The sequence below is a fragment of the Algoriphagus faecimaris genome, from assembly GCF_900101705.1.
GTDB classification, from domain to species: Bacteria; Bacteroidota; Bacteroidia; order Cytophagales; family Cyclobacteriaceae; genus Algoriphagus; species Algoriphagus faecimaris.
In genome coordinates this window covers 1-57671 of record NZ_FNAC01000024.1, presented here as the reverse complement: position 1 = coordinate 57671, position 57671 = coordinate 1, and the positions used below count along the sequence as shown (strand labels likewise).

The following is a 57671-nucleotide window of genomic DNA, read 5'->3' as shown; positions in this document are numbered from 1 at the left end:
AGCCTCGGATTTTATTCCGGGGCTTTTTTGTTCGAATATGAAAAAATCACTTCTCCTCCTTTTAGCCAGTGGCTTTCTGATGTCCTGCCAGTCCCCTCAAAGTCAGATAGACTTTTGGCTGACAGACCCTAAATCAGGTATCCTCTTTGAAAAAAATCCTGAGCTCCCCGGTGCTCAAAATGATATCAAATCGATTATCATAGATTCGGAGACGAGTTTTCAGTCCATGGATGGCTTTGGCTTTACGCTGAGTCAAGGCTCGGCCCGACACCTTCTTCAAATGAGCGATTCGGCACGATCCATTCTTTTGGACGAGCTTTTTGGAAGCGGAGAAAAGAGTATCCGGATCAATTACCTCCGGCTATCGGTCGCAGCCTCGGACTTGAATGAGTTTCCATTTTCCTACAATGACCTGCAGGACTCCCTAGCCGTGGATACAGAATTACTGAATTTTAGCCTGAGCTACGATACTTTGGATGTGATTCCAGTTTTGAAAATGATCCTAGACATCAATCCCGAGATTAAGCTGATGGCCTCGCCTTGGTCCCCTCCTACATGGATGAAAGACAATAAAGACACAAGAGGAGGCTCTCTTTTGGAGGAATTTGAACCAGTTTATGCTCAGTATTTGGTCAAATACATCCATGCTATGCAGGAGCAAGGAATACAGATTGATGCCTTAACTATCCAAAACGAACCCCTGCATCCCGGAAACAACCCTTCCCTATTGATGCTACCCGAGCAGCAAGCCCGATTTATCGGAAAGCATTTGGGACCGGCATTTCAAGAGGCAGATATTGACACCAAAACTGTGGTCTATGATCATAATGCAGATCGGCCGGATTACCCCATCGCTGTCATGAGTGATTCTCTGGCAAATCCATTTATCGATGGCTCAGCTTTTCATCTCTACGGAGGGGAAATCGAAGCCCTTTCAGAAGTTCATCAGGCTTTTCCCGACAAAAACATCTACTTCACCGAGCAGTGGGTAGGCGCACCAGGTAATTTGGAAGGGGATATTCCTTGGCATGTCAAAAATTTGCTGATAGGCGCTCCGCGCAATTGGGCCAAGACCGTCTTGGAATGGAACCTCAGCTCCAACCCTGAACTAACACCCCATACCGACCGAGGTGGCTGTGATCGATGCCTAGGAGCAGTGACCATTGATGGTGATCAGGTGACGCGAAATCCCGCCTATTATGTCATCGCACATGCCAGCAAATTTGTGGATGATGGATCATTACGAATTGATTCTGAATCTATAGAAGGCTTACCCAATGTGGCTTTTCTGACTCCCAAGGGTAAAAAAGTGCTAATCGTGCTCAATGACAGTTCTGAACCCACTCAGTTTCAGATACAAGAAAATGAAAATCAATTCAAATCCAGCCTAAACCCAGGAGCCACGGGAACATGGATTTGGTGATTTGTTTTAGGAATAATCATGATTTGCTGGCTAAATCAACAGCCTCCATGCCTCAGATTTTCGCTCAAACTTATTTTTAAGTAAAAACAAAAAATCCTTCAAAACCAGCGCTTAACTTCAATTTCCCAACGCTCGTACATTTCTTTTGTAAAAACGAATATTTTTTTGAAATTTAGAAGCTAGTTAATTTTTATAAGTTATTATGATTAAAACTATTTTAGTAGATGATGAGCGTCATGCGCTGGAATCTTTAAAACTACTTTTGGATAGACTATTCCCGGAGAAGTTTGAATTTTGTGCCTTGTGCCTTTCAGTGGATCAAGCTATTCCTGCTATTCAAAAACACGAACCTGATTTGGTTTTTCTAGACATTCAAATGCCCCAAAAAAATGGCTTTGCCCTATTGGAGGTGATGCCCAATCGTGAATTTGATGTCATATTTACCACTGCTCATCAGGATTTTGCACTCAATGCGATCAAAAATACCGCATTTGACTATTTGCTAAAGCCACTGGATTCGACCGAGCTTCAAAAAACTATTATCCGCTACCTGGACAGCAAAAAATCAGATCCGGTGCAGTCGCTATTGGAAAACCTCTCCCAACAACTTGATGACTTGGGAATCGTGGTTTTTTCTACCGCAGAGGGAATGGAATTTGTGAAATTTGAGGACATTGTTTACTTACAGGCTGACCGTAACTACACCACAATTTACCTTAAAAACCAACCAAAACTGATTATCTCAAAAGCGCTTGGTCAGATCGAATCCAAGCTTCCCGTCAGTCGATTTATACGAATTCATCAGTCCTATTTAGTCAATGTGACGGAGGTACTACGCTATGACAAAGCTCAAAATTTTTTGATCATGAAATCGGGAGACAAACTTTCTGTTGCTATTCGTAAAAATTCAAATCTGACCAAACGCTTTGCTTAGCAATTGGATTCGGCTGACCCTACTCCTACTCTTTTTGAGCCTTGGGCAGGTTCGGAGTCAGCAGCTGCCTTCCAAAACCTACACCACTGCCGATGGACTTCCAAACAATGCCATCCGGGCACTTCACTTGGACAGTCGGGGTATTCTATGGATTGGTACAGAAAACGGCATTTCCAAATTGGAAAATGGAGCTTTTGAAAATTTCTTTGAAAGTGACGGATTGGCTTTCAACAGTTGCTGGGCTATCGCAGAGGATAAAAATCATCACCTGTGGTTTGGGAGCTACGGAGGGGGAGTTACTTTTTTTGATGGGAGAAGTTTTCAGAAAATCCAGACTCAAGATGGTTTGGCGGATGATCGGATCCGGCATTTTTACCCCTATGAGGACTACATGCTAGTCGGTACCGAGGATGGCGTAAGTCTAATCGATATAGCATCCCTGGAAGTGACGACGATAGCTGAGAGCACCAACGACACGGACTTAAATTATACTGCAGGATTTTGGGAGGCAGAGGACAGGTTGTTTTACAGCACCTATCGCAGCGGATCCTATGAGATTTTATGGAATGGTAAGGAATCCCAAATCCAAAAGATCAACGATTGGCTTCCCATTTTTGCAGTTTTCCAAGAAGGAGATCAAATCTTGCTTTCTGACAAAGGAAGCCTTAAGTCCATCTCGCAGACTGATTTTACCCAAGGAAAAACACCGCATCAATCCATTTCCTCTTCTGTATTTTGGCAAAAACTCAAAGGACTTAAAAATGAAACCTACCTTTTGGCAGCAGGGCTTTTCACCAAAGATGGAGGCATCTACCAATGGGAAAAAAACGAGTTAATTTCACTCAACGAACGCTTCAGCATTGATTCTCGATTCATTCAGGCTGGAGTCCTGGATTCAGAAAAAGGTCTGTTGTATTTGGGTACCCAAGACAAAGGGATCTATCAAGTTCGTGTGGATGAAAACCTAATTTACGAGCGATTTGGGAATAAAGAAGTAAAGGCAATAGAGGGAAAGAAAGGGCTTTTGGGATTACTTCATTCGCAGGGTTTAGAAATCAGAGATTCCGTTCATTCAGAGGTTTTCCAAGTTGGGCAAAAAGCCTTCAAAGCAATGCAGGCCAACTATTACCGTCAAAACCCCGAAAAAATCCCGGATCAAATGGATGGGTTTTTCGAGCTCGATCCTACTATCCAAGCCGGGGACTTAGAGTTTTATGAGCTTCATTACAGAGATTCCTATTTTTGGGTCAATAGTAATCTGGGAATATTCAAACTGACTGAGCGGGGAGAAATCGAGACGTATCTGCCAGTTCACTGCTTCAGCATGGGCTTTACGCCGGACGGAAAGCTATTGGAAACCAATCCCTATGCAGGTGTGCGGATTTATGATGACCCCAATAATTTTTTTTATACCTATTTCCATCCTGATGACCCATCTACTCCTCTTCAGATCGCTAAGGTCGAATCGGGAAAAAAACGAAGCTACCTGGCTTCTGTTTTTCATGGATTTTATCAGTGGGACGGAGAGCGCTTTCAGTCCTATCTCAACGAGGGAATTTGGGAGGAGCAGAAATTCAAGTCACTTCACGAGTTAGAAAACGGAAATTTACTGGTGGGAACCGAATTTGGAGAGCTATTTGAAATCTCCCCTCATCCTGATTTTGACATTATCAATCATTGGGGAAACGATGACCTACAGGGAACTTCTATCTTGAGCATTGAGTCCTATGGAGATGCGATCATTGTGGTGACCGAGAGAGGTATTCACGTCTTAGAAGAGGACAGAAACAGTTTCTTTGATGAGGAGCAGGGCTTTTTTCAAAAGGTTTTCCTCAGCACCAAGCGAATAGGAGATCAACTTTACATCGGTACATCGCAGGGGTTTTACCAAGTCAATCTCCCAGGATTTATCATAAGTCGAGACCAAGACATCGAACTTTGCATCACAGAGGTCAAAGTCAATCATGGGGCACTCTCCTCTGAGTATTTCGATTGGTTCGTCTTTCAACCCCAAAAACTTTTATTAGAATCGGATCAGAATACGCTTTTTATCCGATTCAAACCAAAAGGAAATCTGGACTCAGAGAAGTTGAGGTTTCGCTACAGACTGAAGCCTACCGCTGATTGGACGGAATACTTCCAAGATCCTGTGATCGAACTCCCCTACCTGCCTTGGGGTGATTATCAACTCGAAGTAGAGGTATGGAACTACCAGGTCGGTAAAATGTCCTCCATCAAACTCTTGGATTTTACAATCGACAGACCGCTGTATCAGAAAGACTGGTTTATCCTGCTTTTAGTTTTACTTCTCCTCGGACTCTTCCTTTTTGTCTATTGGGTACGAAAAAGGCAATTTGAAGCTAAAACCAGACTCAAACAACGGCTAGCAGAGATCAAGTTGGAGGCGCTTCGCTCTCAGATGAATCCACATTTCACTTTCAATGCGATCAACAGCATACAGTATTTCATACTCAAAAATGACAGCGAGCAGGCCCTAAACTACCTGGGTAAATTCAGTTCGCTCATTCGCTGTACCTTAGAACAAAGCTCAAAAACCGAGATTTCCCTAGCCGAGGAAGTCGATTACCTGTCCCGCTACATCGAAGTAGAAAATATGCGTATGGACGAACGGGTGAATTGGGAGATTATCAACCTTGCCCAAGCTGAAAGCGAGCAGATTAAACTTTCACCCATGCTGATTCAACCCTTGGTAGAAAATGTCTTCGTACATGCCTTCACCCCCGAGCATCCTAACCCAAAGCTGACTGTACTTTTCGAAATCACTGCTCCAAATCAACTTTTATGCACAGTGGAAGACAATGGAGTGGGTTTTTCCAATCAGCAAAATCCCCAACATGAATCCAAGGGAACCCTACTTATTCGAGAGAAATTAATGCTGCTTCCCGGCTACACCGAAGAAAGTTTGGTAGTCAAAACCGGAAAATGGGGCACAAAAGTCAGTATCCGGATTTACGTTTATCAGTAAAAAGGGGACGGATGTACATTGGATTAGAGTGGCTGTACATTTAGATCTAATGCTATATAAATAGAATCTATTTTAACATTAGAAAACAAGGCACTTAAATAGGTCAAAATTCAAAAGCAATGGAAAATCGTAATAACTTAGAATCATATGTGAGAAATCTCAGCGAAAATGATATCAACTTATTCTATACTTTTCAAAACATTAAAAAATTACATGAAACTCATTTATCTATCATTGGAAATAAAACAAAAACAAATCCAATAAAGGATACAATCTTACTTTTTTACCAAACCCAAGTTACAGAAGGAGACTTTTTTACATCGAGTAGAACTCATAGAATTATATATAATTTTACCGTAGACGAATTAATCATTGCATTCATTGAAGAGACTACAGGTTGGGGAAAAGTTGACGATATTATTCATAGAATTTCATATAGGAAAATTAACAATTCAAATGTTTTTCAAACACAGGAAGGCAATGTTATTCTAGGAATATATTATAAAGATTCTAATGAATACACTTCAATATCCCAAAAATTTATTGACATTAAAGAAAATGTATTAGAAAAAATATCAGCTATAATAAACGATTTTTCGAAAATATATAAGGATCCCATAACAGAATTATTTGAAGAAATAAAATTAGAATTTGAAAACGGTGAATACAATAAGGTTTTAACCCATATTGAAAACTTTAAGAAAATATCCTCATTCAAATGGAGCTTTAGTACTAAAATAATACATTTAAAAACATTAATCAATATTGGTAAATCACAGATAGCATTATCTCTTTTAGACATATACAAAGAATCTTTACAAGATGTTAAAAATGATTTGGATGAAGAAAATTATAATTTCTATTTGAAAGAGTTCAAAAAAATTCAAGTGGAAATACTAGAAGAAAGTACTGAAGATTTAACCAAAACTCTAAACATCTATAAAGAATTGGTTAATCTAACAAGTGACTTTGAAGAAAGGTCAAATTTTTCATTAAAAATAAGTCATATTGATCAAAAATTAAAAAACTCTTTCTTTGATTTTCCCTATGAGAAAAGAAAAATAATTGTTTTAAATGAATCAACCAAAGAGATACCTTCTGATAGTTTTCTTGTTTTAAAAAATGAAAGTATTCCTAAAATTAATTTCCCAGTTGGACACCCTATCCCAAATGAACTATATATCGGACATCCATTTGTTAAGGAGAATTACATTCAATTTTCTCACTTTGAAGAGCTTCTTTTTAATGATAGATTCCAAGAATTTTCGTTTTTCTTACAAGCATTGGGCGCAAAAAAGATTATTATTTCTAACAAAAGAGGAAATGTATCTCAAGAAAACTTGGAGACTCAAGAAAATTCAAATTCAAGTGTAAAAATTTCAAAGGCAAGTATAGAATTGGCATCTTTAGAAAATCAAAAGGAATTTACAACTGCTAATTTAGATCAAAATTCTCTTATTAAAGAAACCTCCAGAGTTCAGATTTTCAATCCAAGGAAAAAACCATATTTACCTGAAAGCTTAATATGGTATCCACATGAATCATCTTGGCAAAGGTTATATTCTCAAAGAATGGAGGGACATATTTTAGAGCACAATGAAATAATTTCCACAACACAAATTCAAACTGTTTCAAAAAACGAAAAGTTAAAGCTTGAAAAGTCATTTAATGCATATGCAACAGCTTTAAATTTAACAGGCACATCAGACAACAGCTATTCTTTTAAAGAAAAAGAAACCATTGAATGGTCAATCCAAGTTGAGTTTGCCCCAATCGAGGAACTAGAAGCTCTTGAAAGATCCGAAAATGAAATTAATTTCGATAGTCTTCCAATTAATGAAAAAAAATATTACGAAGAAGTTATTTTTATGCTTGAAGATGATTTTCAAATTGACTCTGATGAAAGAAGGTTACTAAATAAAAAAATTGATAAACTTAATATTGAAAAATCAAAAGCTGCTAAAATCGAAATCCAAGCCAAGCTTGAAATAATGTCTCACAATAATGAAATAATCTTATTTAATGAAATTAAAGAGTTACTTGAAGATGATGATTTTAATGAAAATACAAAAAGAATATTGCTAAGAAAAGTAGAAAAATTAAATATGCCCATTGAAAAATTTGAAAAAATGCAAGAATTAGCTTTAGAATATTTAACAGCCTATAAATAATCAAACCATGCCCACCTTCTACTGTGAATACTGCGGGACGAAATTCCCTTCTGTCTTCAACTTGACTAGCCTACCTTGCTTTCGACATCCGGATGGAGCGAATAAAGGGAGACATAAGCTTTATGAGGGTTCGGAAAAATCCTCCTATTCCTGTAAGTACTGCGGTGCCAATAATACAAGTATTGCCGCGCTGACTTCCGTACCCTGTCCCAGACATCCCAAAGGAACCCATAAGGGAAAGCATACTCCAGCTTTGTAGGAATTCAGTAAGATTATTTGCTTTGATAGGCCGGTTTTTCGTTCTTAATGAACGAATTAACCGGTTTTTTAATTTCTTAGAAAGATGGAAATCCAATTCAATGAATCCGAACTCAACACCTTAGCTAGATCTTTTACCAAAAAGAACATAAAAATCAAGTTGCTCGAGGACAATTCTTTTCAAATAAACGCCCTAGTTTTTATCTCGGCGCGATGTCATATCGAGCGTACCTCTGAGCGTTCCCTTTGCATCAGGTACAACACTCCCTTTTTGGTCAATCAACTGGTGAAATTTTTCGGAAACTTGGAGAAAACTGGCATCGTCTGGGATAAGAAAAATGCCAAAATCCATCTCGATTTTATTCAACTTTTACGAGAGAAAAACCCAGCTATTCCCTTCGATATCGGTATTGAAAGTATCAGCATAGCTGGAGAAAAACTGAATCTGAACCTTGCATTGAGCTCCTCGTCGGATTTCATTCAAGAAACAGAGATAGGCTCATAATCCAATTAATTCTCTTATAGCTTATATAATTTAAGCTGATTGATCCTTTTTTTGAAGAGCTAAATTCAAATATCCTCATTTTTACTACGAATATTCACTGAAAGCCTACGCTTATACAAAAGTGAAGGAAGAGTTTGCTCTATCTTTTAATTTAGGTTTGTAATCGAGATTTAACTCGGTGTTAAGACACTTTTTTAGTAACCGATCTTTCTTCAGGGGTGATAGAAGGATCGGTTTTTTTATTTCCTATTCAGCATCCGCATCAATTCTCTAGCCGTAGTCTCTCCCTTTAGCCGGATAAGATTTCTAGGCGTATCATCACCTACCTCAAATGTCATCGCCTCTGCACCGTGAACAAAAAAGAAATAGGAACTTGAGGTCACTCCGCGTTCCAAACCCTCAGAAGGCCGGATATTGGGCTCATAGCCTGGAATTTTTCGAGATGATCGACGAATTAACTTTGGAATTAAACCGGGATGATTTCCTTCCAAGTCTTCATTGATCGTATAGAAAATATCCTCCCAAGTGGCATGAAAATCTGCAGCGAAGATGAACTTACCTCCTGTTTCGCTTACTTTATTCTCCATAAAATCTGCCAAAGCTTTGGGTTCGGGCTGATTAAAGTTTACCCAATCTCGATTGGTATCCACCCCACCCACATTATGACGCCAATGCCCTCTCGCCACCCCATCAGGATTCATCATGGGCATGACGTAGAGATTGTATTTGCTTCGGAATTTCCTGGCCTCGGGACTGTCCTCACAGAGGGTTTCTACAAAGCTTTTCAAGGCCAAAAAACCGGGGATTTCAGGGGGATGTTGCAAACTAATGGCCATGAGCATTTTTTGGTCATCCGACTTTCCGATTTTCAGTATTTCCAGCGGTCTTCCTTCTTTACTCGTTCCGATTTGTATCTTTTCGACGAAGTCATTTTTTAACATTTTGGACTTCCAGCGCTCTACATAGGCCGTTCCTGCAAAATCCTGTGCAGCTATCCAAAGCGTATCGGGACCTACCCAAACTTTAGCCTCGGCAAATTCAATCCGTGTTCTCCCATCCTCCATAAGCTTAGGATGAGGATGAAAAGCCGCCGAATCCAGTTTTTTATAATACAAGCCACGCTTGTTGATCTTAGGGTAGTAGCGGTGAAAACCAGTGGTAGGGTAAGTTAGGCGAATCCACATCTGCTTTTCCTCTTCAGACCAAACCTTAAATGCGTACCAAGGACTGGGGTTAATGGGTTGATTTTCAGGCAAAATTTTCACCTCAACCAAGGAATCATTGATTCGAGTGGCATCGCTCAATCGGCCCCCTTCCATTTTATTCGAAATAAAAAACCCATCTCCCAAATCAAAGTCTTGAAAAGGCTGATTTTCAATAGGCCTATCCTCCGTGGGAACGACCTCAATCGGGCCTTGACCGGACCATTGCTGAGGTGATTTACAGGAAAGAAAAACTAGGAAGAGTAAAGTTGGGGTTAGATACTTCATCTTGGAATTTACAAAAAAATAAAGAACCTCCCCTATTCACAAGGGATTCCCTTTAGCACCTAAGGCCTCAGGCAACCACCAAATCCATAATTGAATGCCTGCTTAAGCATTCCACTTTGGCTCCAGCCAGATCAATCCCAAAGCAACCAACATTCCAATCAGACCGATCCAATCGGATAGTTTATGAGTCTTTGGAGTAGAAAATTCACCTGAAGACTGATTGTCCAATTGCTGAGCTCTCACCATAGCTGAAGTGTAAACCGTCGGGAGCTCCTCAGGATTAAAAACATAGATTGAAAAATCATCCCCTGAATTCATCCATCCCTGCCCTGTAGGCTGCCAATTCCCACTTCGCTGAAAGGGATTAATCGCATTTTTTTGTAAAAAAATAGTATCCACTCCTATCTCCCAGGATTCTGGAAAGCTATCCCTTTGCATCAACTCAAAGTGAGTAGGCAAGCCTCGAAATACCGGGGCACTCTGGTAAAGAGAGAAATCTTCCTCAGGCTCTAATTGACCCAAAAGTCCTCCCCAAAAGGATTCATAAGTAGCTTCTTTACCCTCCAAAATCAGCTCCGCAGTGGACGCTATCAAACTTATGGCTATCTGAACTCCACCGGAATTTTGAATGGCGACGCTTTGATCATAAAGCCTCGTCTGCCCCGATTTATCTTTCCAGCTGTAGGGTAAGGCATTGACCCCCAAGTCAACTTGTCTGTTCACTTCTGACCCGCTTCTCTCTAATTCAAAAGTTGTCCCAAAAAGACGATTCACCTCATTAGCAAGAGAAACAGGTTCTGAAACCTGCATCAGAATCAGCGCGCCCTCAGCGTTCTTTACCCATTCTTGAATTGCTTTTGTATTGATTTGGCTGGGATCGATGATTTGAATTTGCAAAGTGTCCCTTTCTTCTCCGCTTTCTAAAAATGTATCTCGTGAAAGCTGAACCTGCTCGGAGACTGCTTCTCCTTTTTGCCTCAGCCAAGTGCTCAAGGTTCTACTTTCCATACTTGGAAATCCCATTTGAAAATGATAGCGCTTGGGTTTAGTTTCTCCCACAAAAAACCTTAAATGGGTCAAGGTATCTTTTACTAAAAGTAGGGGCAATTCTATTCTTCCAAGGCCCCTAGGCTCAAATCCCAACTCGGCCCAGTTCCATCCTTTTTTCAATAAAACGGAATCCGCTGCCACCTCAGCAAGGTGGAGAAAATGATCCTCTTGATCCGTATAGACGGCTAATTCAACTTTTTGTCTTTCTCCTTTTCTCAGATAAGATTTCCAAGCTATCTCCTTAATCAATCCATTGCTCTCCGGAAAAACCCAATCAAAGTCCACCTCTCTAAGGGCATACAAGTCCTCTCTTTTAAAATAATCTCCCAGCAAAATCACCCTGTCAGATTGCCTTTTAAAATCAGATATGGGAACGACTTTGGCGACCTGCAAACTATCCTTCCATTCGCTCACCAACTGTAGAGAAAGTCCGTCCTGATACACCAAAACAGGGTCTTGATTTTCATCCTTTTCCCAACCAGGCTGCAGCAGGGTTAAGAAAAAAAAGAATACAAAAGCCAGAAAAAGAAGCCCTTTGATCAGAAGTCGTTGCGTTGGAAGTCCTTTTCTCCAATAGAAATAAATGGGCAGTAGACCCACCACAAGCAGGAGAAAAAAGAGGACCGTCAAAAAGGTCCAAGAGACTATAGGTTCGAATTCAAAAATCATCGATTATTCTTTTGAAAAGCCTCTTTCAAAGCCTGCGACGAAAGGTATGAAGCATCTACGGTCTTGTAATTTTTGGCAAAGGGATAAAGCTTTTCCCGAAGGTAATTTTGTCCTTCTTTGTCCAGTTTTCCTACCTCCAATTCTTGCAAAAAGCCAAGCAATTTCCAGTCCTCCAGTTCACTATACTGCATTCTTTCGGACCATAAGGATCCCAAATCTTGTATGACTTCTTTTTCATCAGCACTCAACTCATTTTTCAGCAAGAAGCCTAAAACTGACGAAGCCAAAGGTTCAAGTTGCTGATCTAAGTCTCTCAGCTCTTTTTGAATCCTATAACCCAAGTCATCCAAATCGCCTCCTAATCGGATATCTTCCTCTTTCAGAGGTGGCGGGTCATAACCGGTTCTCTTGATATACACTCTGGACTTTTGCTGCACAGCCTTCAGCAATTCCAAGGCTTTGTTTTCAAAGGGAAGGGCCTTTTCCGGTTCAAATAGCCGCAGATGCAATTCTGCTTGCCACATTTGTTCAAGTGCTGCCTTCAGTGCTCCCCGAGTACTCTGCTCGTAATAGGTATTCATTTCCTCCGAATCATGTGCATGCATATACTCCGAAAGCAAGCCTTCTATACCCGTTTCCTCGACATGTTCTTCCTCGTGACTGTGACTTTCATTGGGATTTGCCAAAGGCTTCTCATCATGGTCATGCTCCCCTTCCTGATCGTGTAAGTGCATGTAGCCAGCCAATAAATCCCCTTCTTCCCCTTCCAGTTGACCTCCACCGGCATTGGATTCAAATTCCTCCCCTAGGTACTGCCCGTAGCGAAGCCGAAGTAGCTTTTGATCATAGCCGATTTCATTAGATCGAAAGTTGAAATCCTTCTCAGAAAGGGTTTCTTGCTCTTTTATCAGCTTTTCGGTATCAATAATTATCTGTCGCTGACTTCTAAAATAATCCGGCAAAACATTGATAGCCATGCCGGCCAAGGCTTCCTCGCTATCGTCACTTTCGTCAAAGTACTTGATAAAGTAAGTATCCGTTCGAGATTGATTGGCTTCGGGTTGCTTATTATCCTCGGCAGTCCAGTAGTAATAAAGCTCATCTCCCGGCTGAAAATCCAAAGCCGAAACATCCAAAACCATCCCAGTTCGTTTCTTTTGAAAAGGACTGCTTTCTATAGAAAAACGAGTCTCTCTGAATTTTACATTCTCACCTCTTCCTCTCGCCAGTGTAGCCACTATCTCCACCTGATTCACTTGAAAATCATCCGAAACCAGCGCTCGCAGGTCAATCTTTGGATTATTTCCTGGGAAAAAGAATTGATACTGCTCTTGCTCTTCCGGCAGGATTTCAGGACTTAGGTCAGGAATGGTCTCTAGAGTATAAAAATCAGACTGAAAAATGGAAACACTGTCATGAAATGCCTGAATGGAGTACAAACCTGAGTTGAGTAATTCTTCCTTCAGTTGGAAAGAGCTAGGGCCACCCTCGAAGGCCAATCGCTCTCCGTTGGAATTCACTAAAAAGACCTGAACTTCTTCAGCGTATTGAAAAGACAATTTCCAAGTTAGCCTAGCCCCTTTCATGGCTTTGACATTCAAGTCAGTTTGGCTTTTGTCCGGTATCTGCGTATACCGCGGTGACTGAATCAAAACCTCACTAGACTCTAGAAATACAGGCAAAGTGCTGTCTACAGATTCAGTCGGGGTATGCGCTTTGCTTTCAATTTCTTGGTTCACATTTTTAGCTCCACCAGGCCAAAAGTTTACTGCCAAAGAAAGTAGCAAAACTCCCAGCAAGCCCAAGAAATACGGCAGAAGTCCCTTGCCCAATACGCTCAATTTAGGAGGGATTTGCTGTGAAATACGCTCCAATTGAAGTCTATCCGCGATACTCAACTCCTTTTTTTCCAACAGCTCCAAACTAAATTCCATATTACCCGCTTGCTGATGGATGACTTGAATCGCTCTTTTTCTTTGATCCTTAAAAGCACCCAAACCGTAAGCGATCAGAACAGTAAGGAATCCTAAAATAGCACTTATAATAAGGGGCTGTCCACCCAAAAAAAATAGAAATGGACTGAGGCAAAGACTAATTAAAATAGCTTTTAACCAAGCACTAAGCGTCAGTTGCTTTTCAATGGAGGCGATATGTGCTTGAAGTTTTTTCACAAGTTTTTTCTGAAAGATAAAAACCGCTCCAGGCCCAACAATATGACAATAAGGACCAACAACAATTCGTGTGTATTGGCTAGTTTGGCTTGTTGGTTTTGGGGAATGCGATAAAATTTCTCACTCAACTGATTCTTACTGATTTTCAATTCTTGCTGAGCACCAGCCAAGTGCCTAATCATAGGGTCTAAAATCCGTTCCGGCAGGATTCCTTTTTTGAGCAATTCCTCCCAAGTCAAGGTTCCCGAATAGCTTAATGTAAAACTTTGATCATTTAATGTATTGAATTGATTTCCAGTTATAAAAAGAAATTTATTTGAGGCAATTGGCCGTAAGTTTTCGGAAAACAAAAAGGTGGCAGCTATCGAATCTCTCTCGGCAAAGGTCAATCCATACACCTCTTCTATAGCCTTCAAAGCGGCTTTAAGATTTGCCATTTTTTCGCTTTCCATAGGATAAAAGTAAAAAGGGATAATTGACTTGAGTTTTCGTTTTGATTGGATTTCTCCATTCATTTTTCTCAAAACACCTTCCTTATCAAAACCTAAAAATTCGGTGGAATCCAAGTCAAAAACGTAGTCATCCGATGGGCTTACTTCAATCTCAGCAAGATGAAATTGAGGGAACTTTGGAAGCCAATACGCAGCCTGAGTAAATTCCAGCTGAGTTCCTTGAGCATAAATATGGATGGAGTCTACCTTCCGATCGATCTGATCAAAGTAATTTTGCAACTTCTTTGGCTCAAATTTCGGTTCGGGAATTCTACCTTCTGCATAAGCCGGCAAGTCCTCCGTTAGCCAAAAGACAGTTTCTCCTTTTTGGGAAGCCTGCTCCAGCTCAAATCGAAATTCAGAACTCAGCTGCTCCTGAGGAAAAACCAAATGGACTATTTGAGCGGTCTTAGTACTTTCCAGACCCCGCCAAAACAAGCCTGCCAATAAGCTGACAATGGCCATCCAAAGCAAAACCCGAAGTAAAAGGAGCAGCCGCTGCTCTAAGCGAATAGAGCGGCTAGACTGAGCTTCCTTTGGGTTTAGCCATGCAGTGGCTGCCCAAGCGATTACTTTTCCTCTTTTGCCATTCCACAGATGGATCAGAATCGGAACTGCAATTCCCAAAAGTCCCCAAAGCAAACTTGGCTGAATCCATTCCATCAGGCAATCCTTTTACGGTTTAGAATCAGTCGGACCACTTCCGCCAAATGCTCCTCCATGGACACACTGATCAATTGTACCTGAGGTAATTGAAAGCTACTAGCCAAATGATCCAAATAACTTTTAAAATTAGCTCTAAAGGTTTTTTGGGCCGTCTTTCCATCTTGAACCAGCTCCTGTCCAGACTCCAAATCCCTAAAGATCAGATTTCCTTCCAGTTGAAAATCAAGCTCCTGTGCTCCTAATAGTTGAACCAAGACAAGTTCTTTGCGGGGGTGACTAAAGTTTTTGACCAAGTTTTCCCACTCTTCATTTTTTTGAAGAAAGTCAGAGACCCATATGATTAATTCGCGATTTCTATCCAGTCCAATTTTGGGCATAGCCTTATCTAAAGGCCATGAACCTCCCGCCACTGCTTGATCTAATTCATAGAGTATCCGCTGAAAACTTTTAGGTGAAGGAGCGACTTTTCTCTGAAATTCGCCCTCTTTCAAAGTAAAAAAACTCAAGGCATCTCCCTGTAAAAACCCTAAATAGGATAAGGAGGCCAGTAGGTTTTTGGCATAATCAAGTCTGGAAAAACCATCCTCCTCATAATTCATCGAGCCAGATAGATCCAAGATCAAACTGACATTCAAATTGGTCTCGGTGGTGGATTCCTTGACCATGTATTTTCCCGATCGGGAAAAATACTTCCAATCAATCCGCTTGGGATCATCTCCAGGATTGTAATGTCGGTATTGCTCAAACTCACTCCCCACTCCCACCCGGATTCCCGAATGAACCCCCTGCCGCAATTGCTCACTGATCAATCTAGCGGCAAGGCGAAGGTCTCTGAGTTTGATGATTTCCAAATTACTTGGCATGAATAGGAACCTGTTCTACGAGCTTTTGAATGATAAAATCGGTATCTAGCTGCTCCGCCTCTGCTTTGAAGTGAAGGGAAATTCTATGCCTCAACACAGGAAAAACCAAATAGTGGATATCTTCTGGAACGACTGCAAACCGGCCTTTCAGCAAAGCCCGAGCCTTGGCACATAAAATCAGAGCCTGACCCGCGCGTGTTCCAGCTCCCCATTCCACATAGTTTTTGACTTCTGGAATGCTCGTGTTTTCCAGACGAGTTGCTCTGACTAATCTCGTGATATAATGCAACAAGGAGGAATCCAAATGAACCTCCCTAGTGAGCTTTTGTAGGGCTAAGATTTCTTCGGCTGAAATCTTTTGTTCGATTTTGGGTTGATAGCTTCCTGTGGTTTTTTCCAGTACTTCAAGCTCTTCCTGTTCGCTCGGATATCCTAGTTTGATATAGAGTAAAAATCTATCCAGCTGCGCCTCAGGCAGCGGATAAGTTCCACTCTGTTCGATGGGGTTTTGCGTAGCTATGATTAAAAAAGGATCAGGCAAAGCATAATTTTTTCCTCCATAGGTTACTTTTTTCTCCTGCATGGCCTCCAAAAGTGCTGCTTGCGTTTTGGGAGGTGTTCTGTTGATTTCGTCTGCCAGCACCATATTGGCAAAAATCGGCCCTTGGCTAAACTGAAAAAACTTCTTGCCTGTACTATAGTCTTCTTCGAGAATTTCTGTACCAATGATATCACCCGGCATCAAATCCGGTGTGAATTGAATCCTCTTAAAACTCAATTCCATCACCTCTGAGAGGGTTTTCACCATCAATGTTTTGGCCAGACCGGGCACGCCCTCCAAAAGGCAATGACCTCCTGCCAGCAGCGTGATGATCAATTCATCCAATACCTCTTCCTGACCTACGATGACCTTGGCGATTTCCTTCTTAAGCTGTGGAAGCTTGTCCACCAGCGCTTTATATTTAACTAATTCAGTTTCCAAATGCTATTGGGTTAGTGCATATACCACGATATTCACTCCAAATCGGGTATTGTCAATTTTATTGAAACGCTTATTTCGAAAGTCGTAATCCCACTCACAGCCATAGTCTTTATTACTGTAGAGCACCCCTATCCTACCATTGATCTCGATGGCCTTGAGGTAATCATGGACCAAATCATCCCCCCATCCGTTAAGCTCAAATGAGGTAGTGGGAGGCCCATCTTCAAACTCAAAAAAACAGCGATAGATCCAGTGATCATTGGGGATTTTTTGGAGCGCCTGAGGATCGAAAGTTCGGGACATTTCTTCCTCAAAGGATTTGGCAAAAAGGCCATCTATGTCATGATTGCAATCATCTACAAAGACAAAACCTCCACGCTCCACATAGTTTTTAAACACCCGTCTTTCCTCCTGAGAAAACTCAACCAATTTATGCCCACTGAGATAGCAGAAGGGACTTTTGTAAAGTTCTTCACTGGACAACTCTATAATTCGCTCCTTTTCGTCCACCGGAATAGTCGTATACTCCACCAAGCTATGCATCAAATTGGACGGCATGCGCTGATCGGTATCCCAATTACCTGAATTATATTTAATTCTTGTAAAGAAGAAAGGAGTCATGGTTAAGTTGGAAACTGGTGTAAGTGCTTTCCCTGAAAGAAGTAAATGGTAAAAAGTAAGTAGGGCTGGATTTTACTCAAGCTTAATTACTCACGATTTACCACTTACTTTAGAAAAAGACTTTCGATGATATCAGACAGCGTCTGACAAACTGGTAAAGGTGAAATCTCTAATTTTCATCGGAGGAATCATATTACCATTGGTTCGCTCCGGCTTACCCAATGCCTCGATATTATTGAGCATGATGATAGGGCTCTCGTTGAAGCGGAAGTTTTTCACAGGGAATTTGATCTGACCATTTTCGATGTAAAAGGTACCATCACGAGTCAGACCGGTGTAGAGTAAGGTCTGTGGATCTACGGCCCTAATGTACCAAAAGCGCGTCACAAGAACTCCTCTTTCGGTATTTCTAATCATATCCGCAAGGGATTGGTCACCCCCTTCGAAAATCAAACCACGCTGTCTCGGCACGGGCTGTACGCCTTGCTTTTCTGCCCAATATCGGGAGTAAAACATATTTTTTACGACTCCATTTTCCACCCAATTGGTTCGCTCCAAAGGTAAGCCGTCTCCCGACCAAGGAGCCGCCGGAATATCAGGATGATTTGGGTCAGAATAAATATTGACACGCTCATCAAAGAGCTTTTCTCCTAATCGGGTGCCTCCACCTTTTTTACTCATAAAGCTCCTTCCCTCATCTGCACTTCGAGCATCCAATCCATTCCCCAAGAGCCTTAACAAATCATTGGCCGCCATGGGCTCCAAGATGACGGTATATTTTCCTGGCTCGATAGCTTGTGCATTGACAGAGGCTTTGGCTTTTTGAACAGCCACATTGGTCACAGAACCTGCTTTGAGTAGGGAGGCGTCATTAAAATCCTTTCCGGCATATCCTGAGCCTGTTCCGTCTGCAGTTCTGACCGTCACGGTAAAATCAACCGAAGTGGATTGATTATAGCCAAAAAGTCCTTTACTGTTGCCAGTTGCTACAAAACCGGAGTAATCCTCCAAATAGCCTGCAGCAGTCAGGTCATTTTCTCGACAGGGAGTGATGGAATCAATCGCCAGCTGAGCTCTATACTCAGGATTAATGGCATCAGTGGATTCGGAAAATGTCCTTGAGGCTCCATAATTCTGAGGGCCTAGCATAGGCATGTATTCAGGATTCTCGGGAGCTAGTCTGGCAATTTCTTCTGCCCGCTCCACAGCTCTCTTAAGAGACTCGTCGTCGAATTCGTTGATCGTGGTAGAGCCTGATTTTTTTCCAAAAACAGACGTGATGCTCAATCCCAGCTCATTGGTTTCACCACTCGTATTTACTGTATTTCTAGCATATCGGATATTTCCTGTACGCCCACCGCTGAGGGTTACTTCCGTCTCATCCGCTTTGGCATAGGAGAGTACCTTATCTATGATTGCTTTAGCTTCTTCTCTTGTTAGTATAGCCATGATGTTGATTTAAAATTAAATGGTTCTACCTGTATTGATTACATTCACTCCGTCAAAACGGGCAGTGGAACTTCCGTGCGACACGGCAGAAACCTGCGAAGGCTGACCTTTTCCATCAAAGAAAGATCCAAATAGACGATAATCATCCTTATCACAGATCGCAGAGCAGCTGTTCCAAAACTCCTGAGTATTGGATTGATAAGCCACATCCTCGAGCATTCCTGCGATTTCACCGTTTTTAATTTCGTAGAATAGCTGTCCTCCAAACTGGAAGTTGTAGCGCTGTTGATCGATGGAATACGAACCTCTGCCAAGAATGTAAATACCTTTTTCTATGTCCTTAATCATATCGTGAGGGCTCATCTTTTCAGCACCCGGCTTCAGAGAAACGTTAGGCATTCGCTGAAACTGTACCGAACTCCAATTGTCCGCAAAACAGCATCCATGGGACTCTGGCTCATTGATAATTTTGGCTTGATCTCGGATAGCTTGATAGTTGACTAATACTCCATCCTTGATCAAATCCCATTCTTTGGTTTTGACTCCTTCGTCATCCCAGCCTACATTTCCCAAGGAGTTGGGCTGAATTTTATCCGCTATGATATTGACCTTATCCGAGCCGTATTTAAAGTCTTTGGACTCCCACTTGTCCAAAGTCGCAAAGCTTGTCCCAGCATAATTGGCTTCATAGCCCAGAACGCGATCGAGCTCAAGCGGGTGACCTACTGACTCGTGAATGGTCAAACCAAGATGGTCAGGGTCCAGCATCAAGTCGTATTTACCGGGAAGTACCGATTTTGCAGACAGTTTCTCCTTGGCGTGGTTTGCGGCGGCGATAGCATCCTCTACCATATCGTAGCTATTTCTGTAGCTGTTGAACCCTGCAGGATTCATGAATTTCTCAGCCTCGCGTCCGTCCAAGTATTCATAGCCCATGCCCATCGGAGCACTGAGTGCCTGTCTGGATCGGAACAATCCCTCCTGCCGGTTAACTGCTGTCACCGTGAAATTTGGCCAAATTCTATGTACATCCTGATCAATGTAGGAGCCGTCCGAAGAAGCATAGTATTTTTGCTCATTAACCATGAAAAGTGCCGAATTGACAAAAGCGGCACCATTATCCAAAGCTGCATTATTTACAGAAAGTAACAGGTCAATTTTATCTTTTACCGGAACCTCCATGGCATTTTTTTCGATGGGTGTTTTCCAACTTACCTCACCATAAGACTGCACAGGAGCGAGTTCTACGGGTTCATTTTGAAGTTTGGAATTTGCTTTTGCAATAGCTACGGCTGTTTCGGCACATTTTTTTATCCCATCAGGGCTGACATCTGATGTTGCAGAAAAGCCCCAAGTACCGTTGGCAATGACCCGGATGCCGACCCCAAAGGACTCGGCATTGGTGATTCCTTGAACGTTTTTTTCTCTTGTAAAAAGAAACTGCTGCAGGTATCGACCTATACGCACATCGGTATAAGTGGCACCGAGGCTTTTGGTGGTGTTTAGTGCTACATCAGCCAGCATTTTTTTGGTAGCCACGTCTATGCCGGGAGCGATGAGTTGCTCCGCAGAAACAGGCTGACTAAAGGCCGCAAGACTTGGGACCATCATAGCCCCTAATCCCAAGCCCGAAAGATGAATAAAATCTCTTCTTTTCAATGGATCGCTAGTTTATTGGTTAATAGTTGTACTCTTAGCTTTAAAAGTAACCCTATTCTTTACTTTTTTCAATGGGATTGTTACAGTGGTGAGAAAACAATTTAATTGGTTGCGAAAAGCTTTATGAAAGGGAGATTTAAAAAAAAGAGCCGATAGGAATCGACTCTTTAAAACTGAATATTTTTTACCAAGTATAGCGAACGGACAAACTGCCATCGATGAAATTGCCTCTATAATGCTGCAAATAGAAATACGGAATCAAATCTAAGCCTATGGTCAGCGGGGCATCCCGGAACTTGTATTCCAAGCCTCCTATTCCTACCAAACCGATGGCTGCAAAGGACCTCCCGTCCCAATAAGCCGCACATTTTGGGTTTCGGGGGTCATTGCAAGAGCCTTTATAACCATCATAGTAATCTCTGCCATCAAAGAAACCCACTCTTGCTCCAAAGCCATAGACCCAACTCAGTTCAGAAACTTCCAATGCGCCTTTCTTGTGCCATTCGTAAATTCCTGTGAGAGAAGTTCCTCTCCATCTGCTTGCTCCCAAAATCACTTCAATCGCAGCTTTATTATTTACAAAATGCTTAAAAGTAACCCCAGAAGTATATCCTCCTCTTACCCCGATCGCTGTAGTATAGCCCGAGGGACCTGCTGGCAATTCAAAACGCTCTGCAAGGACGATTTCACTGGAAGGTAAATAACTTTCATCCCTTTGAAATCCCTCTTTGAATTGCCAAGGCTGAACAGAATTGTCTTCTTTGGTCACCTTTTGATAGTCGTAATTACAATCTTCAGTCAATTTTTCAGAAACTGTTTGGGCTAGGTTTTCTCCAAAAAGTAGAAAAAGCACTGCACCACTGAGAAGTATTTTTTTCATAGCGTGGATGATTTAAATGATTAATAATAGTTGGATTTTTCTAAACTAGATCCGTCCTAATCATTCTATGTGCAAGGAATATACCGATTTTTAAAAGGATCTTTTGGTTTATATTTTTCTGGAGCTTTTCTATATCTAAATCAAAACATCTGAATAAAAAAAGCCCTCCGAAACTAATCAGGGGGCTCGTCTAAAGTACATTAATAATAAATTTGCTTTCTCCTGTCAAGGATACTTAATGACCTTGGTTCTCATTGCCGCTTTTCGAGATAATCTTAGACCTTTGGCAATTCCCATCCATTGTGATAATGGGCCTTCATCAAGTCATTGGCATCTGAATCTGTAAATTGATTTTTACCAGCATCCCAATACACCTTTTTACCTGTTTTGTAGGCTATATTTCCCATTTGGGCATTGATGGCAGCTACAGAACCGGTTTGGATACCGCACTTCAATTTGCTGACATCGTTTTCCTGAATGGACTCTACAAAGTTAACTGCGTGCAGATCCAAGGCACTCGGTCCTTCCGGACGGGTATGAGGCACCTCCTCTACTTTAGGCTGACGCTGACCGTCTACGGTCTCTGTCTCTGGAATGACCTTCCAACCTCCACGATTTACTACCAGAGTGGCATTGTTTCCTATGAAAGCAATCCCCTCTGTTGATCCATAATTCCCTCCATCTATTCCGGTCGCATGCTCCCAAAGCATATTGAATCCATCGTATTCGTACACCGTCTGAAGGGTATCCGGAGTCTCCGAAGCATCGTCCGGGTAGGCGAATTTACCACCTGAGGCCATCACAGACTTCGGAGCACTTGCTCCCATGGCGTAAAGTGCAATATCAATCTCATGAACTCCCCAATCCGTCATCAAACCCCCTGCATAATCCCAAAACCATCGGAAGTTAAAGTGAAAACGATTAGGGTTAAACTCCCGCTTTGGGGCAGGTCCTAGCCACATGTCGTAATCTACACCTGTTGGGGCGGGACCATTGGGTAATACTGGAACAGGCTTCATCCAACCCTGATAGGCCCAACATTTAACCAGTCGAATTTGACCTAGTTTTCCAGACTTCACATAATTGATTGCTTCATCGTATTGGGAGCCCGAACGCTGCCACTGCCCTACTTGTACTATTTTTCCATAGCGCTCTTGGGCCTTGACCATGAGTTGGCACTCTTCGATGGTATTAGCAATGGGCTTTTCAACATAAACATGCTTTCCAGCAGAAACTGCATCGACCATATTGAGGCAATGCCAATGATCAGGAGTACCTACGATGACGACATCGATATCCTTGTCCTCCAGCATTTTGCGATAATCTTTGTATTGCTTGGGACGGCTTCCCCGAAGGTTGAATACATCCTCTGTCCGCTGATCCAAAACCGCCTGATCCACATCAGCCAAGGCAACACAATTGACATTTGGCATTTTGAGATGGGCATTCATATTGGACCATCCCATCCCTTTACAGCCGATAACCCCGTAGTTGAGTTGATCAGAAGGTTTTACTTTTCGGGTAAATGCTCCAAAATCAGCAGCAGTAAGTACTGTAGGCATGCTCAGTCCCGCACCGAGCAGCATGGTATTTTGTAGAAATTTTCTTCGAGATGACATAGGTTTTATGGGTTATAGGTTAGTGGAAAATTTACGATTTCAGATTTACGAGTTGGTGAATGGCAACCATCCTTCTCACTTACTCAATTCGACCTTTTTCGGGTCAATTTTAATAAGGTATCCGAGGCTGATTTAAATATCGTAAATCGTCATTCGTAACTCGTAAATCACAAAGGTCTTACCCAGATATTTCTGAATCTGACCGGATTTCCATGATCCTGAAGTTTGATCGGAAGCTCCTCGGCATGTGCTTTATAATTTGGAATGCCGATGTACTCAGTAGGTCCTCTTAGAATGACATTGTTTTGTACTACTATACCATTAATCAAGACTGTGACAGTTGCCGGTGAGGTAAGCAAGCCGTTTTTATCAAATCTCGGTGCTTTGAAAATGATATCGTAGTAATTCCACTCTCCAGGGGCTCGAAGTGGATTAACCAAAGGTGGGTATTGCTTGTAGATGGAACCTGCTTGACCATTAGTGTAGGTTTTACTTTCGTAGCTGTCCAAGATCTGCACCTCATACATCCCCATCAAAAAGAATCCCGAGTTGCCTCTTCCTTGACCCTCTCCTTTGATTTCTGTAGGGGCGGACCATTCGACATGATATTGAGCATCACCAAAAGGCAATTTGGACTGAATATCTCCCTTTCCGGCAGTCACAACCAACTCTCCATTTTCGATTTGCCACTCAGCAGGGCTAGATCCGTCTTTAGAAGACACAAAATTATTCAAACTACTACCATCGAAGAGTACAATCGCATCTGATGGAGCTTGATGATTTTGAGCTCCGGGAGTTATTTTGGGAGGCACAGGTGTGTAAAATTCAGTGGCCTGTGGAGGCAATGGTGGAGGAGTCTGCTCTTGAGCGCAGGCCAAGAAAGAAACAGCGCTGACAAGGAAAAGGGTTAAAATGGGTTTTTGAATCATTTTCATACCATAAATTTTTAGGATTGAGAATTTAAAGCAATAAATTAAACCCAAAAGTCCTCAATCAAAAAACCATTGATGGATTTTTAATTGTATAAGCCTTAGTCTTTCCTAAATTTCCAAAAATTTCAATCTATGAAAAAACAATACCTATTACTCTTATTAGCCTGGATTACCGCATTTCCCGCATTCTCACAGGTCGACTATTATTTTCCCGGAGAAAGCTTTGACCCAGCTATCCCCTCACCTGATGATTTCTTGGGTTACCCTGTGGGAGATTGGCATACGCGATACGATTTGATCGTCAAATATTACGAAAAGCTGGATGAGGTCTCTCCGCTCGCTCAATTGCAAACCATAGGGTATACGCATGAGCATCGCCCTAAGGTCATCCTAACCATTGCCTCCACCCAAAATATGGGAAACCTAGAGTCTATCCGTCAAAAGCAGGTTCAGCTTGCGGATCCTTCACAATCAAAGCCTGATGTGAGTCAAATGCCGGCGATTGTTCATCTGGGATATGGAGTACATGGAAATGAACCTTCCTCAGCCGAAGCGGCGCTTTTGACCGCGTACTGGCTGCTCGCCTCCCAATCAGAATTGGCACAAAATCTTCGAGAACAAGCTGTGGTGCATTTTGATCCTACGCTTAATCCTGACGGTCGGGACAGACATAGTCTATGGGCAAATTCCAATAAAGGATTCCCTCCTGTGGCTGATCCCCTTGATAGAGAACACAATGAGGCTTGGCCAGGTGGAAGAACCAACCACTATTGGTTTGATTTAAATCGAGATTGGCTTCCTTTGGCCCATCCCGAATCTCAGGTGAAAGTCGACTGGTATCATCAATGGTATCCCAATGTGACGACTGATTTTCACGAAATGGGCACCAATAGCACCTATTTCTTTGAACCTACCAAACCCTATGGTTCGGAAAACCCTGTGGTTCCCAGAAAAAATTATGATGAAATCAACCCGCTTTTTGCCAAATATTTTGCCAAATACATGGATGAAATTGGCAGTCTATATTGGACCAAAGAGGTCTTTGATAACAGCTACCCAGGCTATGGATCTACCTATCCGGATATCCACGGCGGCTTAGGACTCGTGTTCGAAACAGCGAGTAGCCGAGGGCATTTGCAAGCCAGTCAGCGGGGAGACATATCCTTTGCCTTTACTATCCGAAATCACGTGGTTAATTCCCTCGCGACTCTTGAAGCCTCTCTGGATAATCGGGAATTTATGCACGATTACCTTCGTGAATTTTTCGAATCTGCAGTGGCTGAGGGTGCAAAGGATCCCGCAAAAAATTACGTTTTTGGAGATGAATTTGATCAAAGCAGAAACCGCCTTTTCATTCAATTTCTTCTTGATCATAGAATCAAAGTTTATGAAAACTCATCTGATTTGACCCTAAATGGTCAAAATTTCAAAAAAGGAAATTCTTGGGTAGTCCCTACCAATCAGCCCCAATACCGCATGGTCCGCACCATGTTTGAATACGAGAAGGAATTTGCAGATTCTGTCTTTTACGATGCCTCTGCTTGGACCATGGCGGCTGCTTATGGGATACCTTTTAGTGCAGCTCCCGCAGCAAAAACCGGGGCAGTACTTTCAGAAGTAAGTGCCCCTGACTATGAATTTCCTTCGGGAAAAGCTTATGCTTACTTAATGGATTGGTCGGATTATTTTGCCCCCAAAATGCTCTATCAGCTTCAGGAAGCTGGAATTCATGTGGAAATGATCAACAGAGCCTTTAGCGCTCAAACCCAAGAAGGGGCGACTGATTTCTCCGCCGGCACCTTGATGATCCCAATGGGTTTTCAAAAAATGAGCGCAGATCAAGTCAGTCAAAAATTACAGGAAATCGCTTCAGCAACCCATCAGCAAGTTTTCAAAGTAGAAACAGGGCTAAACCTCAGTGGAATAGACTTGGGATCTAATCTCGTGGGAGCAGTTCAAAAACCTAAAGTCATTATGCTTGTAGGTCCTGGAGTTTCCTCCTATGAAGCGGGAGAGATTTGGCATCTGATGGACACCAAAATAGGTATGCCCATTACCAAAGTGAATACGGATAATTTCGGAAGAGTAAACCTCTTTGACTACACTACGCTCATTCTTCCTTCAGGAAATTATAACAGCATCTCAGGAGGAGCGTTGGAGCATTTGAAAGACTGGGTCAGTCGCGGAGGAACCATCATCTCTTTTAAGAATGCAAGCCTTTGGCTTAATCAAAAGGGAATAACCGATGAATCACTTGTAGAGTCTGAGAACAATGATCCTGAGACCCTACCCTTTGCCGTTCGTCGAGATTTCGAAGGGGCTAAAGAAGTTGGAGGGAGTATTTATCTGGCGCAGTTGGATCTTAGCCATCCTATTGCTTATGGTTATCAGCGAGAAACTCTCCCAGTGTACCGAAACACTTCCATATTTGTACAGCCTAGCAAAAACAAATACTTAACGCCTATTCGCTATACGGAAAATCCGCATTTGGGAGGGTATATCTCGAATGCCAACTTGGAATTATTGAAGCAAAGTGCTGGTGTTTTGATTTCCTCCAGTGGCAGAGGCCGAGTCATTCACTTCTTTGACAGTCCTAATTTTAGAGGAACTTGGTTTGGTACCAACAAACTCTTTTTCAATGCTATTTTCTTTGGGAACAGCATGAACTAAGTTTAAAAATTGAAAAAGAGGCTGCTTTGAATTAAGGTAGCCTCTTTTTTTATGAGATCATTTCCTCAAGAATCCCCGACCCTCGACTGATTAACTTCCAACTATCGAATTCAAAAGAAATAATACCCAAATTTCCGGGATGCATATTGAGGTAATTACTTTCAGACAGAAGAGATAGCAACAGGCTGATGGTGGGATTATGACCTACGATCAAACAACTGTTCACCTCATCTGAAAGCGTTTCGAGTAAAGCAATAAGATCCGCGAGATCTCCCGAGTAGATTCTATCACTGTTTTTTCTTTCTACTATTTTTACTTGGCTTTCAAATATTTCCGCGGTTTCTAAAGTCCTCTTTGCCGAGGAGCAAAACATAAAATCGATGGATTCTTGCGTTTTTCTTAGGGTTTTGGCAACATTTAGTACGGAAGATTTTCCTCTAGAAGTCAAACTCCTATTAAAATCCGTATCTTCCCCAAAACCTGCCTCTCCATGTCGTAAGAGAAATAACTTCTTCATTTGTAGCTGGTTTAATTTCAAAGTAAAGTGCAAATAGGAGGCCAATATAACCTCTTTCAAATACATCCATTGAAGCAATTATTTGGAGGTGAAAACAATGCCCTCTATTTTTAGCTTCTCAAAACGAGCCCCGAGCTCATCAACTCTTGCTTTTTATGTCAAAAAATCTAGTTATAGTCGAGTCACCAGCCAAAGCCAAAACCATAGAAGGATATTTGGGTAAAGATTTTAAAGTGGCCTCCAGTTATGGTCATGTGCGGGACTTGCCTAAAGGCGATAAAGCCATTGATATCAAAAACCGTTTTAAGCCAACCTACGAAGTCACAGCTGATAAAAAAGAGGTCATCAAAAACCTCAAAAATCTAGTCAAGGATGCCGAAACCATCTATCTGGCGAGTGATGATGACCGCGAGGGAGAAGCCATTTCTTGGCATCTCAAAGAGGTTCTCAACCTTAAGGACGAAAACACCAAGAGGATAGTCTTCCGTGAAATCACCAAAAATGCAATCACCAAAGCAATTGAAAACCCTCGAGGAATTGATTATGATTTAGTAAATGCCCAACAGGCGAGACGAATCTTAGACCGACTAGTGGGTTTTGAGCTCTCTCCCGTACTCTGGAAAAAAATCAAAACGGGACTTTCAGCAGGCCGGGTACAATCCGTTGCCGTGCGTCTCATCGTAGAGCGGGAACGTGAAATCGAAGCGCACAAAGCGAAGTCATCTTTCCGAATTACAGCACAATTTGAGACAGATGGAAAAAGCTTTCAAGCCGAACTTCCAAAAAAATTCGCCACCAAAGAAGAAGCAGAGGCATTTTTGAAAGATTGTCTCCAGGCAGACTTCTCTGTTGGCAACCTAGAGAAAAAACCGGCTAAAAAGTCTCCGGCAGCACCCTTCACCACTTCTACCCTGCAGCAAGAGGCAAGTAGAAAGTTGTATTTTTCTGTAGCCCAAACCATGTCTGTGGCCCAAAAGCTCTATGAAGCGGGTAAAATCACCTACATGCGTACCGATAGTGTCAACTTATCAGATGATGCCATGAAATCGGCAGAGGATGCGATCAAGCAGGACTTTGGCAACCAATACCATAAAGCACGGAAATTCAGCACCAAATCTGAAAGCGCCCAAGAAGCTCACGAAGCCATTCGACCTACTGATTTTTCACAAGCAGAAGCCGGAAGTGACCGAAACGAACAGCGACTTTATGAATTGATTTGGAAACGTGCCATCGCTTCACAAATGGCCGATGCCCAACTAGAAAAAACAAATATCACCATCACTATTTCCAACTCTGAGTTGACGCTTTCTGCCCATGGTGAAGTGATTACCTTTGACGGTTTCCTAAAGGTTTATCTGGAGAGTACCGATGATGAAAATGAAGAGGAAGACAGCACCAATAAATCTCTCCTCCCTCCCATGGAAATTGGTCAAGCCCTCAAGCTATTGGAAATGAAAGGACGAGAATCATTCACCCGTCCCGCTCCGAGATATACAGAAGCCTCTTTGGTAAAAAAACTGGAGGAATTAGGCATAGGGCGACCATCTACCTACGCACCGACTATCTCTACTATTCAGAAGAGAGATTATGTAGTGAAAGAAAATAGAGACGGAACACCGAGAAATTATCAGGAGATGATTATCTCCGAAGGTAAATTCAAAGAAAGCACCAAGACAGAGAATACCGGAGCGGAAAAACAAAAGCTTTTCCCCACCAATATCGCGATGGTGGTGAATGATTTTCTTGTGGAGCATTTTCCAAATGTCATCGACGTGAATTTCACTGCCAAAGTCGAGAAAGAATTTGATGACATAGCCTCAGGAGGTCAGGTTTGGCAGGACATGATTGATGCTTTTTATGGGAAATTCCATAACAGTGTAGAGGATACCGAGCAGATTTCCCGACAGGATGTCAATACTAGTAGATTCTTGGGCGATCATCCTCAAAGCGGTAAACCGATCATTGCCAGATTAGGTAAATTTGGGCCCTTGGTTCAAATCGGTGAAGCAGAGGACGAGGAAAAGCAGTTTGCAAGTTTGAAGAAAGGTCAGTTCATCGAAAACATCAGTCTTGAAGATGCCCTTGAATTATTCAAGCTGCCTCGTGATGTGGGAATGTTTGAGGACAAAAAGATGGTAGCAGCCATAGGAAGATTTGGTCCGTATATTCGACATGATGGCAATTTCTTCTCATTGAAAAAAGAGCAAGACCCGCTCAGCATCGAGGAGGAAGAGGCTATTCAACTGATCAAGGACAAGAGGGAAGCAGATGCCAAAAAGCATATCAAAAGCTTTGAAGAAAACCCTGAAATTCAAATCTTAAACGGAAGATGGGGCCCTTACATAAAGTTTGGCAAAAACAACTTTAAGATCCCTAAAGACAAGGAAGCGGAGGAATTGACTTATGAGGAAACTATCGAAATCATAGAAAATCAACCCGAGCCTAAGAAAAAAGGCGGGAGATATTCCAAAAAGAAATAAAACTAAAGCCGGTCCTTGACTGGCTTTTTTTATTTTTAATCAGTGGAAAATTAAAAATCAGATGCGTAAAAAACTCGTTGTTTTATCCGGAGCAGGAATCTCCGCCGAAAGCGGGATCAATACTTTCAGAGATAGTAATGGATTATGGGAAAACCATGACATCATGGAAGTAGCAAGCCCTGAGGGATGGGAAAGAAACAAGGAATTGGTCTTGAACTTCTACAATCAGCGCAGAAAGCAGGAAAGAGAATGTCAACCCAATGAAGCGCATAAAATTCTGGCTGAACTGGAGGAGCACTTTGATGTTCAGATCATCACTCAAAATATAGACAGCCTTCACGAGCGTGCTGGATCATCAGCTATCCTGCATCTGCATGGAGAAATCAATAAAGCTCAAAGCTCTCTCGACCCCGAGTTAGTCTATGAAATGGACCATTGGGAGATCAAAAAAGGCGATAAGTGTGAAAAAGGAAGCCAACTCAGACCCCATGTGGTATGGTTTGGTGAGCCTGTACCCAAAATGCTAGACGCTGTAGAAATCACTCAGCAGGCTGATATTTTCCTAGTCATTGGCACATCTCTTCAAGTCTATCCTGCAGCAAGCTTGCTCGATTATGTGGGTGAGAATTGTCCCATTTACCTCATCGACCCTAAACAGCCCGAGTACAAACTCCCCAAGAAAGTCATATCCATACAGGAAAATGCAACTGTAGGGATGAAAAAAGTCAAAGATCTGCTTATTCACAGGCAATAAGTCGATTGATTTGGCTAAAAAAGATAAATTGTATTTTCTTTAGAAAATCATCTTATGAAGCCAAAGGTAGCGGTCATCGGTGCAGGTCCTTCTGGAATCACTGCACTCAAGAATTTGTTGGACCAAGGAATCAACGCCATCGCACTGGACATCAATCAAGATGTCGGAGGCAATTGGATTTATTCGGAGGACAGCAGTCATTCGAGTGTGTTTGAAACCACACATATCATCTCATCCAAAACCCTTTCGCAATACGAGGATTTTACTTTTGATGAATTTGACCCGGAAGTAGCTGACTACCCCTCGCATGATGAATTGAGAAGGTATTTTCAGGCCTATGCTGCAAAATTTAATTTATACCCCTTCATTCGCTTTGGGACGCTGGTAAAAAAGTGTGAATGGATAGACCAAGAAACTTGGAAAATCACCACTGAAAAAGCAGGTGAAGTTCAAGAAGAAATTTTCACGCACCTGGTCGTAGCTAATGGTCACCACTGGAAACCCAGATACCCCTCCTACCCCGGTACTTTTACAGGAGAATTCATTCACTCTCACGAATATAAAAAAGCAGCTCCCTTTGCAGATAAGCGTGTTTTAGTCATAGGAGGAGGCAATTCAGCCTGTGATGTGGCCGTGGAAACAAGTCGTGTTTCAAAAAAAACAGCCATCAGTTGGCGTCGAGGTTACCGCATCGTTCCCAAATTCCTCTTCGGTAAACCATCAGATACAGTCGCCGAAAAAAGTAAATGGATTCCTCCTAAGATTAGAATGGCTTTAAATGCGATTCTTCTTCGGATCATTGTCGGGAAAAATGAGGAATATGGATTGAGACCTGCTACCGAATCCTTCCAAGCTACCCATCCTACTGTCAATGATGAACTACTCCATAAAATCAGGCATGGAAAAGTAAAACCTCGATTGGATATCAAAGAATTCGATGGTAAAAATGTGGTTTTCGAAGACGGTAAAGTAGAGGAATATGACAGTATCGTAGCCTGTACAGGCTATTGGCTAAGTCATCCCTTTTTTGATGCTGACTTTATCGACTACAGCGAAGGTCCGGTCCCACTATACCTGAAAATGTTTCACCCTAGCTATCAAAACCTGTATTTCATTGGGATGTTTCAACCATTGGGCTGCATTTGGCCTGGTGCTGAATTACAAAGCAAACTGATGGCACAGGAGCTCATTGGTCGCTGGAAGAGACCAAAAAATATAAATGAACTTTCTGAAAAAGAGGTAAAAAATCCACATCACAAACAAATCAACACACCAAGACATACGATTACGGTAGATTATCATCAGTTTGTCAAAGATTTAAAAAAGCAGCTTCCGAGGGATTATGTTTCCAAAAGTCCTTCAAGGGCTCCTTTTTTTCATTCTTCCTCAAAAAGTGAACAATGAAGCTCACGTTCAAGCTCATACTTGTCATTTTTGCTATACTCTTCCTTTTTTTTCTAGGATATGAATGGTGGAGAAGTTATCCTAAACTAATACTTCCTGTACCCATGGAAGCAAAAAGTCAAGCGGAAAAAATCGACTCAATCCTAATCAGCACCCTCAATCAATATCAGCTTTCGGGATTATCTGTTGGTCTAGTCAAGAACTCCGAAGTCAACTATATTCATTCTATTGGATATGCTTTTTTAGAGAAAAAAGACAGTTTAACCGCTAAAAGCGGTATCAATATCGCTTCTCTTTCCAAAATTTTCACTGCTTTGCTAATTGCCCGTCAATTCTCAGAGCGAGGAATCACACTCAGCAACAGCCTGAATGAATTAAGTCCTGATTTGGTAAGGAAGTACCCAAGACTGGATAAACTCACTTTAAGAGAATTATTGAGTCATCAATCTGGCTTAAGGGACAGAAAGAGCATAGCGTCTTTTCTTAATTTGAACAAAAAGAGTGATTTGAAGACCTATGTAGAAAAGGAATTATCAAGGAAAAAGGTGTACAGCGATAGCAAAGACAAGACCTACGCTGACCTTAACTTTGAACTACTCGGATATCTCCTTGAAGAAGTAAGCGGAAGGCCATTTGATGAATTGATGAATGATTTTTTAAGCAATGAATTGGGTATGATGCAGAGTTATTTTTTAAAATCTGAAAAAGATACTCTCCCTCCTATTCAGGGTTACCAAAAAACCTGGATATGGAAACGATTTAAAGAAAATTCCTTTAGATCGCCCGTCACCCCCTATCCTTCCTCGGGAATGATCTCCACTGCCGAAGATCTGACAAAGGCCTTGATTCAACTCAGCCGTGGAAGTTTGGGAAGACTTCAGCCAGAATTAGAATGGTTAAATAATCTCAACAATAATGAAATTGCAGGTTTTCAATTGATTCCATTGGAAGAGAAGGTTTACCTAGGTCATTTTGGGGCTCAAAATGGCTTTAGCGCTTTACTCGTAGTAGATCCCGAAAATGGGGAGGGCTTGGTCATACTATCCAATACCCGAGATGAGCGTGAATTTAGAATTACCCTTGCAAAACAGCTGATTCCTTTTCTCAAGAAAAAGCATTAAGGAGCCAACAAACAAAATCATATCCTGATGAAACTCGCCTTTCCCCACTTACTTGTCATCTTGCTTGCCTTCATTTTTGTGTCTTGGCTGGCTACTTTTGTGGTTCCCTCCGGTAATTTTAAGCGTGGTGAAGACCAACTAAGCGGCAGAGAAGTGGTTTTGCCGGGCAGCTTTGAAACCCAAGAAAAGATCCATTTGGGCATTGATGAAATGTTTATCGCAATTCCCGAGGGAATTATTCTAGGCAGTGAAATTTTAGTTTTGATTCTGTTGATTGGTGGGGCCTTTTATGTAGTCGAAAAAACAGGGGCACTTCAAGTGGGAGTAGAGGCACTTATTACCAAATTCCGAGGCAATACTTTTCTTCTTTTGATCTTCCTTTCTCTTGCTTTCTCCTTTGCAGGGGCTACGATTGCCATGCAGGAGGAAATCATAGCAATGACTCCGATTTTACTTTTATTGTCTAAAAAACTCCAATACGATATTAAATCCATCGTGGGCTTGACTTTGGGCTCATCACTTCTAGGCGCTGCCTTCTCCCCCATCAATCCCTTCAATGGACTATTGGGACAGAAACTAGCTCAACTCGATGTCGCCGAAGGTTTGCTTTACCGGATGGTATTTTTTGGAATAGCGCTGGCAATCTGGACATTTTTGATGATCAGAAAAGGCAGAAGTAATGTCAAAGTACAAGAAGAATTAAGCTTTGAGCCTTCTTCTATAGGCTGGAGAAACGGCCTGATTCTCCTTTTATCAATGGGGGGAATTATTGTCATGGGATGGGGAATCACGCAATACGATTGGGGCTATAATGAGATGTCTGCGCTGTTTTTTGTCATTGGAATTTCCTGCGGCTTGATTGGAAAACTGGGAATCAACGGTACTGCAAGAACCTACTCCGCGGGATTTGGAGAACTTATTCTTCCCGGAGTCATCGTGGGCTTGGCTCGGTCCGTCTATCTGGTATTAGAAAAAGGGCAGATTATCGATTCAATCATTTATGCCTTGTTTTCTCCTTTAGAAAACCTTCCCAGTCAAATTGCGGTGGCAGGGTTATTTGTCAGTCAATGTCTCATTCATATACCCGTACCCAGTACTTCAGGACAAAATGTATTGACCATTCCACTTGCCGTTCCCTTGATGGATTTGTTGGGGATCTCCAGACAGCTTGCCGTCTTGGCCACGCAATATGCTTCTAATCTGATGGATATGCTAAGTCCTACCAATGCCGGAATGATGGCTATCATTGCTGCAGTCGGGGTGCAATACAACGATTGGATAAAATTTATTTTCAAAACTTGGCTTGTACTAATAGGAATCAGTTTGATATCCCTTTTTATCGCCTTAATTTGGTTCGCATAAATCAAAATAACCTATTGAATCATGCACATCAATGATCACAACCCACTTCCACCCTATCAAGCTGCTTCGGATCGCTATGATCAGATGAAATACCGCTACTGCGGAAATAGCGGATTACAACTCCCTGAAATCAGCCTAGGCCTATGGCATAATTTCGGTCATAATGCAGACTTTACCTTAGGAAGAAAAATACTTAGAAGAGCTTTTGATTTAGGGATTTGTCATTTTGACTTAGCCAATAACTACGGACCTCCTTTTGGTTCTGCTGAGGAAAATTTTGGAAGAATTTTACAAAAAGACTTTAAAACTTACCGGGACGAACTCCTGATATCTTCCAAAGCCGGATGGGACATGTGGCCTGGCCCTTATGGAAATTTTGGCTCCAGAAAATACATCATCGCCAGTTGCGACCAGAGTCTTAAGCGGATGGGATTGGACTATGTAGACGTTTTCTATCACCACAGACCCGATCCCAATACCCCTATTGAGGAAAGTATGGGAGCTCTCGATCAGCTCGTCCGACAGGGAAAAGCCCTCTATGTGGGCATTTCGCAGTACAATGCAGAGGATACTGCAAAGGCCTATCAAATTCTCAAAGAAATGGGAACTCCCTTGCTCATTCATCAGCCTCGCTACAGCATGCTAGACCGATGGGTAGAAGATGGTTTATTGGATGTATTGGGTGATAAAGGCATTGGAAGTATCGCCTTCTCTCCACTAGAGCAAGGTATGCTGACCAATAAATACCTGGGAGGAATCCCTGAGGATTCACGCGCTGCAAAGGACGGACGCTACCTTAAACCAGAGCAAATCAACGAAGACAAACTCGCCATGATTAAGGCACTGAATGATATCGCAATCAAACGGGGACAAACCCTCGCTCAGATGGCTATCGCCTGGCTTCTCAAAGATCCTAGGATAACCTCAGTTTTGGTCGGAGTGTCCAAGCCCGAGCAGCTGGATGATAATGTCAACGCAGTAAAAAACACTCAGTTTTCTTCGGAAGAACTGAAAGCTATCCAATCTATCATTGGTGCCTAAGCTACCCATACAAGCACGAAGTGCCTTGATTTTGATCGTTATTGCTCAATTTCTAGGTACTTCGCTTTGGTTTGCCGGAAATGCTGCTATCCCTCAGATCAGTCAATTTCTGGGGGCCACGGACCTGACAGCATGGATTACATCTGCTGTACAATTAGGTTTTATTTCAGGCACTTTAATCTTTGCTGTTTTTTCCATCCCTGACCGCTATTCTCCAGGCTTTGTTTTTTTGATCAGTGCTTTGATAGCAGCTGTTTTTAATTTTTTGATCACACTGATTCCACTGACCTTGGGTTCTGTTTTATTTCTTCGCTTTGCTGTAGGGTTTTTCTTGGCAGGAATCTACCCGGTAGGAATGAAAATAGCCTCAGATTATTTCGAAAAGGGACTAGGGGCTGCTTTAGGCTTTTTGGTCGGAGCACTGGTTCTGGGCACAGCTTTTCCTCATCTTATTCGAGCATTGGAGCTAGATTTTGACTGGCGAATGATCTTTTGGATCACTTCCATTTTAGCTGCTTTAGGCGGACTTCTAGTTGGATTTTTTGTGCCAGATGGACCTTTTCGCAGAAAAAACCCAAAATTTGATTGGACTTTATTACCCCAACTTAGCAAAATCCCAGACTTGAAAAGTGCTGCTTCGGGCTACTTTGGACACATGTGGGAACTCTATACCTTTTGGGCCTTTACACCGGCTTTACTTTGGTTTTTGTTGGGATTTGATTTTGCCAGTTTCGAAAATGGGATCTTCTCTTTTCTGATTATTGGTATAGGAGGGCTTTCTTGCGCCTTGGGAGGCATCATCGCCAATAAAAAAGGCAGTCAAAAAGTAGCTTTATTCTCATTGATCGGAAGTGGCATTTGCTGCCTATTGACGGTAATAAGTCCTTCCTTTCCCAGTGGCTTTGCTTTATTCTTTTTGTTGATATGGGGAATGCTCGTGACAGCAGATTCACCACAATTTTCCACCTTGGTGGCACAAGCTACTCCACCAATTTACAGGGGTACAGCACTTACCCTAGTCAATTGCCTTGGTTTTGGCCTGACCATTCTATCCATACAATTTGGACAGTGGCTGATGGGGTATTTACCTACTCATCTAGCCATGAGTACACTTTCTATTGGACCTATAATCGGATTATTACTTTTTAGATATTTCAAAAAAGAAAAGGAGGCCTTGTCTCGAGACCTCCTTGGGTAGTAACAAACCGGACTACACTTACGCCTAACGTACTACATTTTCTAGTGTTGCTAGATAAACCCATTTTTGGTCTCTAGAGTTTAATCCTTCATTAACTCTTTTTCGCTGCTCCTCCGTTTGCTCTATATCTTCATAGGCTTGAGCATTGAAAAACTGCATGTAATCCTTATACATATTCAGTGTCAAATGGGTGGATTTGGCCTCGGAGCCTAGTGGAAGTGCCGTTCTCAGAAAACTCCAATGCCCCATGAGTCCTTTTTCAATATTCCGCTGATGAATAGGCTTAAACACTTCCATCTCAGCTCTTTCATAGGCATCAAATTTACCTTCGTTTGCCTTCATCAGGTCAAAGGAAGCTAAAACTCCCGGCTTCATTTGAAAATTATCACTGGTAGTGACTATTTCCTTCATATAAAGCCGCATCGGCATATCCCGCATAGCCAAGGCCTCTTGAAAGAGCTTCTCCACTTGGGATTCATTCAGATGTGGATAGGCTATTTTAGTATATTCTTGCATCTTTTGATCATCGAGGCCACTCATCATTTTTACAGGATCGTCATAGTGCGTCACCATGATGTATTGAAAAGATCCCTGATCTGCTCCCGATTGAAGCGACCAAAAATCCCAACCAACGATTTGATCATCATTACGTGCTTGTCTGTATACCTTTTCCATCAATTCTTTAAACTCGATATAATCAAATAGCTGATCATTTTCAACTTTGATAAATTCGAATACCATATACCGTGTTTGCTGGGCACTGAGGACAGTGGACCAAAGCAACCCGCAAACCAAGAAAAACAAGATTTTTTTCATGACAAAATGAGGTTAAGGGTTATTGTGCATTTGGTATAATTTAAAAATTTATTCTGTATAAATGCAAATTTTTAGAATAAAATTTTTATAATAGCTACTTAAACCTAAATAAACATAATTTAAAAATTCTACACCAAAAATGTAAAATCTATAAGTCAAGTCAAAAAAACTTGGTATTTTACTAATCAAAATGAATAAAATATGAATGGATTATCAAGAAGATCATGGATCAAAAGAGCGAGTTTAGGAAGTGGCATGGCACTCGTGGGAGCTCATCTAAGCCATTCCTTGACTGCTGAGGAAATCAAAAAATTCAATCCCCGCCCCTTAGAAGGACCTATCCGCCTGGGTTCAAATGAAAATCCCTTTGGCCCATCTGCAAAAATGCGCGAAGCTATGGTCAATAATTTTGACCTAGGCTGTAGGTACCCTTGGAGCTACAATGCAGGCTTGGTGAAAATGCTCGCTGAAAAAGAGGGTGTCCCAGAAGATCACATCGTATTGGTGGCTGGCTCCACAGAAGGACTAAAAGTGGCCGGCATTACCTTTGGTCAAGGTGGCGAAATCATCAGCTGTGCACCTACATTTCTGTCAATGATGGACTATGCAGCGCTCTGGGGAACAGATATTAATTGGGTACCATTGAATAAAGATTTGGACTTTGATCTCGAAGAAATCGAAAAAAGAGTCTCCTTCGAAACCCGGCTCGTCTTCCTTTGTAATCCTAACAATCCTACGGGAAAGCTCCTTCCGGCTCAAAAAGTCATGGACTTCTGCGAATCCGTAAGCAAAAAAACAGTGGTATTCAGTGATGAAGCCTACTATGACTACATCACAGAGCCCAATTATCCCTCCATGGTTGAGCTAGTCAAAAAAGGAATGGATGTGATAGTCTCACGGACTTTTTCCAAAGCATACGGCTTAGCAGGAATACGATTGGGATACCTGATAGCCAAACCTGACTTGGCTAAAAAACTAAGAGAACGTGTAGTCGCCAATACCAATATCATGGCCATAGAGGCTGGAAAAGCGGCACTTATGGATAAGGAGTTTTATGATTTTTCAATAGAAAAAACGGTAGAAGCTAGAAATTCCATCATACAAACCTTAGATGAATTGAAACTCCCCTACTTGGATTCACATGCCAATTTTGTCTTTTTCCAATCGGGAAAGGATATAGTGGAACTGAACAAAACCTTCGCAGATAAAAACATCATCATTGGCAGACCTTTTCCTCCACTCAACGACTGGTGTAGAATCTCCACAGGTACGCCGGAGGAAGTAGCCCTTTTCAACCAAACCTTGAAAGAAGTATTGGGCTAATGGAGCTAGAACCTCTAATATTAGAAAACCAATCCATCCTGCTTCGTCCGATGATGAAGCAGGATTTTTCATTACTGATGAAACTCACAGGTGACCCTCTTCTCTGGGAGTATTTTACTCATGACCTTAGCCAACTAGAAGAATTTGGAAAGTGGGCTGAACCAGGTTTTACTGGAGAAAGGGTTCAATTCACAGTGGTAGATAAAGCTAGTCAAGAGTTGATTGGCTCGACTGCATTTGGCAATTTCTCGGCTAGAGACCAAAGGATAGAAATAGGCTGGACTTGGATTGGAAAAAATTTTCAGGGTAAAGGTTATAATCAACAAATGAAATTTTTGATGTTGGAATATGCTTTCGAGAAAATGGAACTGATGCGCGTAGAAATCAAAACAGATATCCTCAATATACCCGCAAGGAAAGCCCTTATGAGAATGGGCATCCAAGAAGAAGGAGTCTTGCGCAGTCATACCTTACTTTGTACTGGAAGACGTAGAGATACTATTTATTACAGTGTACTTGCTGATGAATGGCCTTCACTCAAACGAAATTGGAAAAAAAATGACCTCAAGTAGAGGTCATTTTTCATCTAAACAAATCACAAAACACATTCTTATTCGAGCCATTCTGGCTTAGTCGTCACTACTTCTGCTTGCAGCTGATTCAATAGATTATAAAGACCGAAGTAGGTTCTATTGATATATAAGCCATGCCTTGAACCTCTCGCCTGACGGGATTTTTTAAACATTTTATCATTGGAAATCCGATCTCCTAATTGGAAGATCTGCTCAAAGAAGCTATCATCTGCAAAATCAAAACGATCTACGTGGAATGGTTTTCCTAAAAGAGAAATCATTTCCTTAAACACTCCCTTGAAATAAGCTTGTTCTTCAGCCGTATCTTTATCAGAGATAAACTCCAAGGTGTAGAAAATCTGATTTAGCTCTTCCTCTTTGATGAGAAGATCTCTCTTAATCAAAGAGAAATAACCATGATAAAAATCCTCTGGAATTACTTTCACACATCCAAAATCAATAATCCCCAAAACATCCTGTTCCTGTATGATAAAATTACCTGGATGCGGATCGGCATGAACTTGCTTTAGATTGTGTACCTGATGATGGTAAAAATCCCAAAGTGCCTGGCCTACCTGATTTCTCGACTTTTGGCTGGGATTAGTATCCATCCACTCCTTAATGTGAAGACCCTGGATCCAATCCATCGTAATGATCCTGTCAGAGCTCAACTCATCGTAATACTTCGGAAAATTAAGATTAGGTATGTGTGCGCAGGCTTCTGAAATCTCTCTAGACCTTTCCACTTCGAGCACGTAGTCTGTCTCCTCTACCAATCGCTCCTCCACTTCCTCCATGTAATGATCGAGTTCTTTTTCGTTCATATTAAGGAGTCTTAAAGCAAAAGGTCTCACCAATTTTAAATCAGAACTTACAGAATCTGCTACACCTGGATATTGAATCTTTACGGCGTAAAGCTGATCCCCTTTGGTTGCCTGATGTACCTGACCGATAGAGGCTGCATTTACAGCAGATCGCGTGAAAGTTTCGAATAACTGCTCCGGAGTTTTGCTAAAATACTTTTGAAAAGTCTTCACTACCAAAGGATAAGACAAGGGGGGCGCGGAATATTGCGCCATAGTAAACTTATCTTGATAAGCTCTAGGGAGTAAGTTTTTATCCATAGACATCATCTGCGCTACTTTTAGAGCAGATCCCTTGAGCTGACTCAAGGAGTTATAGATGTCTGTTGCATTATTTTGATGAAGTGATTCTTTGTCCAAAGAGGGATTCACCATTTTTTTTGCATAATGCTTCACATAATTCCCTCCTACCTTGGCTCCGGTAGAAAAAAACTTGGCTGCCCGCTGCACTTTCGAAACCGGTATGGCTTCTTGCTCTTTCACCTGATTTGCCATGATTTATTTGTTTTGATAGAGGAATTTTGCGAAGTCAATGAAGCTGTCTAGGGCGCTTTTACCCATCAAGTCAAATGCTAAATTGACTGATTTCTCAATGGCTGCATCTGTTTTTTCAAATCTCGGTGAAGTATCCTCCAACCAATATTTGAATACAAACCAAACTTGTATCCATAACGCCTCATCGTAACGATCTGAAATTACAGGGCGATTGGCTATTTCTTGTGTCTCTTTACCCTCTAGGATTATTTCTGAGGCAAAATCTTTGAATTTCTCTTTGAAAGCTTTGATCTCTTGAGGCAAAGCACCCATTGATTTTGGTTTATCACCATAAACACTTAATAAATAGGAGCGATTTTTCTTCAACTCTTCGATCCAAGTGAACAAAAATCCTAGAAATTTTTCTCTGGCCGAATATTCTCGATAGACGTCTTGAGCTTCAATTTGAGTGACTGATTCCTCAAATATCTGCACCCAAATAGCTGATTTGATGGCATCAAAAGACGTATAGTAGGTATAAAAGTCACCTTCTTTCATCTTAAGATCTTTGGCAAATTTGAAGATAGATTTAGGCACTGTGCCATGCTCTAAGACATGATTGACAAAGCCATCTAAAATTAGCTTTCGATAATCCTTTTTCGTCGTTTTTTTAGTGGTTGTAGTTTCCATTTCGCTGGTTTAAATACAAGATGATAACCCCGAAAAGTGACTTTGGGTTTAAACCAAACGCATAAAAAAACCGAACCTCTCAGTTCGGTTGTATTTAATTTGACTATTGTCAATCCCTAACTTGCTCAATAACAAGGTTATGATTGGTATAAATGCAGACATCAGCAGCGATATTAAGGCTTTCTCTGACCATTTCTTCTGCAGAAAGCTGTGGGGCAAACTTCTTCATCGCCCGAGCTGCAGACTGGGCAAACATGCTTCCAGATCCTATCGTAGCAATCTCCAAATCAGGCTCAATGACATCTCCTGTACCTGATATGATCAAAATATCCTCTTTATCCGCTACGATCATCATCGCTTCCAATTTACTAAGCATACGGTCTGTTCTCCACTCTTTGGCTAATTCCACCGCGGCACGCTTCATATTATTTCCAAAGGCGCCTAGCTTTTCCTCAAACTTTTCTAAAAGTGTAAAGGCATCTGCAGTAGAACCTGCAAAACCGGTCACAATTTTCCCTCCCTGCAAAAGTCGTAGTTTTTTGACACTACTTTTTGCTATCGTATTTCCAAGAGTAGCCTGTCCATCGGCACCAATGACCGTCTGACCGTTGTGACGAATAGCTACCACGGTGGTTGATTTTATTTTTTCCATATCTCTTTATTTCTATTTGGAATTTGAAACTGCTGAATTCGCCTATTTCCGCCGATTGATCAAAATTCTAAATCAGCTGAGCAAAGCAACTCAATTTCAATAACTATACTAAAAGCAAAAAGTCCTGAAATCAGGACTTTTTGACAGTTATTTTAAATAAGTATCCTCACCGGGTCTTCAAGCAGACCTTTGAGCGTCAGCAAAAATGCTGAACCTACTGCACCATCCACTACTCTGTGGTCGCAGGACAAAGTTACTTTCATGACATTACCTACCTTCATTTCTCCATCTTTGACAATGACGGTCTCCTTGATTCCACCAACAGCAAGAATACATGCATCAGGAGGATTGATGATCGCGGTAAACTCATCTATTCCAAACATGCCCAAATTGGAAATAGTGAAGGTGTTTCCTTCCCAGTCCTTAGGCTGCAATTCTTTGTTTTTGGCTTTCCCTCCCAAGCTTTTAGCTTCATTGGAGATTTGAGAAAGAGACTTGCTGTCCGCAAAACGGATAACAGGGACCAAAAGGCCTTCCTCCACTGCTACTGCCATTCCGATATGAATGTGATCGTTGTAGCGGATCTTATCTCCTAACCAACTCGAATTAACTTTTGGATGCTGTCTCAATGCTGCCGCAGAAGCTTTAATCACCATGTCGTTGAAAGAAATCTTAACAGGTGAGATTTCATTCATGCTCTTTCTGGCCTCGATAGCCTTGTCCATATTAATCTCCATGGTTAGGTAGAAGTGCGGAGCAGTGTATTTGCTCTCAGCCAATCTCTTGGCAATTACCTTTCTCATTTGAGATACTTTTTCCTCCGTAAAGCTTTCTTGGCCTACAGAAGGCATGACAGCAGAGGCGGAAGCTGAAGCTGCAGGAGCTGCTGTAGGCACGAAGTTTTCGACATCTCTTTTGATGATTCTTCCACCTTCACCTGAACCGGATACTTGACGGATGTCGATTCCTTTTTCTTCTGCTATTTTTTTGGCCAAAGGAGAAGCCTTTACACGCTCGCCATCCGTAGTGACAGGTGCAGGGGAACTGATAGTTTCTGATTTTGTACTTTCAGAAGACTTTTCTTCCTTCTTTTCGGAGGATTCTTTTGATTCGGCTTTTGGGCTTTCTTCCTCCTCGCTTTCAGCTTCTTGCTTATGTGCCTTTAGCAAAGTCTCAAAGTCAGCGCCTTTTTCTCCGATGATTGCAATGACACCATCCACAGGCACACTATCACCCTCTTCCACTCCGATGTAAAGCAATACTCCATCTTCGTAGGACTCGAGCTCCATCGTCGCTTTATCAGTTTCCACTTCAGCGATGATTTCTCCTGATTTGACCTCATCACCTGTTTTCTTGAGCCATGCTGCGATGGTACCTTCTTGCATGGTATCTGACATCTTGGGCATAGTGACCAAAGTGGCATTGATGGAGGAAGTGTCTATTTTTTCCGCTTTTTCCTTCTTTGCTTCAGGCTCAGCAGATTTTTCTTCTTTATCTTCCTTTTTGTTGTCTTCTTGTTTTTTCTCAGAAGCATCTCCTCCATCTTCTTTGAGCAGGTGCTCGTATTCTTCACCTTTCTCTCCGATTACGGCGATGATTCCGTTAACAGGCACAGCGTCTTTTTCTTCGACACCGATATATAAAAGGACACCTTCGTCATAGGACTCTAGCTCCATGGTTGCTTTGTCAGTCTCGACTTCTGCCAGGATATCTCCCGGCTTGACATTGTCTCCGACTTTTTTCAACCATGCAGCGATCACCCCTTCTTCCATGGTGTCACTCATTTTAGGCATTCTGATTACTTCGGCCATAGGTTATTGCGCGATTATTCTTGTTTAAAGTGTCCAAAAATAGTTTTTATAAAGTCTTTATTCAAATTTAAAACTAGTAATTTCCCAAGCCTGTTGAGACAGCAAAGATTTGACAGATATCATGCCTCTACAAACTACGAGTACCTACCAGAGACCTAAGTGGCTGTTTAATGGACACTTAGAGACTATTTATCCTGCTTTATTTAGAAAGGTGGAGCTAAGACAACCCCAAAAAGAGCGAATAGTTACCCGAGACGGAGATTTTCTGGAACTGGATTGGTACCGGCAAAAAAATGACAGATTGGTCATCATCAGTCACGGTTTGGAAGGAAATAGCAGTAGACCCTACATGCTGGGAATGGCTAAAATTTTCTTGCAAAATCAATACGATGTATTGACTTGGAACTACCGTGGCTGTGGAGAAGAACTCAATCAGCAACCCATTTTCTACCATTCAGGAGCCACCTATGACCTCGACGAGGTCGTCAAAAGGGCAGAGACTGAGTACGAATATATTTATTTGGTGGGATTTAGTCTGGGCGGAAACTTGACTTTGAAATACATGGGCGAGAAGGAAAATGAAATTTCTGCAATTAAAAAAGCGGTCGCAATATCTGTTCCGCTGGATCTATCAGCCAGTAGCAAAAAAATCTCATCCCGAGAAAATAAATTATATAGTGAGCGGTTTTTGAAAACCCTGAGAGAAAAAGTTATCCTCAAAGCACAGAAATATCCTGAGGACATCCCTGTGCATCTCCTGAGGAATATTAAAACATTGGGGGATTTTGATGATTACTTTACAGGACCTCTGCATGGGTTCAAAGATTCTGAGGACTATTATCAGCAAAACTCCTCCCTTTACTTCTTAGATAAAATCCAAAAGCCCACCTTTATATTAAATGCTCAAAATGATCCCTTTCTGAGTACCGAGTGCTTTCCCACTAAACTGGGCAGGCAACTATCCAAGGTCTATTTTGAATTTCCCAAACATGGCGGACATGTGGGTTTTAGTGCTGCTAAAAGTGGAAAACCTTACTATTCCGAACAGCGGGCATTTGAATTTATAAACCTTGATCTCTAACTTCCAGCAAATTATCTAACAACCTATGTGCGGACGATATTCCCTGAGCAAAAGTAAAATTGAATTGGAGGAGCGATTTCAAGCAGAAATGCTACCCGATTTTAATCCAAGGTACAACATAGCCCCTACCCAATTGGTCCCGGTGATCACCAGCCAAAGTCCCAAAGGTTTTTCATTTTTTTACTGGGGAATCACGCCTGACTTTGGCAAAAACAAACCCGTCGCTCAGAAACTAATCAATGCCAAAGCAGAAACCGTCCACGAAAAAGTATCTTTCAAAAATGCCTTTAAACAGCGTCGATGCCTGGTCCCAGCTGATGGTTTTTATGAATGGAAACGATTGGGTAAAAAAACAAAAATCCCCTATCGATTTACCCTTCGAGATGAGGAGCTTTTTTCCTTTGCAGGAATATGGGAAGAATATGAAAATGTAAATGGGGAAATCCAACATACCTTTCTGATCTTAACTACGAGTCCCAATGAGGTAGTCGGTGAAATCCACGATCGAATGCCTGTCATCCTGCCTAGAGATGCCGAAAAAAAATGGCTGGACAGCTACAGCGAAGTGGCCGAGTTAATTCCTTTGCTGCAGCCTTACGATCCGGAGCAGATGGCGAGTTTCACAGTATCTCCCTTGGTCAACTCTGTCCAAAATGACTCTGCTGCATTAATCAAGAAGACCTCACCTATCGATCAACACGGGAATTATACTCTTTTCGGTTGAGTTGAACTATACATCTGAGAATTTTGTAGAAAAAGCAAAGGCTTCCGATATTGGGAAGCTTTTTCTTTTTAAACCCAAATAAAACCAAATGAAAAAATCCAGAATTCTAGGTGTAGGCCATTATGTCCCCGAGCGAGTAGTGACCAATGATGAGCTATCCCAAATAATGAACACCAATAATGAATGGATTGTAGAGCGAACAGGAATTCACACTAGGCATTGGTTTACGCCTGGAGTGGACACGGTCACCTCAATGTCCAAAAAGGCCACAGAAATGGCTATGAAAAGAGCCGGTGTAGAAGCTCAAGAAATTGATTTTATTGTATTTGCTACCATCACCCCTGATTATTTTATCCCCGGTAATGGCGTGCTTCTGCAACGCGAATTGGGGTTCGGTGAAATCGGTGCTTTAGACTTGAGAAATGCTTGCTCAGGCTTCATCTATGGACTTTCTGTTGCTGACCAATTTATCAAAACAGGGATGTACAAAAAAATCCTTGTCGTAGGAGCCGAGATCCAATCCTCAGCATTGGACAAAAGCGATGAAGGCAGATCAAGTTCGGTGATTTTTGCTGACGGAGCAGGGGCAGTTGTTTTAGGCGCGGTAGAGCAAGATCAACCTGGGATTCTATCCACCCACCTACATTCTCAAGGGCAATATGCAGAGGAACTTTACTGCAAGGATCCCGGAAGTAGTAGAGAAGTGCGGGTCTCACAGGAATTGCTGGATTCAGGAAGCTTTTTTCTCAAAATGAATGGTAATGCGGTATTCAAACACGCAGTAGTTCGATTTATGGAAGTCATTCAGGAGGCATTGGATCACAATGGGCTCAAGCATTCGGATATAGACTTACTTGTTCCTCATCAAGCCAACCTTCGCATCAGTCAATATATACAGCAGAAACTTAGTCTGCCTGACGAAAAAGTTTTTAATAATATCATGCATATGGGTAATACCACAGCCGGTACTATTCCTATCGCGCTCAGCGAAGCATGGGAACAAGGCAAAATCAAAGAAGGTGATTTAATCTGTTTGGCAGCTTTTGGTTCTGGCTTTACCTGGGCTTCAGCACTTCTCCAATGGTAATATGGAAGTAGGCGCCCATCGATTAGACTTGGAATTATGGCAGAATCAGGAACTTATCCGAAGACAAAACAGGCTTAAATACCAGTTTTGGGATCTTTTGGGAAAAGTAGGAGATCAATTTAGCCAAGAAGACCTTCTACAAATTCATCCACAATCCAAAGGAAAAAAACTTTCGCAAGGAAATGACCTGATGGGGCTTCCCTATCAGGTTTTGGATATTTACAGAGATTTTGATTACGTAAAAGGCCTAAATATTCGTCTGCTAAATTGGTACGGACAAGGAGTTTTTATTTTGGTATTGCTGGGCAAGGATAAATTCTTGCAAAAAGACCTAGCTTCTTTGAGCTTCAAAAAATGTTTTTGGGAAAGTCCATTTGAATACGAGAAGCTTCTAGAAGAAGCACATAGCACCAACCAAATGTCAGCTACATCGTTCATTCAATGGTATAAAAGACTTCCTGTGAAAGAATATTCAGACCAATGCGAAGAATACTGGACCGAGGAAATAAAAAAAGTAATCGCAAGGCTAGCCTCCTCTCTGGGAATCCCGGAGAATTGAGTTATTTTTAAACAGGAATTGTATTCTTTCGTACACTATTTTCGATTATCCAAAATTTAAACATCCTTCATTCTTCTCAGGAAGATTTGAGGCAAATGTAACTCTATGAGATATTTCCTTATCCTACTTACCTTTCTATCCTCCTCACTTTTTGCTCAAGAATCAGTGGTGGTCAAGCAATATAATCAGGACTCTACTTTGATGACCACTGGGGTGACTATTGACGGGGTGAGGCAGGGACTTTGGAAAGTGTATAACCCAAAGACCAATAAATTAATTACTGAAGGCACCTTTAAAAACGGTCTTCGAGACGGAAAATGGACAAGTTTTTATGCGGATGGAAAGAAACAAGCGGAAGTAGAATACCGAAACGGAAAATTATTTGGCAAGGCGGAAACCTATGATGCCGATGGTGAATTAAAACGTGAGGTGATATTTCAGGACAGTGTTTTAGTAGGGAAATACATCGAGTACTATGGAAAAACGGGTCAACCTTCCTATGTGGAACCCGATCAAGTGTACATCGAAGGACAATACGAAAATGGTAAAAAAGAGGGACAATGGATTACCTATCACTTTTTTGGAGAAGTTTACATAAGAGAATTTTACAGCAACAATCTCAAAGATGGTCCTTATCTAGAATACGACATAGACGGTCAGTTGATGACTGAAGCCTTCTACAAATTGGGAGAACTAGAGGGGGACTTCAAGCGCTATGCTTTTACTAATGTGGTCGAAGAAGGTAAATATCAAAATGGGAAAAAAGTAGGTGTTTGGAAAAGGTATTATCCGGGAACAAAAACTTTGGAGTCAGAAGAGTACTTCAACAATGATGGAAAGCAAAACGGAACTTGGAAATACTACTATGAAAACAAGAGACTTGCCCGCTTGGAAAAATACGAAAACGGTATTGCGGTGGGTACTTGGGAAGAATATTTCCCCAATAAGTCAGTAGCAAAAAGGAAAACTTATGAGCTTGGGGTACCGGTTGGGGATTATGTAGAATACCACAGCAATGGCAACATCTCAGTCGAAGGTCAATACGAGTCCGGGATGAAAACAGGACTTTGGAAAAGCTTTGATCCGGAAGGTACTTTGTTTTCCTTGGGAGAGTATCGTAATGATCTTAAAACCGGACTTTGGAAGTATTTCAACAAGATTGGAATACTGATCGCAGAGGGAGAATACATGCTAGGAATGGAAGATGGGCAATGGGTCTATTACTACGATGGAGGCCAACTGAAATCAGTCGGCTCCTATGAATTGGGATTTGAAGATGGAATATGGGGTTTGTTCTACGACAACAAGCAGCTTACCCAAGAAGAGTTTTGGGAAAACGGAAGACTGATGAATGTATCAGAGTACAAAACTTACGATGGAAGTAAAACTCTGGAAAAAGGCACTCTTAAAGACGGTAATGGTACTAGAATAACCTATTATATCAATGGAAAGAAAGAGTCCGAAGGAAATTATAAAGAGGGAAAAGCGGATGGAATTTGGATATTTTTTCATGAAAATGGTAGAAAAGCTTCCGAAGGTAACATGACCGATGGAAAGAAAAATGGACCTTGGAGATACTATAACCCGGCGGGTAGACTGGAAGATCTTATTAATTATAAAGACGATGAGATCGTTGAAGAAAATGTTTCTACCGTTTTTCGATTTTAAACTTTATCTCAATGATTGAGTTCATTGAATAAAAGACAATCATGTTTGGACTATTCAAAAAGAAATCAGAAAAAGAAAAACTTCAAGAGCAATACACCAAAATGCTTTCTGAGGTTCATAAGCTATCTCAATCCAACAGAACTGCAGCAGATAAATTAGCAGCAGAAGCTGAAGAATTAGCTAAAAAGATAGAGAAAATGGGTTCTTAATTTTGACAATTACAAGCCTCCGAGTGGGAATTCCCCATATTTTTATTTATTAAATGTTGGAGAATCAAAGCCAATTCAAATTTAAGTAAATGTCCCGAGTTGTTTTGGCTCTTTCCAAATAAAATTAAGAGATTAAAACCAAGTCAATCTGTCCCCAGATTAGTCTTGATAAAAATCAATTTCACACTCAAATATTTGCTTTTCAGCTAATTAGTATTAATTTAACTGTCCTTTCCAACGATTCTGTAGTATTTTCTGAAATAGAAAATTCAAATTTTAAGGGTGATTGAGCTACAGAAAAGTTTGAAGTTTTTAGGCCCGGTGTTCCGGGCCTTTTAGTATCCATTTCACTTTCTCGAATAATCATCTTGGACACGCACGATATCCTCTTCGTCCGAAGGATTATTTGGATCAGTATGCATCCAAATCTCTGCTACTATTCCCCAAGTATTAAGCCCAACCAAACGATGTCGCTCTCCTTGATCTAAGGAAACAAGCTTTTCCTTTTGCATAGGCAGCAACTCCCCTTCCTCATCTGAAGGACTTCTGACAATCCCCGCCTCTCCATGGATCAGTTTCCAGAGCTCAGCCCTACGGTGATGGTATTGCCAAGATAATCGGGCATGAGGCGATACTACGAGAATCTTAGGACTTAATTTTTTAAGAAACTGCTCCGCTGTCAAGTTTACCTCATCAAAATAGAGAGATTTGAATTTTCTGATCTGATTTTCATCGACAACAAAAAAACCACCCCAAGGACGAGTAAAATCCTTCTTCACTAGCTTCAAGCCTATACCTAGAAGATAAGACTCGATTTTACTTTCCACTTGATCTTTTGAAAGTTCAGCAGAAATAGAATTTAAATTCATGATTTATAGAGAGTTATCAATTTCTAATTAATTAATGTAAGCAAAATGCCAAAATCAAATCTTTTTACCAAAACCAAGCTCGAAAACAAATAAATTAAATTAAAGGAGCTAAATCTTATCTTGTTTATCAATTTTTTTTAAAAAGTATTTTTTGAAACCTAAAAAATACCGTATTTCAGGCATATCTTAATGCCATGAACCTAATAAACCCAAACGCCGTCATTGATAAAATGGACGGGGTAGTCGAAATCAAAAGTTATATCAACAAGATAAAGATCATAAAGAATCTTTATTTGAAAGGGGCCAATACAGCTAGCGAAATCTGTAATGAAGTCGGTATTTCCCTTCCGACGGTCAATTCCCTACTAAATGACCTCATGAGCTCAGGAGAAGTCATCAAGCAAGGAAGAGCCGAATCTCAAGGAGGAAGAAAGCCTGACCTCTATCGACTAGCTGAAGACGCCTTCTATGTGCTTTCCGTTGACCTTTCCAAATTTAACATGAATCTGGCCATTTACTCTTGCAATCACAGTCAGGCTACTCCAAAAAAAGGATATAAAATCACGCTGAACAATGAAAAGGAGACTTTTGACAGAATTTGTGATTTGATCGAGCATTACCTTAAGGATTCCGGTATTCCAGGCGAAAAGATCATCGCCATGGGGATTTCCATGCCCGGTTTGGTTGATTCAGTAGGAGGAGTGAATTATACCTACTTTAGATTTGGTAAAAAGACGCTGCTCGAAAACTTTGAAGCAAGGTTTCAAAAGAAGATATTCTTGGAAAATGATGCCCGTGCGATGACACTGGCAGAGTTCAAATTTGGATCTCAGCACAATCACAAAAATGTCCTCGGTGTCTTCGTGGGATGGGGAATTGGTCTCGGCATCATTATCGACGGCAAGATCTATCAAGGAGCATCAGGATTTGCGGGGGAGTTTTCGCATTCCCCTATTTTTGAATCCAGGGATGTCACCTGCGCCTGCGGCAAAAAAGGTTGCCTAGAAGCTGTGGCTTCTGGTACCGCTATAGTAAAAATGGCAGAATCAGCAATTTTACTGGATACAGACAGCATACTTGCCAGAATGGTGAGGGATCATCAGGGCGAACTCGAACCTGGTATTGTCGTAGAAGCTGCCCTCGCGGGAGATCAACGGGCCATCACTATCTTGTCGGAAGCAGGTTTGGATTTGGGAAGAGGGATTTCTATTTTAATACAGTTATTAAACCCCGAACTCATTATTATCGGAGGATCGGTAGCAGAAGCCAACCAATACCTAATTACTCCGATCCAACAGGCCCTCAATATTTACAGCATGGCGAAATCGAGGGAAAAGTCCACTTTAGCACTCTACAAATTAGGCGAGGATGTGGGCCTTATGGGAGGTATGGCTGTAGTCAATGAGCAGCTATTTGATGACGTAATCAGTAGACTGGGCTAAAATCCATTTCAATGTTTGTATTCCGTGAAAATCAGCAAAATAAAAGCAAATCCTTCTTGCTGATTGGATTCTTGTTGCTTTTACCCATTAATTTATCCTACTCACAAACACAAACAGCCTACGAAGCTAACTTTGTTCGGGTAAAAGCTAAAAAAGCAGGGCTTACTTTCAAAAATCAACTTACCGAAGACAGCGAAAACAACATCCTTCGCTACGAATACTTTTACAATGGAGGAGGTGTGTCCATCGGAGACCTCGATAATGATGGACTTGATGATATTTTTCTGACTGGAAATATGACGCCCAATCATGTCTATAAAAATTTGGGTAATCTGAAATTTGAAAACCGAACCAAATCCTCGGGGATGCAAGGTAAAGATACTTGGACCACAGGGGTCAGTATGGCTGATGTCAATGGAGATGGGCTGCTCGACATTTACGTTTGCTATTCTGGCAAAGGGCCGGTAGAGAACCGAAAAAACGAATTATGGATAAATGAAGGGAATTTTACCTTTACAGAACAGGCAGAAAAGTATGGCATAGCCGATGCATCCAATAGTACTCAAGGCCTATTTTTCGACTATGATCAAGATGGGGATTTGGACCTTTTTCTCCTCAATCATCACATACAAGTCATCAACGAACTCGAATTTGACGAGGCCAAGTCGATTCGACATCCTTTTGCCGGGGACAAATTGTATCGTAATGACAACGGCCAATTTGTAGATATCAGTGCTGAGGCCGGTATCAAAGGATCTGCCTTGGGCTTCGGATTGGCCGTAATTGCAAGTGATATCAATCAAGACGGCTGGCTCGATATATTGGTTACCAATGACTACATAGAGCCTGATTACGTCTACATCAATCAGCAAGACGGTACTTTTTCGGATCAAATGGAAGACTATTTTGAGCATATTTCCCATTTTTCTATGGGTGCTGACATTGCGGATATCAATAATGACGGCCTAGTCGATGTATTCACCTTAGACATGCTTCCTGAGGACAATAAAAGACAAAAGCTACTCTACGGCCCAGAAAACTACGAACAATATGCCCTGATGATACGCAAAGGATTTTATCATCAAAACATGAGAAATATGCTCCATCTCAATCATGGCGATGGAAACTTCTCAGAAATCGGCCAACTCTCCGGCATTTCCAATACAGATTGGTCTTGGTCAGCCCTATTTTTTGATGCTACCAACAGCGGAGACAAAGATCTTTTTGTGACCAACGGGTATTACAGAGATTATACCAATAGGGATTTTCTCAAATACAAGGGAGATTATTACTTCAAACAAGCAGTAGCCAAACAAAAGGCAGACACCCTGCATTTGGTGACCTCCATGAGCTCCACTCCTATTCCTAATTATTTCTTTGAAAATCAAGGCAATCTAAAGTTCAAAGACCGAAGCGAAACCTGGGGATTTGATCAAGAGGGATTTTCCAGCGGGGCAGCCTATTCCGATTTGGATAATGATGGAGACTTGGATCTAGTTGTCAATCACTTGAATGATTTTGTGGGGGTCTATGAAAATCAGGGAGAAAAAGGAAATTGGATACAAATCAAGCTTTCTGGAAAAGGGAAAAATCCTTGGGCCGTAGGTAGTCAGGTTAAAGTATTCAGCGAGGGAAAAGTGCAGCTTCAAGAGCTTCAAGCAGTAAGAGGTTTTCAGTCTTCCAGCTCCTACACCTTGCATTTTGGACTGGGAACCTCAACTCAAGTTGATTCGATTCAAGTACTTTGGCCTGATCAACGTTTAACTTCACACAAAAATCTAAAAATCAATAACTCTATAGAACTATCATACAGTGGTGAATTAGCCGAGAATAAAGCAAATGCTCAGCATGAAGCCTTATTCAAAAAGGTAAAAAGTACTCCAACAATCTCCTCCAAAGAAAGTGGTTTTAATGATTTCAAAAGGCAGCCTCTGATGATTACCATGCCCTCTGCGATTGCTCCAACTTTGGCACAGGGAGATCTCAATCAAGACGGTATACCTGAGATTTTTATAGGAGGAACTAAGGGCCAAGCCCCGCAGCTGTTTTCTTTTGACGGGACGGCTTGGACACCCTATCCTGGCTTTTTCAGTTCGGACGAATTTACCGATGCGGTAGCTATTTTTGAAGACTTTAACGGAGATGGTTTCTTAGACCTCTTTATAGGCAGTGGGGGCTATCACGATTACCTACGATCTGATGAATCCCTGCAGGATAGACTTTACTTGAATGATGGAAAAGGAAAACTTAATCGCTTCAGAGAATTCCCTAGCTACACCATCAGTACAGGCACAGCGGTCAGTCTTGATATCAATGGGGATGGTGCGATGGACCTTTTTGTGGGAGGCAGAATTATTCCCGGAAGATACCCCCAAATTCCTGAGAGCAAAATCCTGATCAATGATGGTAAGGGAATGTTTTCCGATGAATCAAAGCGCTACTTGCCCAACGATGGAAAGTTAGGAATGATCACTGCTGCCCTGAGTCAAGACCTGAATGATGATGGCTATGCAGACTTACTTTTAGCAGGTGAATTCATGAGCTTAATGGCATTGGTCAATCAAAGCGGAACGAGCTTTAAAGATCAAAGTCACTTGTATTTTAAAGATTCACTTACTGGATGGTGGTCTTCGATGACTCAGGCTGACCTAGATGGAGATGGAGATTTAGATTTGATAGTTGGGAATTTTGGTGAAAACAGCCAATTCAAAGTCAGCCCACCCCACCCCATCCGACTTTATGCCAAAGATTTTGACCAAAACGGATCAATTGACCCAATTTTAGAATGTTTTATCGAGGACGATTTTTACCCTTTTGCTAGTCGTGACGAGCTTTTGGATCAGATGGTCAGCATGAGAAGCAAATTTACTGATTACGAATCCTACTCCGAAGCAAAAATCACCGATCTCTTCGCTCCCGAAGATCTTGAAAGTGCTCAACTTTTAGAGGCCAATACCTTAAGTTCCTATTTCTTTGAAAATACATCGAATGGTTTTGTGGCACATACGCTCCCGCCTTTAGCTCAATCCTTCCCTATTTATGCCAGTCACATTATCGAAAACCTAGGTAAAGGTCAGCCTGCAATTTTGCTAGGTGGAAATAATCGCCGTAGTAGAATCCGCATCGGAAACATGGATGCAGGACTGGGCCTCATGATGATAGCGGGGGAAAATAATAACTTTAAGCCTTTAAGCCCCTCTGATTCAGGGATGAAAATAAAAGGAGACATTAAATCCTTTTTGGAAATCAGCATTGGAGAAAATAAATTTATCTTAGTGGGGGTCCACGGCCAAGAAATAGAATTGTACCAATATGTGGAAAAATAAATTTGTATATATCTTAATATTTCTCCTTTTGTGCGGTCCTTTTTTGAAAGGAATAGCCGAGCAAAAAAACAGCCCTAACTGGCCAAAAATCTATACTGATCAACTTTTTTTCCTGACTGAAGTGATGGTGACAGATGTCGCCAGTCCACCGGTGGCAGCACGGGTTTATGCCTATGCAGCATGGAGTACTTACCTTTTATCCAAAAGCGAGGGTGCCGAGTTTCAGTTTCCTGATATTCCATTCAAAACCTCGATTTCAAGCCAAAACCAAGAGCTTAAATCGCCAGAATTTGCCGCTATCTATGTCATGCTTTTGGTGGGAGAAAAACTCATGCCATCTGGTTATCTTCTACAGGAAAAGCAAAAAAACTGGATAAGCCAGGCACTTAAATCAAAATGGGTCAAAAAATCAGAACTATCCACCCACCTACAAAAAGCAGAACTAATCGCCAGCCAAGTGATCGATCTGGCAAGAAATGACGGCTATTTTGAACTGACGGCTTTGACCCGCTATACACCAGATGAAAGCCCAGAAAGCTGGTACCCCACTCCTCCCGCCTACATCGCAGCAGTCGAACCCGAATGGCGCACCATGAAGCCTTTTTTTATCGAAGATTTGAATGACTTCGAGCCCCTTCCCATGGCAAAGTATGACCTTACAGAAGGTAGTTCCTTTCATCAACAACTTTTAGAAGTCTACGAAACGGGAAAAAAACTTACAGAAAATCAAAAGTTAATTGCCAATTTCTGGGACTGCAATCCCTTTATGGTGACTTATTCGGGCCATATGGCAATCGGTGTAAAAAAGATTTCTCCTGGAGGACATTGGATGGGAATCACAGGAATCGCCGCTCAAAAAGCAGGCTTGAGCTTTGCTGAAACGGCCTATATCCATGCTTTAGTAGGGATGACACTCCATGATGCCTTTATTTCCTGCTGGAAGGCCAAATACGAGACCAATCGCGTACGACCAGAAACCGTAATCAACCGCTCAATAGATCAGCGATGGAAGCCGCTGCTTCAAACTCCCCCTTTCCCCGAGTACACCTCAGGACATTCAGTGATTTCACAGGCATCAGCTGTAATCCTCACAGGATATTTCGGGGATAATTTTGATTTTATCGATAGCTCAGAGGTCTATTTTGGTCTTCCAGAAAGAGCATTCAATTCCTTCCTTGAAGCTTCCTCCGAAGCTGCAATTTCTCGCCTTTATGGAGGTATTCATTTTAGAGATGCCATCGAATCAGGAGTAATGCAAGGAGATAAAATCGGCAAAATGATTTTGGAAAAAACACAAATCAGTACAAATGCCATTTCCTATAAGCTAGACTAATCGTATGAAAAATGCACTTTTCTATGTCCTATTTTCCTCACTTCTACTTGCTTGTGAAAACAAGGGGAAAGAAGCTGAGATCAAATCTCCTAATATCATTATCGTCTTTGCCGATGACATGGGCTATGGAGACCTGGGAGTGTATGGCGCCAAGCAATGGAAAACACCTCACCTCGATCAATTGGCAGAAGATGGAGTGAGATTTACTCAGTTCTATGTACCTCATGCGGTATGTACTGCCTCAAGAGCTGCATTACTGACTGGGACCTACGCCAACCGGTTGGAGCTCTATGGTGCTGTGGACCACACTGCCAAGCATGGACTGAATCCTGAAGAAACTACCATCGCCGAACTCGCAAAATCAAAAGGTTATGCCACAGGGATGGTCGGAAAATGGCACCTTGGCCATCTTAACCCTTTTCTCCCCACCAAGCAGGGTTTTGACAGTTACTTTGGACTTCCCTACTCCAATGACATGTGGCCTCATCATCCTGAGGCGAAGGACTATTACCCGCCCTTACCGCTCTTGGAAGGGGAGGAAACCATAGCTATCCTTGACGAACAGCATCAATTGACCACACAATACACAGAGAAAGCCTTAGATTTTATTGATCAAAACCATGAGAAACCCTTTTTTCTCTACTTGGCACACTCCATGCCTCATGTACCGCTTTTCGTCTCAGAAAAATTTGAGGGAAAAAGTGAGCAGGGCCTCTATGGCGATGTAATGATGGAGATCGATTGGTCCATGGGTGAAATTCGTAAAAAACTAAAAGAGCTGAACCTTGAAGAAAATACGCTGATTATTTTCACCTCCGATAATGGACCTTGGCTTTCTTACGGAGGACATGCGGGTCTGACCGGAGGCTTGAGAGAAGGAAAAGGAACTTCGTGGGAGGGCGGTATACGGGTACCAGCCATCATGGCTTGGCCCGGAAAAATTCCAGCAGGAAAAATTCAGGATCAGGCAGCCATGACAATAGATATTTTACCCACACTGGCAAGCATAATCGATACACCTCTGCCATCCCTGCCAATAGACGGGAGAGATATTTGGCCGATGATCATGGGAGAAGAGCAGGAAGATTACCCCTATTTTGCCTATTATAATCAAAACGAACTTCAAGCTGTTATTTTCGGCAGTTGGAAATTAGTTTTCCCTCACCGATACAGAACCCTTCCTGCAGAAGCGGAACTGCGAAATGATGGAATCCCCGTCAAATACGATCATGTTAACTTGGAAGTCCCTCAGCTTTTTGATTTGGAAAATGATCCCTATGAACAAAAAAATGTAGCGGATGAATATCCTGAAATAATGAAAAATCTGGAAGCCTTCGCAGAGGAAGCCAGAAAGGACATGGGAGATGCACTGACCAACAGCACTGGCACAGGAAACAGAAAAGCAGGGAGAATCACCAATACAAACTGATAAATTCCTTTATCATTCGTCTAATTTCCATTTAAGTAGAAATGAAAAAGAGGCTGTCTCAAAAATAGATAGTTTAAAGGCTAGTCGATTTCTCGGCTAGCCTTTCCTGTTTAACTCAAATGTTGTAATTTGAGGTGTGCAAAAACAAGACTTAAATGTAGGCTTTAAAGACTACAATCCCAACCAGCTAATGTTTCTTCCACCAAGTTTGGAAGAACTTATTCCGTTAAACCATCCCGGACGAACCGTCAACCAGATTATTGACCAGATTGATCTTAGTTCTGTTTATAATCGGTTCTCTGAAAATGGGGCTAGTAGTTACCATCCCAAACTGTTGTTGAAAGTTCTGGTATACGGCTATCTGGAAAACTGCTATT

46 protein-coding genes are annotated in these 57671 nt (G+C 41.7%); 27 read left to right on the top strand and 19 right to left on the bottom strand.

Annotation, left to right across the window (positions count from 1 at the left end; all coding sequences use genetic code 11):
* The first annotated feature begins 37 nt into the window (after positions 1-37).
* From BLQ57_RS13085 to BLQ57_RS13060, 6 genes are all read left to right on the top strand, one after another.
* On the top strand, positions 38-1423 hold the full coding sequence (locus BLQ57_RS13085; RefSeq protein ID WP_087939958.1) for a glycoside hydrolase family 30 protein: 1386 nt from the start codon (positions 38-40) through the stop codon (positions 1421-1423).
* A gap of 202 nt (positions 1424-1625) precedes the next feature.
* Positions 1626-2357, top strand: coding sequence for a LytR/AlgR family response regulator transcription factor (locus tag BLQ57_RS13080; RefSeq protein WP_087939957.1), 732 nt, complete (start codon positions 1626-1628; stop codon positions 2355-2357).
* Positions 2350-5343 carry a sensor histidine kinase gene (locus tag BLQ57_RS13075; RefSeq protein ID WP_087939956.1) on the top strand — a complete coding sequence of 998 codons (2994 nt, stop codon included), beginning with the start codon at positions 2350-2352 and terminating at the stop codon, positions 5341-5343. The genes BLQ57_RS13080 and BLQ57_RS13075 overlap by 8 nt, the downstream gene beginning before the upstream one ends.
* 119 nt (positions 5344-5462) lie before the next feature.
* Positions 5463-7514, top strand: coding sequence for a hypothetical protein (locus BLQ57_RS13070; RefSeq protein ID WP_087939955.1), 2052 nt, complete (start codon positions 5463-5465; stop codon positions 7512-7514).
* A 7-nt stretch (positions 7515-7521) separates the two neighbouring features.
* A complete protein-coding gene (locus BLQ57_RS13065) occupies positions 7522-7773 on the top strand; it encodes a hypothetical protein (protein WP_087939954.1) in 252 nt (83 codons plus the stop codon).
* Between the two features lie 84 nt (positions 7774-7857).
* Entirely contained in the window at positions 7858-8277 is a 420-nt protein-coding gene (locus BLQ57_RS13060; protein WP_087939953.1) for a hypothetical protein, read from the top strand.
* A gap of 239 nt (positions 8278-8516) precedes the next feature.
* On the opposite strand, the gene BLQ57_RS13055 is transcribed toward BLQ57_RS13060, so the two are convergent.
* The 12 genes from BLQ57_RS13055 to BLQ57_RS13000 all read right to left on the bottom strand — a co-directional run bounded on the left by BLQ57_RS13055 (position 8517) and on the right by BLQ57_RS13000 (position 23816).
* Positions 8517-9767 carry a M14 family metallopeptidase gene (locus tag BLQ57_RS13055; RefSeq protein ID WP_087939952.1) on the bottom strand — a complete coding sequence of 417 codons (1251 nt, stop codon included), beginning with the start codon at positions 9765-9767 and terminating at the stop codon, positions 8517-8519.
* A gap of 102 nt (positions 9768-9869) precedes the next feature.
* Positions 9870-11486 carry a hypothetical protein gene (locus tag BLQ57_RS13050; protein ID WP_087939951.1) on the bottom strand — a complete coding sequence of 539 codons (1617 nt, stop codon included), beginning with the start codon at positions 11484-11486 and terminating at the stop codon, positions 9870-9872.
* Positions 11483-13657, bottom strand: coding sequence for a hypothetical protein (locus BLQ57_RS13045; protein WP_087939950.1), 2175 nt, complete (start codon positions 13655-13657; stop codon positions 11483-11485). The genes BLQ57_RS13050 and BLQ57_RS13045 overlap by 4 nt, the downstream gene beginning before the upstream one ends.
* The gene (locus BLQ57_RS13040) at positions 13654-14811 is read right to left on the bottom strand and encodes a BatA domain-containing protein (RefSeq protein WP_087939949.1); all 1158 of its coding nucleotides are present in this window, start codon (positions 14809-14811) and stop codon (positions 13654-13656) included. The genes BLQ57_RS13045 and BLQ57_RS13040 overlap by 4 nt, the downstream gene beginning before the upstream one ends.
* A complete protein-coding gene (locus tag BLQ57_RS13035; RefSeq protein ID WP_087939948.1) occupies positions 14811-15677 on the bottom strand; it encodes a DUF58 domain-containing protein in 867 nt (288 codons plus the stop codon). The genes BLQ57_RS13040 and BLQ57_RS13035 overlap by 1 nt, the downstream gene beginning before the upstream one ends.
* On the bottom strand, positions 15667-16659 hold the full coding sequence (locus tag BLQ57_RS13030) for an AAA family ATPase (protein WP_087939947.1): 993 nt from the start codon (positions 16657-16659) through the stop codon (positions 15667-15669). Before BLQ57_RS13030 ends, BLQ57_RS13035 begins: the two co-directional genes overlap by 11 nt.
* Before the next feature lie 3 nt (positions 16660-16662).
* Positions 16663-17280 (bottom strand): DUF4159 domain-containing protein, encoded by a 618-nt coding sequence (locus BLQ57_RS13025; protein ID WP_087939946.1) that lies wholly within the window; start codon positions 17278-17280, stop codon positions 16663-16665.
* Positions 17281-17412: 132 nt separating this feature from the next.
* Positions 17413-18729, bottom strand: coding sequence for a TldD/PmbA family protein (locus BLQ57_RS13020; protein ID WP_087939945.1), 1317 nt, complete (start codon positions 18727-18729; stop codon positions 17413-17415).
* Between the two features lie 15 nt (positions 18730-18744).
* Positions 18745-20388 carry a TldD/PmbA family protein gene (locus tag BLQ57_RS13015; protein ID WP_087939944.1) on the bottom strand — a complete coding sequence of 548 codons (1644 nt, stop codon included), beginning with the start codon at positions 20386-20388 and terminating at the stop codon, positions 18745-18747.
* A 184-nt stretch (positions 20389-20572) separates the two neighbouring features.
* Positions 20573-21268, bottom strand: coding sequence for a hypothetical protein (locus tag BLQ57_RS13010; protein ID WP_087939943.1), 696 nt, complete (start codon positions 21266-21268; stop codon positions 20573-20575).
* Positions 21269-21543: 275 nt separating this feature from the next.
* Entirely contained in the window at positions 21544-22887 is a 1344-nt protein-coding gene (locus tag BLQ57_RS13005; RefSeq protein ID WP_087939942.1) for a Gfo/Idh/MocA family protein, read from the bottom strand.
* 167 nt (positions 22888-23054) lie between these two features.
* Positions 23055-23816 carry a 3-keto-disaccharide hydrolase gene (locus BLQ57_RS13000; protein ID WP_394331269.1) on the bottom strand — a complete coding sequence of 254 codons (762 nt, stop codon included), beginning with the start codon at positions 23814-23816 and terminating at the stop codon, positions 23055-23057.
* Positions 23817-23951: 135 nt separating this feature from the next.
* Here BLQ57_RS13000 and BLQ57_RS12995 point away from each other — a divergent pair, with 135 nt between their 5' ends.
* Positions 23952-26489: a M14 metallopeptidase family protein gene (locus tag BLQ57_RS12995; RefSeq protein WP_087939940.1), complete on the top strand. Its 2538-nt coding sequence runs from the start codon at positions 23952-23954 to the stop codon at positions 26487-26489.
* Positions 26490-26538: 49 nt separating this feature from the next.
* Here the strand turns inward: BLQ57_RS12995 and BLQ57_RS12990 are convergent, their stop codons facing one another.
* On the bottom strand, positions 26539-27006 hold the full coding sequence (locus tag BLQ57_RS12990; protein WP_169712754.1) for a SixA phosphatase family protein: 468 nt from the start codon (positions 27004-27006) through the stop codon (positions 26539-26541).
* A gap of 155 nt (positions 27007-27161) precedes the next feature.
* Between BLQ57_RS12990 and topA the strand changes: the two genes are divergently transcribed.
* From topA to BLQ57_RS12955, 7 genes are all read left to right on the top strand, one after another.
* Positions 27162-29486 carry a type I DNA topoisomerase gene (gene topA, locus BLQ57_RS12985; RefSeq protein ID WP_087939938.1) on the top strand — a complete coding sequence of 775 codons (2325 nt, stop codon included), beginning with the start codon at positions 27162-27164 and terminating at the stop codon, positions 29484-29486.
* Positions 29487-29547: 61 nt separating this feature from the next.
* Positions 29548-30240 carry an SIR2 family NAD-dependent protein deacylase gene (locus tag BLQ57_RS12980; RefSeq protein ID WP_087939937.1) on the top strand — a complete coding sequence of 231 codons (693 nt, stop codon included), beginning with the start codon at positions 29548-29550 and terminating at the stop codon, positions 30238-30240.
* 54 nt (positions 30241-30294) lie between these two features.
* Entirely contained in the window at positions 30295-31644 is a 1350-nt protein-coding gene (locus BLQ57_RS12975) for a flavin-containing monooxygenase (RefSeq protein WP_087939936.1), read from the top strand.
* Entirely contained in the window at positions 31641-32765 is a 1125-nt protein-coding gene (locus BLQ57_RS12970; RefSeq protein WP_087939935.1) for a serine hydrolase domain-containing protein, read from the top strand. The genes BLQ57_RS12975 and BLQ57_RS12970 overlap by 4 nt, the downstream gene beginning before the upstream one ends.
* A gap of 27 nt (positions 32766-32792) precedes the next feature.
* On the top strand, positions 32793-34127 hold the full coding sequence (locus BLQ57_RS12965) for a YfcC family protein (RefSeq protein WP_087939934.1): 1335 nt from the start codon (positions 32793-32795) through the stop codon (positions 34125-34127).
* A 21-nt stretch (positions 34128-34148) separates the two neighbouring features.
* Complete coding sequence (gene mgrA, locus BLQ57_RS12960) at positions 34149-35168, top strand: L-glyceraldehyde 3-phosphate reductase (protein WP_087939933.1); 1020 nt, start codon at positions 34149-34151, stop codon at positions 35166-35168.
* Positions 35161-36366 (top strand): MFS transporter, encoded by a 1206-nt coding sequence (locus BLQ57_RS12955; protein ID WP_087939932.1) that lies wholly within the window; start codon positions 35161-35163, stop codon positions 36364-36366. The genes mgrA and BLQ57_RS12955 overlap by 8 nt, the downstream gene beginning before the upstream one ends.
* A gap of 24 nt (positions 36367-36390) precedes the next feature.
* Here BLQ57_RS12955 and BLQ57_RS12950 read toward each other — a convergent pair whose 3' ends face one another.
* Entirely contained in the window at positions 36391-37182 is a 792-nt protein-coding gene (locus tag BLQ57_RS12950) for a hypothetical protein (protein WP_087939931.1), read from the bottom strand.
* 201 nt (positions 37183-37383) lie between these two features.
* Between BLQ57_RS12950 and BLQ57_RS12945 the strand changes: the two genes are divergently transcribed.
* Positions 37384-38505 carry a pyridoxal phosphate-dependent aminotransferase gene (locus BLQ57_RS12945; RefSeq protein WP_087939930.1) on the top strand — a complete coding sequence of 374 codons (1122 nt, stop codon included), beginning with the start codon at positions 37384-37386 and terminating at the stop codon, positions 38503-38505.
* Complete coding sequence (locus BLQ57_RS12940; protein ID WP_087939929.1) at positions 38505-39077, top strand: GNAT family N-acetyltransferase; 573 nt, start codon at positions 38505-38507, stop codon at positions 39075-39077. Before BLQ57_RS12945 ends, BLQ57_RS12940 begins: the two co-directional genes overlap by 1 nt.
* Before the next feature lie 38 nt (positions 39078-39115).
* Here the strand turns inward: BLQ57_RS12940 and BLQ57_RS12935 are convergent, their stop codons facing one another.
* From BLQ57_RS12935 to BLQ57_RS12920, 4 genes are all read right to left on the bottom strand, one after another.
* A complete protein-coding gene (locus BLQ57_RS12935; protein WP_087939928.1) occupies positions 39116-40435 on the bottom strand; it encodes an ABC1 kinase family protein in 1320 nt (439 codons plus the stop codon).
* Positions 40436-40438: 3 nt separating this feature from the next.
* Complete coding sequence (locus tag BLQ57_RS12930; protein WP_087939927.1) at positions 40439-41104, bottom strand: TetR family transcriptional regulator C-terminal domain-containing protein; 666 nt, start codon at positions 41102-41104, stop codon at positions 40439-40441.
* Positions 41105-41213: 109 nt separating this feature from the next.
* Entirely contained in the window at positions 41214-41756 is a 543-nt protein-coding gene (hslV, locus tag BLQ57_RS12925) for an ATP-dependent protease subunit HslV (RefSeq protein ID WP_087939926.1), read from the bottom strand.
* Positions 41757-41908: 152 nt separating this feature from the next.
* On the bottom strand, positions 41909-43567 hold the full coding sequence (locus BLQ57_RS12920; protein ID WP_087939925.1) for a pyruvate dehydrogenase complex dihydrolipoamide acetyltransferase: 1659 nt from the start codon (positions 43565-43567) through the stop codon (positions 41909-41911).
* Positions 43568-43688: 121 nt separating this feature from the next.
* Here BLQ57_RS12920 and BLQ57_RS12915 point away from each other — a divergent pair, with 121 nt between their 5' ends.
* The 6 genes from BLQ57_RS12915 (at position 43689) to BLQ57_RS20920 (ending at position 48895) form a co-directional block, all read left to right on the top strand.
* A complete protein-coding gene (locus BLQ57_RS12915) occupies positions 43689-44648 on the top strand; it encodes a YheT family hydrolase (RefSeq protein ID WP_087939924.1) in 960 nt (319 codons plus the stop codon).
* Positions 44649-44673: 25 nt separating this feature from the next.
* The gene (locus BLQ57_RS12910) at positions 44674-45372 is read left to right on the top strand and encodes an SOS response-associated peptidase (RefSeq protein WP_087939923.1); all 699 of its coding nucleotides are present in this window, start codon (positions 44674-44676) and stop codon (positions 45370-45372) included.
* 88 nt (positions 45373-45460) lie between these two features.
* Positions 45461-46459: a 3-oxoacyl-ACP synthase III family protein gene (locus BLQ57_RS12905; RefSeq protein ID WP_087939922.1), complete on the top strand. Its 999-nt coding sequence runs from the start codon at positions 45461-45463 to the stop codon at positions 46457-46459.
* A 1-nt stretch (position 46460) separates the two neighbouring features.
* Positions 46461-47018 (top strand): hypothetical protein, encoded by a 558-nt coding sequence (locus tag BLQ57_RS12900; RefSeq protein WP_087939921.1) that lies wholly within the window; start codon positions 46461-46463, stop codon positions 47016-47018.
* A gap of 105 nt (positions 47019-47123) precedes the next feature.
* On the top strand, positions 47124-48686 hold the full coding sequence (locus tag BLQ57_RS12895; protein ID WP_087939920.1) for a toxin-antitoxin system YwqK family antitoxin: 1563 nt from the start codon (positions 47124-47126) through the stop codon (positions 48684-48686).
* Between the two features lie 41 nt (positions 48687-48727).
* A complete protein-coding gene (locus BLQ57_RS20920) occupies positions 48728-48895 on the top strand; it encodes a Lacal_2735 family protein (protein WP_139162730.1) in 168 nt (55 codons plus the stop codon).
* A gap of 347 nt (positions 48896-49242) precedes the next feature.
* Here BLQ57_RS20920 and BLQ57_RS12890 read toward each other — a convergent pair whose 3' ends face one another.
* On the bottom strand, positions 49243-49764 hold the full coding sequence (locus BLQ57_RS12890) for a cupin domain-containing protein (protein WP_087939919.1): 522 nt from the start codon (positions 49762-49764) through the stop codon (positions 49243-49245).
* Positions 49765-49958: 194 nt separating this feature from the next.
* Between BLQ57_RS12890 and BLQ57_RS12885 the strand changes: the two genes are divergently transcribed.
* The 5 genes from BLQ57_RS12885 to BLQ57_RS21330 all read left to right on the top strand — a co-directional run.
* Complete coding sequence (locus BLQ57_RS12885) at positions 49959-51206, top strand: ROK family transcriptional regulator (RefSeq protein ID WP_087939918.1); 1248 nt, start codon at positions 49959-49961, stop codon at positions 51204-51206.
* Positions 51207-51217: 11 nt separating this feature from the next.
* The gene (locus BLQ57_RS12880; RefSeq protein WP_087939917.1) at positions 51218-54532 is read left to right on the top strand and encodes a VCBS repeat-containing protein; all 3315 of its coding nucleotides are present in this window, start codon (positions 51218-51220) and stop codon (positions 54530-54532) included.
* Positions 54519-55865, top strand: a complete 1347-nt coding sequence (locus tag BLQ57_RS12875; RefSeq protein WP_087939916.1) for a vanadium-dependent haloperoxidase — start codon at positions 54519-54521, stop codon at positions 55863-55865. Before BLQ57_RS12880 ends, BLQ57_RS12875 begins: the two co-directional genes overlap by 14 nt.
* 4 nt (positions 55866-55869) lie before the next feature.
* On the top strand, positions 55870-57294 hold the full coding sequence (locus BLQ57_RS12870) for a sulfatase family protein (protein WP_087939915.1): 1425 nt from the start codon (positions 55870-55872) through the stop codon (positions 57292-57294).
* A gap of 136 nt (positions 57295-57430) precedes the next feature.
* A partial coding sequence (locus tag BLQ57_RS21330; RefSeq protein WP_394331268.1) for a transposase occupies positions 57431-57671 on the top strand: 241 nt, incomplete at its 3' end.

Bases quoted from the DNA above. Each gene is read 5' to 3' on its own strand.
- BLQ57_RS13085 (WP_087939958.1), top strand. From the start codon at position 38: ATGAAAAAATCACTTCTCCTCCTTTTAGCCAGTGGCTTTCTGATGTCC.
- BLQ57_RS13080 (WP_087939957.1), top strand. From the start codon at position 1,626: ATGATTAAAACTATTTTAGTAGATGATGAGCGTCATGCGCTGGAATCT.
- BLQ57_RS13070 (WP_087939955.1), top strand. From the start codon at position 5,463: ATGGAAAATCGTAATAACTTAGAATCATATGTGAGAAATCTCAGCGAA.
- BLQ57_RS13065 (WP_087939954.1), top strand. From the start codon at position 7,522: ATGCCCACCTTCTACTGTGAATACTGCGGGACGAAATTCCCTTCTGTC.
- BLQ57_RS13060 (WP_087939953.1), top strand. From the start codon at position 7,858: ATGGAAATCCAATTCAATGAATCCGAACTCAACACCTTAGCTAGATCT.
- BLQ57_RS13055 (WP_087939952.1), bottom strand. From the start codon at position 9,767: ATGAAGTATCTAACCCCAACTTTACTCTTCCTAGTTTTTCTTTCCTGT.
- BLQ57_RS13050 (WP_087939951.1), bottom strand. From the start codon at position 11,486: ATGATTTTTGAATTCGAACCTATAGTCTCTTGGACCTTTTTGACGGTC.
- BLQ57_RS13040 (WP_087939949.1), bottom strand. From the start codon at position 14,811: ATGGAATGGATTCAGCCAAGTTTGCTTTGGGGACTTTTGGGAATTGCA.
- BLQ57_RS13035 (WP_087939948.1), bottom strand. From the start codon at position 15,677: ATGCCAAGTAATTTGGAAATCATCAAACTCAGAGACCTTCGCCTTGCC.
- BLQ57_RS13025 (WP_087939946.1), bottom strand. From the start codon at position 17,280: ATGACTCCTTTCTTCTTTACAAGAATTAAATATAATTCAGGTAATTGG.
- BLQ57_RS13020 (WP_087939945.1), bottom strand. From the start codon at position 18,729: ATGGCTATACTAACAAGAGAAGAAGCTAAAGCAATCATAGATAAGGTA.
- BLQ57_RS13010 (WP_087939943.1), bottom strand. From the start codon at position 21,268: ATGAAAAAAATACTTCTCAGTGGTGCAGTGCTTTTTCTACTTTTTGGA.
- BLQ57_RS13005 (WP_087939942.1), bottom strand. From the start codon at position 22,887: ATGTCATCTCGAAGAAAATTTCTACAAAATACCATGCTGCTCGGTGCG.
- BLQ57_RS13000 (WP_394331269.1), bottom strand. From the start codon at position 23,816: ATGATTCAAAAACCCATTTTAACCCTTTTCCTTGTCAGCGCTGTTTCT.
- BLQ57_RS12995 (WP_087939940.1), top strand. From the start codon at position 23,952: ATGAAAAAACAATACCTATTACTCTTATTAGCCTGGATTACCGCATTT.
- BLQ57_RS12990 (WP_169712754.1), bottom strand. From the start codon at position 27,006: ATGAAGAAGTTATTTCTCTTACGACATGGAGAGGCAGGTTTTGGGGAA.
- topA (WP_087939938.1), top strand. From the start codon at position 27,162: ATGTCAAAAAATCTAGTTATAGTCGAGTCACCAGCCAAAGCCAAAACC.
- BLQ57_RS12980 (WP_087939937.1), top strand. From the start codon at position 29,548: ATGCGTAAAAAACTCGTTGTTTTATCCGGAGCAGGAATCTCCGCCGAA.
- BLQ57_RS12975 (WP_087939936.1), top strand. From the start codon at position 30,295: ATGAAGCCAAAGGTAGCGGTCATCGGTGCAGGTCCTTCTGGAATCACT.
- BLQ57_RS12970 (WP_087939935.1), top strand. From the start codon at position 31,641: ATGAAGCTCACGTTCAAGCTCATACTTGTCATTTTTGCTATACTCTTC.
- BLQ57_RS12965 (WP_087939934.1), top strand. From the start codon at position 32,793: ATGAAACTCGCCTTTCCCCACTTACTTGTCATCTTGCTTGCCTTCATT.
- mgrA (WP_087939933.1), top strand. From the start codon at position 34,149: ATGCACATCAATGATCACAACCCACTTCCACCCTATCAAGCTGCTTCG.
- BLQ57_RS12950 (WP_087939931.1), bottom strand. From the start codon at position 37,182: ATGAAAAAAATCTTGTTTTTCTTGGTTTGCGGGTTGCTTTGGTCCACT.
- BLQ57_RS12945 (WP_087939930.1), top strand. From the start codon at position 37,384: ATGAATGGATTATCAAGAAGATCATGGATCAAAAGAGCGAGTTTAGGA.
- BLQ57_RS12940 (WP_087939929.1), top strand. From the start codon at position 38,505: ATGGAGCTAGAACCTCTAATATTAGAAAACCAATCCATCCTGCTTCGT.
- BLQ57_RS12935 (WP_087939928.1), bottom strand. From the start codon at position 40,435: ATGGCAAATCAGGTGAAAGAGCAAGAAGCCATACCGGTTTCGAAAGTG.
- BLQ57_RS12930 (WP_087939927.1), bottom strand. From the start codon at position 41,104: ATGGAAACTACAACCACTAAAAAAACGACGAAAAAGGATTATCGAAAG.
- hslV (WP_087939926.1), bottom strand. From the start codon at position 41,756: ATGGAAAAAATAAAATCAACCACCGTGGTAGCTATTCGTCACAACGGT.
- BLQ57_RS12920 (WP_087939925.1), bottom strand. From the start codon at position 43,567: ATGGCCGAAGTAATCAGAATGCCTAAAATGAGTGACACCATGGAAGAA.
- BLQ57_RS12915 (WP_087939924.1), top strand. From the start codon at position 43,689: ATGCCTCTACAAACTACGAGTACCTACCAGAGACCTAAGTGGCTGTTT.
- BLQ57_RS12910 (WP_087939923.1), top strand. From the start codon at position 44,674: ATGTGCGGACGATATTCCCTGAGCAAAAGTAAAATTGAATTGGAGGAG.
- BLQ57_RS12905 (WP_087939922.1), top strand. From the start codon at position 45,461: ATGAAAAAATCCAGAATTCTAGGTGTAGGCCATTATGTCCCCGAGCGA.
- BLQ57_RS12900 (WP_087939921.1), top strand. From the start codon at position 46,461: ATGGAAGTAGGCGCCCATCGATTAGACTTGGAATTATGGCAGAATCAG.
- BLQ57_RS12895 (WP_087939920.1), top strand. From the start codon at position 47,124: ATGAGATATTTCCTTATCCTACTTACCTTTCTATCCTCCTCACTTTTT.
- BLQ57_RS20920 (WP_139162730.1), top strand. From the start codon at position 48,728: ATGTTTGGACTATTCAAAAAGAAATCAGAAAAAGAAAAACTTCAAGAG.
- BLQ57_RS12890 (WP_087939919.1), bottom strand. From the start codon at position 49,764: ATGAATTTAAATTCTATTTCTGCTGAACTTTCAAAAGATCAAGTGGAA.
- BLQ57_RS12885 (WP_087939918.1), top strand. From the start codon at position 49,959: ATGAACCTAATAAACCCAAACGCCGTCATTGATAAAATGGACGGGGTA.
- BLQ57_RS12880 (WP_087939917.1), top strand. From the start codon at position 51,218: ATGTTTGTATTCCGTGAAAATCAGCAAAATAAAAGCAAATCCTTCTTG.
- BLQ57_RS12875 (WP_087939916.1), top strand. From the start codon at position 54,519: ATGTGGAAAAATAAATTTGTATATATCTTAATATTTCTCCTTTTGTGC.
- BLQ57_RS12870 (WP_087939915.1), top strand. From the start codon at position 55,870: ATGAAAAATGCACTTTTCTATGTCCTATTTTCCTCACTTCTACTTGCT.